Source organism: Pseudomonas sp. NPDC077408 (genome assembly GCF_050269105.1).
In the GTDB taxonomy this organism is placed as follows: domain Bacteria; phylum Pseudomonadota; class Gammaproteobacteria; order Pseudomonadales; family Pseudomonadaceae; genus Stutzerimonas.
In genome coordinates, this window is record NZ_JBNNHS010000007.1 from 115,344 (window position 1) to 159,407 (window position 44,064).

Consider the following 44,064-nt stretch of genomic DNA (forward strand, 5'->3'; position numbering starts at 1 on the left):
TACCGCGGCGCACTAGTCCTGCGGTGATACGGCCTTGCTGCAGCGTTGGGTTAGGGGTTCTTCGAAGGCGTTGCGAAGGACCAGCCCATCGCCGCAACGACACGAATACGGCCCCGTGATCGAAAGGAAAAATGCAGTACTGCCAGCGATCAGATTCCCACGCTGCGTGTGGGAATGGTCGAGGGGCGGGGCCGTCAGGCGAACACGAAGTACTTGCGAACGGTTTCCACGACTTCCCAGGTGCCTGTCATGCCGGGCTCTACCGCGAAGATATCTTCAGCCTTGAGGTGGATGGGTTCCATGCCGTCCGGGGTGATGATGCAGTAGCCTTCCTGGAAGTGGCAGTACTCCCATTTGAGGTAGTCCACGCGCCACTTACCGGGCGTGCAGATCCAGGTGCCCATGATCTTGCTGCCATCATCGGAGGTGTAGGCGTTGAGGTTGACGGTATGCGGGTCGCCTGCGATACGTTCCCACTTGCAGGGGTCGACGACAGGCATCGGCTGAGTGTCGCCCAGTACGGTGATTGGTGCGTTGGCCAGGGTATGGGCCGCTCACGTTACTAGCGGGCTACGCTGGCCAATTGTCTGGGGTCGACACCTTGCTGCTCATCTGCGCTGTAAGCCGCATGCACATTGGCGTTCTTTCAAGCGATTACATCCGTGCAGCGAGTCGCCCAGATGATGAAGGTGTGCGGTTCAGCACGGTTTACGCGCCGCTCCAAATCCAGGGCCCGAGCGGGTGTTGTTGCCCTTGGACAGGCGGTCGTAGAGCACCACGTTGACCGTCGCCGCCAAATTCATGCAGCCGTTGGTGGGGATGTAGACCACGTCTTCGCACCAGTCGCGGATCTCTTTGCTCAGCGAGCCATCCTCGGCACCGAAGATGTACAGCGCGCGATCCGGATGGGTGTACTCGGGGAGGGCGCGAGCACCTTCGACTAACTCCACAGCGACCGGCACGCAGCCGAGAGGCAGGATCTTGCGCAGGTCATCGATGTTGATCAGCGGAATGTCCTGATGGACTTTCTTGGTGTCGGTGACGAAATCCCTGGCGCGGTCATAACGAGTCCCGGTGTAGAACACCGAAGCCGCGCCATAGCAGCCCGCCGCCCGCATGATTGCGCCGACATTGGAAGGCGACTTCGGATTGCTCAGGCCGATGCAGGCGTAACGTTTGTTGCTCACTGGAAAAGACTCGCGCGGAAAACGCGCGAGTATACGGGACAGCCCAATGGTCGGTGGGGCCGGAATACCCGGCTCCGATCAGGGAATGAGTTTGCTGGCGCGCAGCTTGGTGAACACGTCGAAGAACGCGTCGTCACTTGCCTGATAGTCCAGAAACCCGAGCTTTCGGCTCTTCGACATGTCTGTCACCACCTCGATAGGCCGACCCAGGTCTGCGTCGGTGTGCCATGGCGAGATGAGCTTGCCGATATCCGCTTCAGCCAAACCGAACTGCTTGGCCATCTTTGCCCAGACCTCGGCATCGTTTGCCATCTGCTGCTCCAGCGGGGCGGGTTGACCGTCGAAAGGCGCCGCCTCGATGCCGAACCACTCGGCAATGCGCGACCACATCCACTTCCAGCGGAACACGTCACCGTTGACGATGTTGAAGGCCTGGTTGGCGGCGGCCGGTGTGGTCGAAGCCCAATGCAGATGCCGGGCCAGCTGGCCCGCATCGGTCATGTCGGTCAGGCTGTTCCACTGCACTTCCGAGCCCGGAAAGCGGAAAGCCCGACCGGTCTGACGGCAGATCGAGGCGTACACGGCCAGCGTCGTTGCCATGTTCATCGCGTTGCCGACTGCGATTCCGGTGACGGTGTGGGGGCGGTGAACGCTCCAGCTGAAGCCATCGCGTTCGGCCGCGGCAAATACCTCGTCTTCCTGAGCGTAGTAGAAATTCTCGACGTCGAGCCGCCCTTGTTCCTCACGAAACGGCGTCTGCGGCAGCGTGCCCTTGCCGTAGGCTTCGAATGGGCCGAGGTAATGTTTAAGGCCGGTAACCAGCGCCACATGGCGAACCGAGCCTGAAGTTCGAACGGCTTCGAGCACATTGCGAATCATCAGTGCATTGACGCGGATATTCTCCGCTTCGCTGGCTTGGCGCGCCCAGGTGGTCAGAAAGAGATGACTGGGCGAAACGTCGGTCAGCGCTGAAGACAGGGCCGTCGGGTCCAGCAGGTCTGCGCTGATCGGAGTAACCCCGGATTCCTCGCTCGGCCGCCGTGCCAGGCCGGCAACGGACCAACCTTCCTTGGCCAACAGGCGAGACACCGCGCTGCCAACGATCCCACTCGAGCCGACCACCAGTGCTTGATTTGTCATGTTCAGAACCCCACAAAGCGAAACAGGCCTGCACCTTACTCACTCGAAAATGCCGATCCAAGTCGGCACCAAATGGTAACCAGCCCCCATGCAACCCGGCTCTGACGAAGAACAATGGCGCGAAGATTGCGCCCCAAGACGTGTGCTCGAGATCTTCTCGACCAAGTGGACCAGCATGATTCTGCACACCCTGCATGCCCGCCACGACGGCGTGGCGCGTAGCGGTGCGCTGCATCGCAGCTTGCCGGGAATCTCCAAAAAGATGCTGGTGCAAACGCTGCGAGAGCTGGAGACCAGCGGCTTGATCGAACGCCACACGCTCGACTCCGTCCCGCCAGCGGTGAGCTACGCGCTCTCACCGCTCGGCAGACTGATGGTCCAACCTATCGAAATGATCTACGACTGGGCGAGGCAAAACTCCAGCGCGCTGGATCAGCTGCAGCCGAGAAGCACGTCGCGTAGGCGGGGCTGAAGCCGAACAGCTGATGCGTTGCCGCCAGCGTTTGCCTTTCTACAGGCACCAGGGCACCGCTGTTTTATGGTGCATCGCTTCACACTTTCAACATCCAACACTGCCGATTTCGCGCCCTGCAAGGTTCGAGAAAGGTAGGGCGAATCCAATGGCGCGCTGAGCGGCGCATGCACGCGATTGTTTGCGGCGGGCTCAGGCGCTGACCGTGTAAGCGGCCTGTGCTCATATTCAAAACCAGAAAGGATTTACCGTGTTGATCAAGACATCTCTGCGCGCGCTGCTGTTGGGTTGCAGCCTGCTGAGTGCGACGTGCTGGGCGGATATGGCGCCTTTGGAAATCATGAACATGGCCGGTCTGCAGCGCAGCCTGGGGCAGATCGTCGCCAAGGATTACCTCATGATCGGCGCCGGCGTGAAAGTGGACGAAGCCACCAAACAACGTGCCGCAAGCCTGGCCTTGTTCGAAGATCACCATGCCCAGCTCAAGGCGGCTGCGCCGAGTGACGCCATTCGCATTGCGTTGAACGACGTGGAACGCACCTGGGCTGATTACCGCGCTCTGGCGGCCAGTACGCCGGACAAGGCCCAGGCTCCGCTCGTACTGGCGAAGGCCGAAGAGCTGGTTCGCCAGACCCAACAAGTCACCGATCTGTTCGAGCAACACAATGGCGATGCCGCGTCGCATTCGATCAACCGCAGTGGCTGGAACCGTGTGCTGACCCAGCGCACCGCCATGTTCTACATGGCCCGTGCCTGGGGCGTGCAGGATCCGGATCTGGAAAAGGAGTTTGCAGCTTCGGTTGAAGAGTTTGGCGTCATCATGGCCGAGCTGCAGACAGCCGATGCGCCCAACGCAGAAATCGCCGAAGCCCTACGCAAGACCGACGCACGCTGGAGGTTCGCGAGCAAGGCGTTCACCTCCAAGCAGTTCGTGCCCACCATCGTGGCGGTGAATGCCGAATCGATGTTCCGTCAGCTCAACGAAATGACCCGCCTCTACGCCGGGCTGCACGACAACCGCCTGTAGCCCCCACTCTCGGCGCGCTTGAAAACCAGGTGCGCCGGGATTCGCCAGCACCGGCCCAGTCGGTCAGTCGCAGCGAATCCTGATGGCCCACTCGATCAGAGTTGGTCGCCAACAGCGGCCTTGTCGATCACGGACCAAACGTTCCGGATCTTTCCCTCGCTGAATGCGTAGAACACGTTTTCGGTGAAGGCCACCCGTTTTCCATTTACTGCAAAGCCGAATAAGTCCGCTATGGGAGTGCAATCGAACCGCAGCTGCGCTGCCAAATGGGGTGGTTCGGCGATTGACAGGCCGATGTTGAACTGCAAATCGGGAATCGCTCGGAAGTCCTCTTCAAGCATCCGGCGATAGCCGTCCAGCCCCACGGATTTGCCGTTGTAATGCACCTCGTCATGGACGAAGTGACCCAGCTCCGGCCAGTTCTGGCTGTTCAAGCAGGCGATGTAGCCTTGGTAGCAATCGGTGATCTGGTCGCCAGTCATCATTGCTCCTCAGCGTCAGTCTGGTAGTCAGGCTAGCGACTTGCGCAATAGACGCCAGCCGCACGCTCAATACGTTCGGCTGGCACGCTATAACGGCAGTGTTAGCGGGTCAGTCGAGGACCACGGCGTGGCCTTCCAATGGATTGATATCGCCTTTGATCAAGGACTCGGCCAGCGTTTGTGCCGCTTCAAGGCCGGCGTGCTCGTTCACCTGCATCCAGGGCTGCTGCGCATCGCTCACCCGAACGATAAAGGCCAGCTGCGCTTCGTTGAAGCGGCGTGTCACCTCGGCTGGCCCCCAGTCGGCGTTGCGTTTCTTAATCTGGTAAGGCGCGAAATAGGGCTGTGGTTGCGGTCCGGCCAACGTCTGGTCACGTTTGCTGTATTCATGACTTTGGGCAGACCCGGCGTAGCAGTCGTACACCAGAGCGTCTTTGAAATGTCCATGGATCTGCTGGCGAAGGCTGGCGCTACCCGAGAAGTCCACATACAGCGTGGGCACGCTCGGGTCCAGCGATGCGAGCTGGTCGTAGCCGAGCGCTTGGCGGTAGCAGCCCAGGCGTTGTACGAAATCGATATTGCCCGGGGAGGTGAGGCCGATCAGCTGTACCGCTGGATTGTCCTGCAGGCAGAACGCAGTCCCGTACGCCGTCTTGCTTGAGGCACTGGAGACCAGGATCTGGCGCGCACCGAAGAAGGCGTTGTCATCGAGAAAGTCGGCCAGCATGAACGAGGTGATGAACAGCGGGCGCAACAACATCTGGTAGTTCTCGCTCTCGGCGCGATAGGCGTCATCGCTGCTGATGCGCTGGTACTGGTTGTAGGCTGATGTGAGTTCAAGTCGATGCTCGGCACCATCGTAGAATCCGCGCTCGGAGACCCGCACCGGTTGCATGACCAGATGGCTGGCGATCGGCCAGAAGCCATAGAAGCGCTCGCCCTTCGCCAGGCCGTCGACGGTGCTTTCCACGACCTCGGCGAACCCCCAGGCAGGCATGTGAAACCACTCGGCATCGCCCGTCGGGAAGAAGTCCCAGTAGCGCAGGTGAGGGGTTTCGCCGAATGCGGCGTAAGTGACATTGTTCGTCGTCAGCGCCAGTCGGCTGATGCGCAGCAGGGCTTCGCCGGGTTTCAGCTCAGGCATCGCCTGGGTCTGAAGGCGAGTCTGCTCCATGTTTTTCTTGTTGTTCTGCAACTGGCGGATGACGCTCATCGATGGCACCTTGGGTTCGTAAATGGACGGCATTGACTGTAGCCCTTTCGTTTCTCCGCCGGGTTCGGATTTCATGAACACACGCTTGCCAAGCGCCAAGCCGCTCAAACGGCCCACTCAGCAGCGCGCCAAGGTCACCGTTCAGGCGATTTTCGACAGCTATGTTCGGATATGGCAGCGCGACGGCTGGTCTCGATTGACGACCCGGGCGGTCGCCCTGGAAGCCGGTGTGGCCATCGGCACCCTGTACGACTATTTCCCCAGCAAACACGCGCTGCACTCAGGCTACGTGCGCTATTGCGTCGAGCAGTTGCTGGAGTCCATCGAGGCGCAAGCCGTAGCGCCGGTCGCCCTTGCCTGGCCCGAGCGCATCCGGCGCCTGGTGCGCACCTTGGCCGGGGCCGAACCTCAGCTACCCTGGTTCCACCCGGACATGCTCGAACTGGAAACGCTGGTGGCTGAGCCCAAGCACCAGCGCCGGGTCTATGAGGATCTATTGGGCGCCTGGCAACGCGTCATCGACGCGGCGACCGATCTGCCGGCGCGCCCGTCAGCTGCAACCCTGGAAGCGCTTCATCTTTCGGTGTGGGGCGGACGCCGCTACGCGATGCTGGTGCAGCTTGAAGCGGATCGGATGAGCGATTGGGCCCGCTGCATGGAACAGCTATGCCTGGACAGGCTAGCGGGGCCGGTCGCCCCGGTCTGAACGCTATCGATAGACCTATCGTTTTGCTCAGCTGATCCGCTGAAGGGGGAGCCAAACGGGGTGCGCTGGCCAGCGGGAGGGCGGGGAGGCCGCCGTGCCAGCTCATGTGTAATTGCCAGGCGATTTCCAGTCGGCCGGGATAATATGCGCGCCCCATCGAGCCCTCGCATCTCAGGCCATCATGCCCGGCACCGCTATCTATACCGACTTGTCGGGTTACTACGACCTCATGTGCGCCGATATCGACTACCGCGCGCAAAGCCACTGTGTTCATCGTCTGCAGAAGCTGTTCGGTAACGGCGGCAACCGACACCTGGATCTCGCCTGTGGCACAGGTCCGCATGTACGGCACTTTCTTGATGCTGGCTATCAGAGCAGTGGGCTCGACATCAATCAGCCGATGCTGGACAGGGCGGCTCTTCGCTGTCCGGACGCTCGCTTCTCCCGGCAGGACATGTGTGATTTCACCGTGGGCCAGCCGGTCGATCTGATCACCTGCTTCTTGTATTCAATTCACTACAGTGCCGAAATCGCACGATTGCAAGCCTGCATCGCCAGCGTGCACGGTGCATTGGCAACCGGTGGGCTGTTTTGCTTCAACGCCGTCGACAAACACACCATCGACAACGCGTCATTCGTAGCGCACGACGCGAACCATCCCGATGGGTTGTTCAGCTTCAGCTCGGGTTGGCACTACGCCGGGGCGGGCGAGCAACAGCTGTTGAAACTGCGGATCGAAAGGACGACCGCAGGGCAAAGCCAGACATGGCACGACGAGCACCGCATGGTGGCGGTGAGTTTCGCCGAGCTGAGCGAGCTGCTGCAGCCATACTTCGACGTGCATGTGCTGGAGCACGATTACGAAAAGATCCTTCCCTGGAACGGGACGTCCGGCAACGCGATCTTTGCCTGTGTGAAGTTATGAGGCGTATGGCTGCGCTGGGCCGGCAATCAATGCAGGCGATTGGCCGTCGAAGACGTCTGCGTCAGATGAATCGCCTGTTGAGCTAGCTCATCGAGTAATTGATCGCGGCTTTTCTCCGCGTCGCTCATGGCTTCGGCGCCGTGTTGTTTGACCAGATAGTTATGAATCTGGCGAACTTCCTCTGACTGGAAAATGGGCACCAGGTCCTGCACCGCCACCAGACCGCTGGACGCCTGGCTCCGGGTGTTCATGACGACCTGAGGGCCACGGGCCGCCAACGGCTGAAAGCCCAGCGATTGAAAGTACGGCACCTTGCTCGCCACGCACGCCACTTCTGCATGCGGATAGCGCGCCAGCATCGCCTCGACCATGGCCCGCCCGATGCCCTGTCGGCGAAGGCTGGACTGCACCGCCAGATAGAGCAGCGCACTGGCCTCTGGGTCGTCCACGTAAGGCAGATAGAGCGCAAAACCGAGCAGACGCGCCGGGTCTTCGGCGTCCAGCGCCATGATCAGTTCGGGCTTGCCGTTCTGCGCGCCGTCCATGCTGTCCAGATAGCGATGCACCTCGAAGCCCACCACGTATTGATACAGCTGATACAGCGGGTTGCTTGATGGAAGCGAAACCGGGCTGACGTCGCTGAGATAGTCCACCACCATCTGAAGCAGCTGGCTCTCCATCGATTCCGGCGGTGGGGTATCCAGGTGGGCGAGGGTGAACATGGGCTTGGCTCCGGACGGGGTGGAACGCCGAATTGTACCGGGCGTCACACGTGAACGACGACGCAGAAGAAGGATTCCCACTTACCCGCAGTGACATAGAGGGCAAACCTATCGTGGCGATAGGCAAATATGCTGTTCACCGCTTTGCATGCCGCGGCGCGCTATAAAGCCGCTTGATGGCAGCATTTTTAAAGCTTTTTAAAGATTATGACGACAAACATCCGTTAATTATGTCGTTCAGGCTGCCTGGGACTGTTTGCTAAGTTCTTTTCAGCGGCGCGTCAACGCGTCAACGATAACCCTAAGGAGCAGAAAATATGAACGCTGAAACTGGAGAAAACACTGGTGGTGGCTGCCCGTTCGGCCACGGCGCTGGTGCGCCACGCAAACGCCCGAGCAATAAAGACTGGTGGCCCGAGGCACTGAGCCTCAATTCACTCAACCAGCACTCGCCGCGCTCCAATCCTTATGGCGGCGATTTCGACTACGCGGCCGCGTTTAGATCGCTCGATCTCGACGCGGTGATCGCCGATCTGCATGCCCTGATGACTGACTCTCAGGACTGGTGGCCTGCTGATTTCGGGCATTACGGCGGCCTGTTCATCCGGCTCGCCTGGCATAGCGCCGGTACCTACCGGATCACCGATGGCCGCGGCGGCGCTGGCGGTGGCCAGCAGCGTTTCGCCCCGCTCAACAGCTGGCCGGACAACGCATCGCTGGACAAGGCTCGGCGCCTGCTGTGGCCGATCAAGCAGAAATACGGGCGCAACCTCTCCTGGGCCGACCTCTACGTGCTCACCGGTAACGTGGCGCTGGAATCCATGGGCTTCAAAACCTTTGGCTTCGCTGGTGGCCGTGCCGACACCTGGGAGCCTGAAGAACTCTTCTGGGGGCCTGAAGGCACCTGGCTGGGCGACGAGCGCTACAGCGGCGAACGCCAGTTGCATCCCGGCCTCGGCGCCGTACAGATGGGCTTGATCTACGTGAACCCGGAAGGCCCGAACGGCAACCCGGACCCGAAAGCCTCGGCGATCGACATTCGTGAAACCTTCGCCCGCATGGCGATGAACGACTACGAAACCGTGGCACTGATCGCTGGCGGTCACACCTTCGGCAAGACCCACGGTGCTGGCGACCCCTCGCTGCTGGGCCCGGACCCGGAAGGCGCTGTGATCGAAGATCAGGGCCTGGGCTGGCGCAGTCGGTTCCAGACCGGAGCGGGCGCAGACGCCATCACCTCCGGCCTCGAAGTCATCTGGAGCCAGACGCCGACCCAGTGGTCCAACTACTTCTTCGAAAACCTGTTCAACTTCGAATGGGAGCTGACCAAGAGCCCGGCCGGCGCGCACCAGTGGGTCGCGAAAGATGCACCGGAGGTCATGCCGGACCCGTTCGACCCTAACAAGAAACGCAAGCCGACCATGCTCACCTCTGACCTGGCACTGCGCTTCGATCCGATCTACGAACCGATCTCGCGGCACTTCCTGGAGAACCCGGAGGAGTTCGCCGATGCGTTCGCCAAGGCCTGGTTCAAGCTGACCCACCGCGATATGGGGCCTATTGGCCGCTACCTCGGCCCGCTGGTGCCGCAGGAAACGCAGATCTGGCAGGACCCGATTCCCGAGTGTGACCATCCTCTGATCGATGACGCCGATATCGCTGCGCTGAAGCAGAAGATTCTGGGATTGGGCTTTTCCGTGTCCGAGCTGGTGTCGGTGGCCTGGGCATCGGCATCAACCTATCGCGGCTCGGACAAGCGCGGCGGCGCCAATGGCGCGCGTATCCGCTTCGCACCGCAGAAGGATTGGGAAACCAACAACCCGGCCCTGCTGGCTCGTGTGCTGGAAAAACTGACCGAGGTCCAGACCGAGTTCAACGCGTCGGCAACCGGTGGCAAGAAGGTCTCCATGGCCGACCTGATCGTGCTGGCCGGCTGCGCCGCGATCGAAAAAGCGGCTCAGGATGGCGGTGTGAACGTCACCGTGCCGTTTACACCGGGTCGGATGGATGCCTCGGAAGAGTGGACCGATGCGCAATCCTTCGAAGCACTACGCCCGGTCGCCGATGGCTTCCGCAACTACTACCACGAGTCGCATTTCATGGCGCCCGAGGAAGCGCTGGTCGACAAGGCGCACCTGCTTCGCCTCAGCGCGCCGGAAATGACTGTGCTGGTTGGTGGTATGCGGGTGCTGGGCACCAACGCGGACGGCGGCCAGGACGGCGTCTTCACCAAGCGCGTGGGCACCTTGTCCAACGACTTCTTCGTCAACCTGCTGAGCATGCAGAACGAGTGGGTCGCGACCGAGCACAAGAACCGCTATCAGGGGCTCGACCGCAAGACCCGTCAGCCCACCTGGACCGCCACCCGTGTGGACCTGATCTTCGGCGCGCAATCGGAGCTGCGTGCGCAGGCCGAGGTTTACGGCATGGCAGACGGCAACGAGAAGTTCGTGCAGGACTTCGTCAAAGCCTGGGACAAGGTGATGAACGCGGACCGGCTCGATATCGGCAAACCTGCCGATAATTTCAGCCAGAAGCTCTCAGCGTAAGGCAATAAGGCGGCGCCTTCGAGGCGCCGCCGATGCTGTCATGCACCGCGACGCAGAGCGGGCGGCCATAGCGGTTGCCCGCGGCGAGCGGCTCCGTTTGATCCTTCCGGCGGTCCAGTCCTGGCCCGCCCATCGCGCAGCTGGCGGACGGCTCAGCTGTTCGGCCGGCGCTGCCGTAGCACGAGCCGATGCGCGTCCTGCGCACGGTCATTCAGGCAAACACGAAGTACTTGCGGACGGTCTCTACGACTTCCCAGGTGCCGGTCATGCCGGGTTCCACCACGAAGATGTCACCCGCCTTGAGGTGGATGGGCGCCAAGCCGTCGGGCGTGATGATGCAGTAGCCTTCCTGGAAGTGGCAGTACTCCCATTTGACGTATTCCACGCGCCATTTGCCGGGCGTGCAGATCCAAGTCCCCATGATCTTGCTGCCATCATCGGAGGTGTAGGCATTGAGGTTGACGGTGTGCGGCTCGCCTTCGATTCGCTCCCATTTGCAGGCATCGACGACAGGCATGGGCTGGGTATCGCGCAGTACGGTGATCGGTGGGTTGGCCATGGGCGCTCCGGGTAAGACGTGATCGGGCGCTTACCATAGGGCGCCGCTGCCTTTGCCGGTTGTCTGGGGTCGACGCCGGGATGCCCATCAGCGCAAGGAGCGTCGTTGGGCACGCGGTCGTCTTCTGCCAACGCGTAACCCTGTCACAGCCGAGCGGGGCAGCCCCGAAGGGCTGGCCACTTCAAGCGTTACTGCGTGCGGAAGCGCCCGACCAGCTGCCGGAGTGCGCTGCTGAGTTGCCGCTGCTCCTGGGAGTAGCTTTCGACTTCCGAGGCCTGGCTCGACACCTGGGCAACCGCGTCGCTGATGGCCACCACGTTGCGGTTGATGTCCTCGGTAACCAGATGCTGTTCCTCGGTGGCAGTGGCGACCTGGGTGGTCATGTCACGGATCATCTGGACGGCATTCTCGATCTCTTCGAACGCTCCCATGACCTCACCGGACAGCTCGATGGCTTTGCTCGATTCGGTCAGGCTGCGATCCATGCTCGCGGTCACCTCGCTGATGCGGCTGACCAGCAGGTTGAGGATCTTGTTGATCTCGCCGGTTGAATCCTGGGTGCGCCTGGCCAGATTGCGCACCTCATCGGCCACCACGGCGAAGCCGCGTCCCTGTTCGCCGGCACGTGCCGCTTCGATGGCCGCGTTGAGCGCCAGCAGGTTGGTCTGTTCGGCGATCTGCTGGATGCTCGACAGGATGGTGTTGATGCTCACCGTTTCGCGCTCGAGTTCTCGAATCACCTTGCTCGAACTCTGAATGCTGGCGCCAAGATCGTTCACCCCTGCGGTACTGCGAGCGATCACTTCCTTGCCATTGCGCGTCGCGTCCAGACCCTGCGCGGAGACTTCCGCCGTCTTGACACAGTTGTGTGCCACCTCGTTGGCCGCCGAGGCCATCTCGGTGACGGCGGTGACGATCTGCTCCACCGCGCTCGACTGGCGCTGCAAGCTCTCCGACATGGCGGTGGTGCGCTCGTTGGTCTGGCTTGAAACGCTGTCGATGCTCACCGCGTTGTCCTTGATGACGGTGATCATCGACTGCGTCGACTCGATGAACTGGTTGAACCACTTGGCCAGTTCACCGGTTTCGTCCCGCGCCAGCACGGGGAGGCGGTGGGTCAGATCACCTTCGCCCTGGGCGATTGTGCGCAGCCCGTCCTTGACCAGATTGATCGGGGTGACGATGCGGTTCGCAAATACCACCCCGGCGATACCGAACAACACCACCAGCACGGCGCACGCCACCAGCGTCAGCCAGGCCAGCCTGTGCGCGCCGGCCAGGATTTCGTCAACCTGCATGAAACCGATGAATTTCCAGCCCAGGGTCGGCGAGGTGAAGACGTTGGCCAGATAATCAACGCCATCGATGTTGACCTCGATCAGGCCGTTCTCTGTGTTAGCGATGTTCGCGACGTAATCGCCTGGCAGCTCGCTGAGCTTCTTGAAGTTGTTCTCGGGTTGGTGGCCGTCGACCAGCAAGGTTCCGCTGTTTTCGACCAGCATAAAGAAACCGGTCTCGCCGAAGCGGGTTTTCTGGACCATGTCGGTCAGCGCCTTGAGCGACACGTCCGTCGCCACGACCCCAGCGAAGTTACCAGCCTGGTCCTTGAAGGCTTTGATCACCGACACGTAGACGGCGTCGTCCGGCTCCCAGTAATAGCCATCCAGGCGCGTCAGCTGGAAATTGGCGTCCTTGCCCAAGGTAAACCAGGGGCGCCCGCGCGGGTCCCAGTCGCCGTAATCTGCGGTGCCCGGCCACTCCACGTAGCCGCCCTGGGCGTCGCCCATGTAGACGTAACCGAAGTTCGGGTTGTTGTTACCGATACCCGAGAAGTAATCGAAGATATCTTTCTCGCGACCCCCGTTGGCCGTGGCGGTGGCGCCGGGTTTGCTGGGTGACCCGAAGTAGGTGGTCAGCTCGCCAGCCTCGGTGTCCCGGACGGCGGCAAAGTCGGCCATGGCCGACACGGTATGGCTGACCGAATCGAACAGTGTCACGAAGGTATTGTTCACCAGCTGGACGTCCAGGCTGCTGCTTTCCTGAAACTGGGCTTTGGCCTCCTCGGTTACGTTGCGGATGGTGAACAGGGCGACGACAAGGACCGGAACGAGCGTCGCGACCAGAAAGCTTGCTAGCAGTTTGTGTTTTATTTTCATTGTTTTCGGCCTCAGGCCAATTCATCAAGACGTCCACGCCGACCTGCGCTTCGTCCCTCGGGGAACCCTCGCGCAATCCAGTGCGCTTCGCGACCGCGCACGCCCGATTCCTCGTCGAATCGATCGCTGGCGAGTCGCGGCCGGCAAGACGTTATCGGCACGGGTCTGTCAAGCTTTGAGGTGGCCCCGTACTTTTCCGACCAACGCACTTTATGGCGCAAGGCGGGGCTTACAGGGACACCGGGTGTTTCGATGCACGTCATCTCACGGGCGATCGGCCAAGCGCCGTTAGCAGTTCGCCGGGGGCGGTATCGGTCTGTGGAAGTGTTTACTCGCTGCTTTCGCTGTTAAGCCTGACGCGCTTCGGCGCTTATCTCGGCGGCTGATCTGCGGCCGGAGTGGTCGCGGTCCCGCAGCGACTTAAAGGCGGCACCCGGCGCTTATGGCGTCTCCCTTGCCGGTCACTTGTCCGCTACCAGGCAAGGCTTCGCGCCGGGGCGGGACGGTCCGGGCGATGCGGGGCGCCGACGCAGGCTCAGTCCGGCGTGAACCACCAGTGTCGCGATGACCAGCGCGCCGCCATAAAGCGTCGAGGTTGCGGGTGTCTCGTTCAGGAAATACCAGGCCCACAGCGACCCCAGCACGCTTTCCAATAGATAGAAGAGCGCGACTTCGGCAGACGGCAGATAGCGGGTCGCGTTATTGATCAGCAGCGTGGCCAGCGGCATCTGGATCAGACCCATGATTGCCAGCGCCCAATAGCTCGTCGTACCCAGGCCCAACGGCTCGGCCTTGGGCCAGGCGATCACCGCAGCCGCCAGGCCGCCGAGCGCGATGAGGGGCATCCGTTCGATAGCGCGATGGCGGCGCAGCAGGGTGAGATTGGCGCCCACCGCTGCCGAGGACAACAGCGCATAACCGTTACCGGCCAGATCGGTGGGGGTGAAGGCGCCGGCAAATACAATCATGATCCCCAGCGCCGCCACGCCGATGGCTAGCCAGGTGTGCAACGCCACCGACTCGCCCAGGAAAAAGCGTGTGAACAGGGCGGCGAACAGGGGCGCCGTGCTGAGCACGACCACCACGTTGGCCACCGTGGTATGGATGACCGCGAGCACGAAAAAGATCGAAATAAAGGCCAACAGCAAGGCCGAGGCGGCGCTGATCAGCGGTTGCGCCTTGAGACTCGCCCGGCTTTTGGCCGACAGCGAGAACGCACCCAGCGCCAGAAACATCAACAGCCCCCGCCAGAACACGATGCTCCAGCCATCGGCCTGTGCCAGGCGCACCAACAGGCCATCGAAGCTGAGTACGACGATGCCGCTGCTCACCAGAAGCAGGCCGCGCGTTGAATCGTTCAATCGTGGCTCCTCCGGTTACCGCTGCCCAGCGCCTGTCGTTGCCCGGGCGCGGCCTCACTCTAAGCCGCGTCCGGACGCTGCGGCAATGATGGCTGCTTTGTTCGCCAAGCACCTGCCCAGAAGCGCCCCGGCACACTGCAGTTCGCGACTTCAAAGGCTATTGCTTACCCGAGACTTGGCAGCCGATTCAAAAAGGGGCCGTATTGGCCGGTGCACGTAACGCCGTCAGATCTCTTCCCACAAGCGGCTCGAAGACCAACGCGACTCGCATCGCTACCTGACGCTCTACAGCCTGATCGTGATGCCCTTCGTGGGGCACGCAAGCTCGTATCCCGCCGGCGCCCCTTCACCACGCCGGACAGCACTCCCGACGCCTGAGATTGGCGCTGGCTTCTGCTCATAACTGGGCGAACGGGGCGGCTGTGTTGCTAGACGGGTTCGACCTGCCTCTGCTGATGGGAGCTCATCGGCGCCCTGGCAAGCGCCGCCTGCAGCTTCGCCACCCTCGCCTCCAACTACACCTAGCAATTCGATAGCTGGCGCGAGGCAGTTAGATTCAACCGTTCGGTTTATGGTTGGCGGAGAAGCCGCAGGCTATGTTGCGCATGCCGCGCCGCAACAGGTCCGTATTCCCCAATCCTCGGCGGATTGGTTGTGGGAACAGGATGTGAACCACTATCCCGAATGGAGCTACACCATGTTCAATAAAAAGACCCTGCTCGCCCTTCTTATCTCTGCCGCTGCTGCCAATGCCATGGCCGCGTCCAGCGAAGCCTACGTAGACCAGGATGGCAACAATCAACAGGCTACCGTGACTCAGGAGGGCGGCGATCAGTTCGCTCTGGTCTTCCAGGACGGTGAAGGCAACATCGGTACTACTTATCAAGCTGGCTCCGACAACCTTTCGGGTGTCTACCAGGCGGGCAACATGAACGTTGCTGCCGTGACTCAGAGCAGCACCAACTCTGGCTCCACTGTTGTCCAGGCTGGCGTTGCGAACAAGGCTGAGGTCCTGCAAGTGGCAACTAATAACACGTCCTTTGTCAACCAGACCGGTGAAGCGAACGAGGCCTTCGTCACCCACGGTGGTGGTGGCAGCCATTTCTCGGAGGTGACTCAGAACGGCATTAGCAACGATGCCACCCTGAAGCAAGGTGGCAATGGAAACTGGTCATTTATCACCCAGGCCGGTAATGACAACAAGGCCAATGTCGGACAGTACGGTAATAACAACCTGTCAGACGTATCTCAGAACGGTAACGACAACGTCGCTACTGTCAGCCAGAAAGATACTGGTATCGTCTATGCCGACCAGATCGGAACTGGCAACGAGTTACTCGTTACCCAAGGCGATCTGGCCGTCGCAGAAATTCTCCAGACTGGTGAATTCAACGACGTTGAAATTGAGCAAAAAGGCAGTGGCAATTACGCCAATGTCGACCAGTACGGTCAGTCGAACAACACCGATATCACCCAGTCCGGCACTGACAATGATGCCTATATCGTTCAAAGCGGCGTGAGCAACATGGCTGTCGCTATGCAGTCTGGCGTGGGTGATCTGGCATCTATCATCCAGGCTGGTTCGAACAACATGGCTACCGTTACTCAGAAGTAAAAGTTACTGCAGTGACACCCAGCCCGGCGAACGCCGGGCTTCTTGTTTTTAGCCGACGGAGAATTGCAGCGGCTATCGAAGCGGTTTGGCGCGCTTCGTCGACGCAGTACCGGTGGACGCATGAACAGCTCTCGCTGAGCGGCGTTGCAGCAAGCTGGCCGGCAGCGTGCGACCTCCTTGTCTGGAGCGAGTCATCAAGGCTGGAATCGCGCAACGCCTGCTGCTCCGCAGTTTGTGCTCAGCAAGCCTCAGCCTGTCGTTCGTAGGGCTGGCTCAGAGGCGTCGCGTCAAGCGTCCCCTGAAGCTCCGCTACCAACACATCCACCTGATGCAGCGCCTCGGCCACCGAGGCCGCCAATACGTCGCCGCCTGTTTCCTGCCCTTCGATGGCGATCTGGTGGATGCGGGTGATGCCGATGAAATTAAGTGCGGTCACCAGGTTCGGCTCCAGGTGGTTCATATGCGCCATCTCGCCACCGGGACCAAAGCCGATGCCGCCCCTGGCGCTGAGGATGACCGCATGCCGTGGTCGGTCCGCCAGCAAGGGTACGTAAGGTTCAGGTAGTTTGGTTTCGTCGACATCGACCGTCCGGCCCGGCCGCACGATCAGGTCAATCCAGGCCTTCAGCGCGGCGGGCATGCCGAAGTTGTAAAGCGGCGTGCCGATGACTAGTACATCGGCAGCGATCAGCTCATCGACCAACCGGTCGCTTTCCGCCAACGTTTCCGTCATCCAAGGCTCACGGCGTTCTTCCGGCGTGAAGCTGGAGGCGATCCAGTCATGGCTGATATAGGAGGGCGGGTTCTGCCCGATGTCCCGGTAGGTCACGCTGTCCTGTGCGCGGCGGGCCATCCACTGGCTGACGAAACGGTGGGTGAGATTACGGCTGTGGGAGCCGTGCTCGTCTTTGCCGGCAAAGCCGGGGCGGGCGCTGGCGTCGAGGTGCAGTAGGTGCGTCATGGTGATTCTCCTCTGTGATTGAATTCATCTGTCGTTCGCGGTAAATCCAGCCTAGGGCTAGGCTATGCGAGCGACAAACGACCATTTCTTTCGGTTACAGATGAGGAAGATTCAGCCATGGCGCACCGCTGGTTACCTTCGCTTTCTGCGCTACGTGCCTTCGAAGCCGCCGCCCGCCACGAGAGCGCCAAGCAGGCCGCCGAGGAGTTGAATGTCACCGCCACGGCGGTCAGCCATCAGATTCGCTCGCTGGAAGAATCCCTCGGCGTGGCGCTGTTTCTGCGCAAACCCCGGCAGCTGGAGCTCACCGCCCAAGGCCGTGACCTGCAGCAGACGCTGGAGACCGCGTTCGACAGCATCAGCGCCACGGTCCAACGCCTTAGTGCGGGGCCGTGCCGGCAGGCGATCACCCTCAGCACTACTCCGGCCATTGCCGTGCGCTGGCTGGTGCCCTGGGTCTGCCTGCTGCGCGATTCGCATCCTGATATCGACCTGCGCTTCCACACCTCGCACGAGCCGGTGGCGTTGGATGGCGTTACGGCGGATATCGCCATCCGCTACGGCGACGGGCGCTGGTCAGGGCTGGTGGCCGAGAAGCTGATCGACAACACCTTCGTTCCGGTCTGTAGCCCGCTGTTGGGCCTTCGCGACGTCGCTGACCTGCCCAACCACCCGCTGATCCACTTTCACGCGCGGGGTGCCGCCTCGGCGCCGATACGTTGGGCGGCGTGGCAGAAGCTCGCCAAGGTGCCGGGGCTGGATGTCAGCGCCGGGCTGGTCTTCTCCGACGAGACCCACGCCATCTCAGCCGCCATCGGCGCGCAGGGCGTGGCGCTGATGAGCCGTCAGTTGATCGAGGATGAACTGAGGGGAGGGCGGTTGGTGCAGCCGTTCGGCCCGGAGATGGCGGGCAAGCCGTTTCATCTGGTTTATCCCGAAAGCCGCCGGGATGATCCGACGGTGCTGGCTGTGAGGGAGTGGGTGATGAAGGTGCCGGGTGGGTTGTGTGAGCTGACTGGCTAATTCGCCGCAGCGTAGGGTGGAAACGGCAAAGCCCTTTCCACGCGTCAGTCCGCATCACCGGCGTACCCCTCTACCTCATCGCCGCACCAATCAACCGGATAAACACCGGCCGCGACCGCTCGATGAAAGCTCGAGTAGGGCCAGTCGACGACGCGCTTCACCAGGCCGTGCTTCAACGGGTTCCGATGAACGTAGTCGACGTGATGCCGGTAATCCCGTTCATCTCGAATCAGGTGTTCCCAGTAGCGCCGCTGCCATATTCCGCGCTCGCCGCGGGAGCGCTGGGTTGCCGTCAGTACCTCGGTCTTCGGGAGGCGCCGGGCGAAAGCGAACTTGATGACTTTCCAGCGCAGGGCGAAGTCAGCGTCGCCATCCGGGAGCGTCCAGACGCAATGCATGTGATCGGGCAGCACGACCCAGGCGTCGATGTAGAAGGGATGGCGTGCGCGTGTGGCACGCACCGTCTCGCGTAGCAAGTCGACATGGCGGATCAGCAGATCGCTGCGACGGTTATGCAGATTTACGGTGAAGAAATACGTGGCGCCCGGGACGTGGGCGCGGCGGTAGCGGGACATGGCGGCTCATCCTTGAGCGTTGTGTTGGCGGAAGGTCCGTATCGGTGGATAAGCAAAGCGTTATCCACCCTACGGATCTCAACCGCCCACACCGCCGATGCATCGACGTTGCCGAAGGTAGGGTGGAAAACGGCGAAGCCTTTTCCACGCGTCACTTCCAGGCTACCTCGCTACGAGAGTTGCAGGTTTGCGAACTCAAATGCTTGTAAATTTCCTTAGTCATCAGCGAGATGAGACGGCTTTCGGGTCATAGCTAAATATCTCTTTGGTAATAGTCCTGTTTCAAAATCGACGCTTTTATTCTTTACTTTTCCTTTAAACAACAAATACAAGTTGTCGTCGGACTCGCCAACTATGCATGCCCCCATTCGAGTGGTGTTATTTAAAAAGATAACCGATTGGGTGCAAGTTGTTGCAAATTCAAACGCCTGCTTTTCTGCGCGCTCAATCGCCGAAGACACCGTGATTTTCCAAAATCCGTACAATACGGCTGCTAGGCTAATTGCCAAAACCGTTACGAAAAGAAATTGCTTTGTTCGGGCATGCCTTTTCGATAGTTTCCCTGCTGCCTTGGTTAGCATATTCTTAAGCCAGTTGTCTTTGCTGGCTTCATTCTCGGGATTCTCAGCAAGAGCCATTGCATAAGTTGCAAACATGATCACACTAAGTGCTATGAACGAAGCCGCCATAATTACTAGAAAGCTGACGCCGCCATAGACGGCATAGATTTGGTTCGAGAACCCGAGCCGATTGATAGGGGCGTCTAGTCGAGTGCTTAGTGTTTCTAAATATACGTAGCCGTTCGTGAAAAACAGTGCAAATACTACTGCAATTGCAGATAACCCCTCTATTTTAAAAAGTGTAGGTAATCTGATGGGTGTCTTTTCATCAGCGGTCATTTATATTCCTCAGTTATCTATTGCAGTGGTTATTTAATCGTTTCCGCAATGGATCGGGCGGTTATTATTCGTGTGTAATGATGCCGGATTTTGGGCTTGGCGGTTATTAGCTTCGTGGGCAACGTCCCATGAACGGAATGACGGGCTTTGGTGGCGCGGACTGTTTCACGCAGCAGGTCAATGTGGCGGACAAGAAAGTCGCTTCGGCGATTACGTATGTTGACCGTGAATAAATAGGTTGCGTCCCGGTGGGCGCGGCGGTATCGAGACATGCGGCTCATCCTTGAGCGTTATGTTGGTGGGAGGTCCGTATTGGTGGATAAGCAAAGCGTTATCCACCCTACGCCATCTCACCCGCTCACACCGCCGACGCATCGACGTTGCCGGAGCGTAGGGTGGAAAACGGCGAAGCCTTTTCCACGCGTTTCTTCCAGGCTACCTCGCTTTAGTTAATATTGTTGACCTTTGAAAAATAGATTATCGATGAAACTTACTGCCCAGCGGAATAAGTAGTTGAGGCTGTCCTTTTCGAATGGATATTTTTCTTCGAATAATCGCTTAAGTTCTGATATGACAAACTCATGAGCGGTTGATTCCTGGTTTAGAGAAAATATAGCCTCTAAGAAGTCCTTGCAGTCGCTATCAGTTTCGAATGCAGAATTTTCTTGGGAGACAAGCTTGTCAAAGAATAGCTTTCTTTTGAGTCCATTGATCTCGGTTAGTAAAGAGTATTTTCCGTATTTTTTTTCAAGCTGAGAGTCGTCAGCGATTCGGCGTATGATCTTGGGTTTGTTTCTTGAGCGTGAAACTATTTCTGATTCAATGAATTTAATTCTGCTTTCGGTATCTGGGGGTGTTAGATGATTTAGAAGCCAGTATATAGGGTAAAATTCAGAGTTAAGCCGGCATATGATGGACAGATATTCTGATGGAGAGCATTCAAGGGATGAGCTCAACAAAGCCTTGAATATATCTTCCTCGTGTAAGCTTTTCGTTCTATTGATTACTGAAGTGGTTTCAACTATTTCGCCGACTATGCGTACCGCCGGGGCACCAATTTCAGAAACGGAATGGCGATCAAGTATTTTTATTTGGTCAAGTAAAGACTCGTCCAGAAGGAATTTTTGAGCGGTGCCAGGGGAGTCCATTTCTCCGGTGACCTTGTTAAGTAGCGAGATGTTGCTTATGCCAACTGTCGATACTTTGGTAAACAAGTCTAGCCATTTCTTGTTGTTGCTTTCTTGTATTTGGTTTATCAGGTGGTTTAGGTCGCCAGATTTGATTTTTGAGGACTTTGCGTTGTAACGAAAGTAAATGTCAGAGTCGTTTGTTTTAGGCGAATCTTTGATGCATATCACAGGTTTCTTTTTGGCTTCATAAACTTGCATCAAGCCGATAGTCTTACCAGCGATTTCGCATGTGTGTAGTGAAAAGTCTATGTAAGGCGAAAAATGCTCGTTGAAAGAATGGGAGATATCTGCTTCGTCTATCTCGAAAGACTCTAGCCCTATTAGTTTGTGCGGGTTGTTTCCTATTCCGAAAATTATTACGCCGCCTGCGTTATTAGAGAAAGCAGCTGCCGACTTTCCGATGTTCGATTTAAATTCTTTATTACCCCAGTTGAAGCATTCTTTGAATTCGATTCCGGTGGATTCGCGACGTTTTAGGATGTTTTTTTCATCTACTGGCCGAAAAAAGTTATCGAGCCATTCCTCATCGATTTTCATGATCGGTTCGCCTCATAAAAAACCCCGCACAGGGCGGGGCTTTCATATCGTTCTAACCGCTTCCCAAACCATACTTCGGGTAAAGCGCTTTGCAGTGAATGACTTATATCAATCCCAGCTCAGCGCCCCACCAGTCTGGTACTCAATAACCCGCGTCTCGAAGAAGTTCTTCTCCTTCTTCAAGTCCATGATCTCGCTCATCCACGGGAACGGGTTAGTAGTACCCGGGTACTCTTCCTTCAACCCAATCTGTGTCAGGCGGCGGTTGGCGATGAACTTGAGGTAGTCCTCCATCATCGAGGCGTTCATGCCGAGGACGCCGCGGGGCATGGTGTCGCGGGCGTATTCGATTTCGAGCTGCGTGCCCTGGAGGATCATCTGGGTCGCTTCGTCCTTCATGGCGGCGTCCCACAGGTGCGGGTTTTCGATCTTGATCTGGTTGATCACGTCGATGCCGAAGTTCAGGTGCATGGACTCGTCGCGCAGGATGTATTGGAACTGCTCGGCGGTGCCGGTCATCTTGTTGCGGCGGCCCATGGAGAGGATCTGGGTGAAGCCGCAGTAGAAGAAGATGCCTTCCAGTACGCAGTAATAGGCGATGAGGTTGCGCAGGAACTCTTTATCCGTCTCGACGGTGCCGGTCTGGAAGGTCGGGTCGGAGATGGAGCGGGTGTACTTGAGGCCCCAGGAGGCCTTCTTCGCGACGCTCGGGATCTCGTGGTACATGTTGAAGATCTCGCCTTCATCCATGCCCAGCGATTCGATGCAGTACTGGTAGGCGTGGGTGTGGATCGCCTCTTCGAAGGCCTGGCGCAGGATGTACTGGCGGCACTCGGGGTTGGTGATCAGGCGGTACACGGCCAGCACGAGGTTGTTGGCGACCAGGCTGTCGGCGGTGGAGAAGAAGCCCAGGTTGCGCTTGACGATGCGGCGCTCGTCCTCGGAGAGGCCGTCCGGCGTCTTCCACAGGGCGATGTCGGCGTTCATGTTCACTTCCTGCGGCATCCAGTGGTTGGCGCAACCATCCAGATACTTCTGCCAGGCCCAGTCGTACTTGAAGGGTACGAGCTGGTTGAGGTCGGCGCGGGCGTTGATCATCTGCTTGTCGCCGACGTGAACGCGGGCGGATTCGCCTTCCAGTTCGTCGAGGCCTTCCTGGATGTCGAGATCGTCCAGGGCTTTCTTGGCGCGGGCGACGGCAGCGGAGTCGTCAGCGGCTACGGCGCGGGCTTCTTCGACGGAGCCAGCGGCGTCCTTGTCGAGTTTGGCCGGTGCGTCAGTATTTGCAGCAGCGGCTTGGGGGGCGGCCTGCGTGGCGGTGGTGGTGTCTTCTTCGTCGAATTCGTCCCAGCTCAGCATGGCGGTTCTCCTGATTGGGGACCGGTCGTGGCCGGTCGAAAATGTCTGGTGGCTTTTGGTTTGCACGCAAAAGCGGGTGTTTTGTTGGGGGAGGGTGGTGTGCCCCGCGCCCATTGAGTTCTGTATCAGGTCGGGGGTTGGGCCCGGCCTTTGTGTTGTCTGGTGGGCTGCCCCTCACCCTAGCCCTCTCCCCGGAGGGGCGAGGGGACTGGATTTGAGGTGGCGTCGGACTTGGTTAACGATCCAGACCCCGGCGTTGGCGAGTAGTGGATCGCGAGCAAGCTCGCTCCTACGAAAAGCTAATCAACAGCAGACGCAGCGGTGGCTCGGTGTGAGCGGTTTCCAGAGCGAGGCCGCGCTAGGCGCCTGGCGGGTCGGAGCCCCTGAGCGTACGCATGTACGTGATGGGGGCCGGCATGCCGGGCAACAACGCGCGGTCCGCTCTGGGGACCGCGACTTCCTTAACTACTTATTGGCAGGCTTCGCAGTCTGGTTCATCAATGGCACAGGCCTTTGGCACCGGTGCCGGGCCGGCGGCCATTTCTGGCGCTGGCGCAGCTTTCGCCGGAGTAGGGCTGGCGCTGCCATTGCCACCGCTGGACACGGCGTTGAGCTTGCCGGTGTTGACGGTGGACTTCTCGGTGCTGGTCGCGGCCAGGGCACGGAGGTAGTAGGTGGTTTTCAGGCCACGGAACCAGGCCATGCGGTAGGTCACGTCCAGCTTCTTGCCGCTGGCGCCGGCGATGTAGAGGTTCAGCGACTGGGCCTGGTCGATCCACTTCTGGCGGCGGCTGGCGGCGTCGACGATCCACTTGGTTTCCACTTCGAAGGCGGTTGCGTAGAGGTCTTTCAACTCCTGCGGGATGCGCTCGATCTGCTGCACGGAACCGTCGTAGTACTTGAGGTCGTTGATCATGACCGCATCCCACAGGCCGCGCGCCTTGAGGTCGCGAACCAGGTAGGGGTTGATCACGGTGAATTCGCCCGAGAGGTTCGATTTCACGTACAGGTTCTGGTAGGTCGGCTCGATGGACTGCGACACGCCGGTGATGTTGGCGATGGTTGCGGTCGGCGCGATGGCCATGATGTTGGAGTTACGGATGCCATTCTTGACGCGGGCACGCACCGGGGCCCAGTCCAGGGACTCGGTCAGGTCGACGTCGATGTACTTCTGGCCACGCGCTTCGATGAGGATCTGCTGCGAATCCAGCGGCAGGATGCCCTGGCTCCACAACGAACCCTGGAAGGTTTCGTAGGCGCCGCGCTCGTCTGCCAGGTCACAGGAGGCCTGGATGGCGTAGTAGCTGACCGCCTCCATGGACTTGTCGGCGAAGTCGATGGCGGCATCGGAGCCGTACGGGATGTGCTGCAGGTACAGCGCGTCCTGGAAGCCCATGATGCCCAGGCCCACCGGGCGGTGCTTGAGGTTGGAGTTGCGCGCCTGCGGCACCGAGTAGTAGTTGATGTCGATGACGTTATCGAGCATCCGCACGGCGGTGCGCACGGTGCGCTCCAGCTTGGCGGTGTCCAGCTTGCCGTCGACGATGTGACGCGGCAGGTTGATCGAGCCCAGGTTGCAGACGGCGATCTCGTCCTTGTTGGTGTTGAGCGTGATCTCGGTGCAGAGGTTGGAGCTGTGCACCACGCCGACGTGCTGCTGCGGGCTGCGCAGGTTGCACGGGTCCTTGAAGGTCAGCCATGGGTGGCCGGTTTCAAACAGCATGGAGAGCATCTTGCGCCACAGGTCTTTGGCCTGCAGGGTCTTGTAGTTCTTGATCTTGCCGTATTCGATCAGGGCTTCGTAGTACTCGTAGCGCTCCTCGAAGGCCTTGCCGGTGAGGTCGTGCAGGTCGGGTACTTCGCTTGGCGAGAACAGGGTCCACTTGCCGTCGTCGAAGACGCGCTTCATGAACAGGTCCGGAATCCAGTTGGCGGTGTTCATGTCGTGGGTACGGCGACGGTCATCACCGGTGTTCTTGCGCAGCTCGAGGAATTCCTCGATGTCCAGGTGCCAGGTTTCCAGGTAGGCGCAGACCGCGCCCTTGCGCTTGCCGCCCTGGTTGACCGCGACGGCGGTGTCGTTGACCACTTTGAGGAAGGGCACGACGCCCTGGGATTTGCCGTTGGTGCCCTTGATGTAGGCGCCCAGTGCGCGCACCGGGGTCCAGTCGTTGCCCAGACCGCCGGCGAACTTGGAGAGCAGGGCGTTATCGCGGATGGCGTCGTAGATGCCGCCCAGGTCGTCCGGCACGGTGGTCAGGTAGCACGAGGACAGCTGCGGACGCAGGGTGCCGGCGTTGAACAGGGTCGGCGTGGAGGCCATGTAGTCGAAGGACGACAGCAGGTTGTAGAACTCGATGGCGCGGGCTTCGCGGTTTTCTTCCTCGATGGCCAGGCCCATGGCGACGCGCATGAAGAAGATCTGCGGCAGCTCGAAACGCACGCCATCCTTGTGGATGAAGTAACGGTCGTAGAGGGTCTGCAGGCCGAGGTAGGTGAACTGCTGGTCCTGCTCGTGGTTGATCGCGGCGCCCAGCTTGGCCAGGTCGTATTCCTTCAGGCGCGGGTCGAGCAGTTCGAACTGCACGCCTTTTTCCACGTAGGCCGGCAGGGCCTTAGCGTAGAGGTCAGCCATTTCGTGATGGGTGGCGGACTCGGCGACTTCCAGGAAGGTCAGAGCCTCGGCGCGCAGGGTGTCCATCAGCAGGCGGGCGGTGACGTAAGAGTAGTTCGGCTCACGCTCGACCAGGGTGCGGGCAGTCATCACCAGGGCGGTGTTGACGTCGGTCTGCTCAACGCCGTCGTAGAGGTTCTTCAGGGTTTCTTTCTGGATCAGCGAGCCATCGACTTCTTCGAGGCCTTCGCAGGCTTCGGTGATGATGGTGTTCAGGCGGCCCAGGTCCAGCGGCGCCATGCTGCCGTCGGCACGCTTGATGCGGATGCTCGGATGAGCCTCGACCGGTGCGTCGACGGCGCCACGCTTGCGCTCCTGGCTACGGGATTCGCGATAGATCACGTAGTCGCGGGCGACTTTCTGCTCGCCGGAGCGCATCAGGGCCAGTTCGACCTGGTCCTGGATTTCCTCGATATGGATGGTGCCGCCGGAGGGCATGCGGCGCTTGAAGGTGGCGGTGACCTGTTCGGTCAGGCGCTGCACGGTGTCATGGATGCGCGACGAGGCGGCAGCATTGTTGCCTTCCACTGCGAGAAACGCCTTGGTGATGGCAACGGTGATCTTGTCGTCGGTGTAGGGGACGACGGTACCGTTGCGCTTGATCACGCGCAGCTGGCCGGGCGCGGTAGCGGCCAGGTCCAGCGTGCTGTCAGTGGCGTGCGGGTTCTCGCGAATGGACTCGTTCTGCATGGGTTCTCCGGATTCTCTCTGTCTCGGTAGCACGTTAGGTGTCGGGTCAGCTTCGTGGGCGGCCCTGATCTGGTGTTGCGCGTCTCGTATTGCATGAACCATGCCCCGGCGGACCGGCCCATGGGTATATCAAAACTGGAAACGATCCGGCACCAGAGGTGGCGAATCGAATGTGCCGAAGCATAGTCAGGCGTTGTGAAGATCACAACCTCAAAACACAACATGTAGTGTGACGCGCTCGACGCATGCGCTACTGCTGGGCTTGAGCAAAATCAACGTTGGGCTGCGCAGGTTCGCGGTCTGCGGCAGCGTTCTATCACCCCGGGGGCGGGCGCGAGCCGGGTAAAAACCAGAGCGAATTAATTTGCTTGCTTTTTCCGGCGTTTGTGTCTGTTAGGCGCTGGACACCCAACATATGGGGTAAAAAGCGCCTGGAGCGACACGATAGTGCTGGCTCAGGCACAGCGCAAGGCGCTCGAAATGAACAACCTGTGGATAAGATGTGGGTGAGCTGTGCGCGATCAGGGCGCAGCCCGCGCCGTTTCGGGGCTGCACGATGTTCGGATGAAATGCGTGCTCGCCGGCGCTTTCGGATGCCCGGCGACGCCCACGCGAAAACACTATATGTGGTGTTTTGTCAAAGACGGATTTATTGCGTTTTGCAGCCCGCAAGGCTTGATTTTGACGGAGCGGGCAGACGTGATGGCCTTTTGCTCAGCGCCGGGCTGGGCGCAGCCATGTGCCAGCCCGCTAAGAGGCCTCACCGGGCGCAGCTTCCCTCGTTTCTTCCAAGCCGTGCGCCAAGCGGAGCATGTCAACCGCTGCCATCTGGCTATGCCCTGGCGCTACAATGCCGGCCGGTGTCTCGGGAGGGCGCGTGGTGGATCAAGAGTCTTGGAACATCCTGATTGTCGAAGATGACCAGCGGTTGGCCGAGCTGACCCGTGAGTATCTTGAGGGTAACGGCATGCAGGTCTCCATTGAGGCGGACGGCGCCCAGGCGGCCGAACGCATCATTAACGAGCGTCCCGATCTGGTGGTGCTCGACCTGATGCTGCCCGGCGAAGATGGGCTGTCTATCTGCCGCAAAGTGCGCGATCGCTATGACGGGCCGATCCTGATGCTCACCGCGCGCGCCGACGACCTCGATCAGGTACTCGGCCTGGAAATCGGTGCTGACGACTACGTTTGCAAGCCCGTGCGGCCGCGGTTGCTGCTGGCGCGCATCCGGGCCTTGCTGCGGCGGCGTGAAGGGGCAGAGGCTCCGTCGGCTGTGGGTGGGAAACGCGTCCAGTACGGCCCATTGGTGGTCGACAACGCGTTGCGCGAGGCCTGGTTGCGCGGGGAGGGCATTGAGCTGACCGGCGCGGAGTTCGACCTGCTGTGGCTGCTGACATCCAACCCGGGACGGATCATGTCCCGCGAACAGATCTTTTCTGAACTGCGCGGCATCGAATACGACGGCCAGGACCGTTCCATTGATGTGCGTATATCGCGCATCCGCCCGAAGATTGGTGACGACCCCGATCACCCACGGCTGATCAAGACAGTGCGGGGCAAGGGCTACCTGTTCGTCTCCGAAGCGGCTGAAGCGCTGCAGTGAATTCGATCTTCCTGCGCATCTACGGCGGCATGCTCGCCGTGCTGGTGCTGGTGGGGTTGCTGGGCGCGGGTGGTCTGCATCTGCTCAATGAGGTCCGGGCCGATCAGCATCGCGAGGCGCTGGCGGCCGGTACCTTTCGCCTGATGGCGCACAACATGAGCAGCATGACGCCCATTGAACGGCGCCAGGCGGCGAACCTCTGGGGGCGGCTGCTGGGCATACCGCTGCGCGTGCGAACCCTGGAGGACATCAGGCTCGAGAGCGGCCTGGAGACGCGACTGCTGCGCGGCCAGGTTCTGGTGGAGCAGATCCGCCCTGGCAGTGTGACGATCTATTCCTTGGTCAGCGCTGAAGACCGTCTGGCGCTGACGGGCGAGGTCGAGCAGCTCAGCGAGCAGCTGGCACGCGCAACCATCTATCTATTGATCGATGAGCTGATCCGTTATCCCGAAGCCGAGCAACCCCAGCGCCTGGCCGAACTGAAGGAAGCGCGCGGTTTCGGCTATCCGCTGGAACTGCTGACCCGCGACAGCGCCAGTCTCGATGATGATCAGCGGCGCCGGCTGGACGAAGGCGACACGGTGATGGCACTGGTCAACGGCGGCGAGGCCATCCGGGTGTTCGCAGCAATTGCCGGAACCCCTTGGATCATGTCGTTGGGGCCGCTGCGTCAGCTCAATCCCTATCCGCCCGAGCTGCTGATTTTGATCGGTGTGCTGGGCCTGTCGCTGATCGGGCTGACGGTGTATCTGCTGGTGCGCCAGCTGGAGCGGCGTCTGCGAAGCGTCGAGCGCGCTGCCACGCGCATCGCGACCGGCCAGCTGGAAGCGCGCGTGCCGGATGCCGGTACCGATTCGGTGGGGCGATTGGCCAAGGCCTTCAATGGCATGGCCACTCATCTGCAGCGCTTGCTCGCGGTGCAGCGGGAGATGGTCAGCGCGGTGGCCCATGAGCTGCGAACGCCGGTCGCCCGGTTGCGTTTCGGCCTGGAGATGGCCGGCTCGGCGCAGACGCCGGAAGCACGCCACCGCTATCTGGAAGACATGGACGGCGACATCGATGATCTGGATCGACTGGTGGACGAGATGCTGGTCTACACGCGCCTCGAGCGTGGATCGCCGGAGCTGACGTTCCAATCGGTCGACTTGAGCGCGCTGGTCGATCAGGTCATCGGGGAGCTAGCGCCTTTGCGCCCGGCGGTGTTGGTCGAGCGCGGGCCCTGTAAGCCGGCCCCGGACGGGAGCAGCGTGGTCGATGCCGAGCCACACTACATGCGCCGCGCCTTGAGCAATCTGATCAGCAATGCCATGCGCCACGCCGAAACGCGGGTTGAGGTCAGCTTCGTCATCGATGCCGACCGGGCGAAGTTGGTGGTCGACGATGACGGCCCAGGCGTACCCGAGGAAGCGTGGGAGAAGGTTTTTGCACCTTTCCTGCGCCTGGATGACAGCCGCACCCGTGCTTCCGGCGGGCATGGTTTAGGCCTGTCCATCGTCCGGCGGATTACGTACTGGCACGGCGGTCGGTCGCAGATTGGACACAGCGAGCTGGGCGGTGCGCGTTTCACCCTGGTCTGGCCGCGCAAGCGGGTGAAGTAGGCGTTGGGGCAGCGCCGCGCTCTCACTGAAAGGTCGTTGGGTTCCCCACACTGGGCTGAGCAAGCATTAGCCTCACGAGTCGGATTGCGGCTACCCGCGATGGGTTTGCGCTTGGCTGTGAAGATCAGGCCGCAATGCTTACAAGACTTAGCAGGTAGTCATCGAATTGGACGAACTGGCCATCCAGCTCAGCGCCGGTCTTCCAGTCTCCGGATAAATCAGTAAGCAGGCGCAGGCGGGCGTAGCCGCTGCTGTCGTGATGAATCAGTTCGGCTTCCTGAAAATAAAAGCGCTTGTTCACCAGCGGGTAGAGCGCCTTGAACAGGCTTTCCTTGAGGGAGAAGGTCAGGGTGACGCGCAGGGCGCGCTGGGTCTCGTCGAGGGCGGCGTAACCTTCCAATTCGTATGGGGTGAGGATTTCAGCGACCAGGCGGTCGGCCCGTGTGGTGGGGATCTGCTTCTCTACGTCCAGGCCGATGCCGCGCCATTGCTCGCGTCGCGCCACTGCGGCCGCAGCCCAGCCAGCGCCATGGGTGATCGAACCGACCACCCCGGCAGGCCAACAGGGCGAGCGGTCATCGTTTACAGCGGGAATGCACGGTGCGCCGGTCGCGCGGCGCAAGGCTTCGCAAGCGCATAGACGGCCGGCAAGAAATTCGGTCTGGCGCTTGCTCACCGCTGTCATGCCCGGCACGCCGCAGCGGGTGAAGTCCTCGGGGTCGAGCAGGGCGGGGTCGAAGCGGGTGCTGATCAACTGCACGCCGGGCAAGGCGAGCGGCAGCGGCCAGTGATCGCTCAGGGGCGAGCAGCAGGCCGGGTGATAAAGAGTAGAAGTCATGGGCGTTAGTTTGCCTCAGGGCCGGACCCGGCGCAGTCCCGACGATGCACTTCCCTTGTAGATGGGACGCTTCGCGCGCCAGCATCGCACCGATGCGGGCCAGGTTAACGCCACACGTTTAGGTAGGAGCGTGCCTGCTCGCGAACCAGGACACATCGACGGGTAATCATTCATCAAGCCCCCTCGGGCCGCGCAAGGATTTTCGGCGCCGCTTCGATGATCTGGCGGGACAGGCTTTCCATGCGCGGCGACTGCACCTTCCAGGTGTGCCAGTACAGTGAGATGTCAAGCGGCGCGTCCACCGCCAGGTCGACCACGATGCCCTCGGCCAGTGCATCCTGCAGCAACGGCTGCGGCACCATGCCGTAGCCCAGCCCGTAGCGGATCGCATTGAAGCGTGGCTCGGCGCCAGGCACGTAGTGGCAAGGGTAGGCGCCCTCGGGCAGGCCCAGCTGCCGCAGTAGGAACGAAGAGGTGAGACGGTCCTTGTTGGTGTAGGCGACCACTGGCGCCTTGCGCGCGGCATTGCGGTTCAGGCCGTTGGGAAAGTACTGCTGCCGAAAGGCGGCGGACGCCACCAGGCGATAGCGCATGCTCCCCAGCGGGCTGGCCGTGCAGCCGCGCATGGGCTTGGGTTCGGTGCTAATACAGCCGATGGCAAGGCCGGTTTCCAGCAGGCTGTAGGTGTGGTCCTGATCTTCGACGGTGAGGTCCAACAGTACGCGTTCCTTGATCAGCACCTCGGCTAGAGCTGGAAAGAACCAGGTACCAAGACTGTCGGCATTGAGCGCCGCGACGACCACCAGCGGGGCATCGCTACGTTCGGCAAGCTCTGCCATCAGATCCGCTTCCAGCAGCGTGGCGCGCTTGAGGTATTGCATCAACCGCTGACCGGTTTCTGTTGGGCGGCAAGGCCGGCTACGTACAACCAGCGCGCTGCCCAAGGTACTTTCCAAGGCGCGCACCCGCTGCGATATCGCAGGCGGTGTCAGGTGCAGGCGCAGGGCCGCTTGCTCGAAACTGCCCGTCTTGATCACGGTGCGGAAGGCTTCGGTCTGCTTGGGGTCGAGAATCAAGAGCTGCAACTCAGATTAAGTAAATATTGGTATAGCCTAAATTTACTTAGCCACACCGATTAAACAGGAGTGTGCCCCATAATCGCGCGCCTTTCAGCTTTATGCCCACTTGGAGCGCGCCGTGACCCTGTTACACATCATCTACCTTGTTGCCATCACGGCTGAAGCCATGTCTGGCGCCATCATGGGCATGCGCCGCGGCATGGATCTGTTCGGTATCTGCATGCTCGGCACGGTGACAGCGCTGGGCGGCGGCACGGCGCGCGATGTGCTGCTGGGGCATTACCCGATCGGCTGGATCGCCCACCCCGAGTACCTTGGTTTCACCGTGGGCGCGGCCATCGTCACCGCCCTGGTCGCGCGGCACATGCATCACTTGCGGCAGGTGTTTCTGCTGGTCGACGGCTTGGGCCTGGTGGCCTTTACTGTGATCGGTTGCGGCGTGGCCCTGGACATGGGCGCGCACCTTTCGATCGTCGTGCTGGCGGGGGTCATCACCGGCGTGTTTGGCGGACTGCTGCGCGACATTCTCTGCAACCGGGTGCCGATGGTGTTGCGGCGCGAGCTCTATGCCACGGTGGCGCTGTTCACTGGCGTGCTCTACGTGACGTTGCTCTGGCTCGGGATCGACACGTCCATCGGCTCGCTGGCCACGCTCTGTGCGGGCTTCCTGTTCCGGGTGCTGGCGATGACCTTCCAGTGGCAGCTGCCGCACTTCCAGGAGCGCGATATCCGCGGGCTGGACTGAGTCCGCTACGCTAGGCGCCCAATCGGAACACGCCTGGTTCTGCCTGGCATGCATTTGTCTTGCAACGCAGATTCCCGCCGTTCGAGCCGCTACACTAGCGCACTGGCCACCAGGGGAATGGAACCGTGCTGAAAGACCTAGGAATAAAGAGTCGGGTGCTGGTGCTGATCTTGTTGCCCAGCACGGTGCTAGCCGTGGCGCTGGGCATCTACTTCACCTGGATGCAGCTGTCGGAGATGCGCCATCAGCTCGATGCGCGCGGCCAGCTGATCGCCGAGCAGTTGGCGCCGTTGGCGGCGCCGGCCATGGCGCAGGGCTACGGCAAGCGGCTGCAGCGTATTCTCAATCAGGTGCTGGATCAGCCTGACGTGCGTGCGGTCTCCATCCTCGATGCCGAGCGCAATCTGCAGGCCCATGCCGGGCCAAACATGATCACCCCGTCGCCGCCAACCGACCCCGAAGCGCTGACTCAGGTCAGCAGCGTCGACACCACGCGCATCCTCCTGCCGGTGCTTGGCAAGCATCTGAATCTCGCCGAAGACAATCCCGACAACGACCTCCGCCTGATTGGCTGGCTGGAATTGGAGCTGTCGCACCAGGGCACGCTGCTGCGCGGTTACCGCAGCCTGTTTGCCAGCCTGTTGCTGATTGGCGCAGGGCTGATCATTACTGCGCTGCTGGCGCTGCGCATGAGTACGGCAATCAGCAAGCCGCTGCACAGGGTCAAGGTGGCCGTGGCGCAGCTCAAGGACGGTCACCTGGAGACTCGTTTGCCAGCGCTCGGCAGCCATGAAATGGACGAAGTGGCGGCAGGCATCAACCGTATGGCCGAAGCCTTGCTGGCCGCTCGTGAAGAATTGCAACAGAGCATCGACCAGGCCACCGAAGACGTGCAGCAGAACCTCGAGACCATCGAGATCCAGAACATCGAGCTGGACCTGGCGCGTAAGGAAGCGCTGGAGGCCAGTCGGATCAAGTCCGAGTTCCTGGCCAACATGAGCCACGAAATCCGCACGCCGCTCAACGGCATCCTCGGCTTTACCCATCTGCTGCAGAAAAGCGACCTGACGCCACGCCAGCAGGACTACTTGTCGACCATCGAAAAATCTGCTGACAGCCTGCTCGGGATCATCAACGAGATCCTCGACTTCTCGAAGATCGAGGCTGGCAAGCTGGTCCTCGACAACATCCCGTTCAATTTGCGCGATTTGATCGAGGACACCCTGACCATCCTCGGCCCTGCGGCGCACCAGAAGCATCTGGAGCTGGTTAGCCTGGTCTACCGCGACACGCCGCTATCCCTGGTCGGCGACCCGCTGCGGCTCAAGCAGGTCCTGACCAACCTGGTCAGCAACGCCATCAAGTTCACCAATGAAGGCACCGTCATCGTCCGTGCGATGGTCGAGGATGAGCGCTCCGACCGTGCGCAGCTGCGCATCAGCGTGCAGGACACCGGCATCGGTCTGACCGATCAGGACCTGCGTGCCTTGTTCCAGGCGTTCAGCCAGGCGGACAATTCGCTGTCGCGCCAACCCGGCGGTACCGGCCTCGGGCTGGTGATTTCCAAGCGGCTGATCGAGCAGATGGGCGGAGAAATCGGGGTCGACAGCATCCCGGAAGAGGGCTCCGAGTTCTGGATCAGCCTGAGCCTGCCCAAAGCGCGTGACGATATCGAGGATCTGCCGCGAGCAGCGCTGCTCGGGCGCAAGGTCGGTTTGCTTGAACAGCATCCACTGACACGTCAGGCCTTGCAGCATCAGCTGGAAAGCTGCGGCATGGAGGTGTTGCCGTTCGACAGCCTGGATCAGCTGCAGGCGGCGGTGTTCGAGGCGCATACCAGCGATAAACCGATCGAAATAGCCGTGCTCGGCGTGACCCATCGAGAAATCGCACCGCAACAGCTATGCCTGCGGCTCTGGGAGTTCGAAGGGCTGGGCTGCAAATGCATCGTGCTTTGCCCGACCAGCGAGCAGGCGCAATATCACGAGGCGTTGCCCGAATCGCACACCCATGCCCAGCTGCAAAGCAAGCCGGCCTGTACGCGCAAGTTGCAGCGAGTGCTGCTCGATCTGCTGCGCCCGCCACAGACCATGATCGAGAACATCGCTGTGCCGGAAACCCGACCGCCACGGGTGCTGTGTGTCGATGACAACCCGGCCAACCTGCTGCTGCTGGAAACCTTGCTGACCGACATGGGCGGTGAAGTCGAAGCGGTAAGCAGCGGCGCCGAAGCATTGGAGGCGGTCAAGCACAAGCCCTTCGATCTGGTGTTCATGGACGTGCAGATGCCTGGCATGGACGGACGCCAGACCACCGAGGCGATTCGTCGCTGGGAGGACGACAGCGCGCAGCCACCCATGCCGATCGTCGCGCTCACCGCTCACGCGCTGTCCAACGAAAAGCGCTCGCTCTTGCAAAGCGGTCTCGACGATTACCTGACCAAGCCGATCAGCGAGCGGCAGCTGGCCCAGGTGATCTTGAAGTGGACCGGCCTACCGCTGGCGCGCAGCTTTGTCGCAGCCCCCCTCGAGACACAGACGCCGGAAAACAACCTCAAAGTGCTCGATGCGGAAGAGGGATTGCGCTTGGCCGCTGGCAAAGCTGATCTGGCAGCGGACATGCTGAGCATGCTGCTGGCCTCGCTGGAGGATGATCGCCGGGTGATCCGCGAGTCGCGTCTGGCCAATGACCGACAGGCCACCATCGACCGTGTGCACCGATTGCACGGCGCTACCCGCTATTGCGGAGTCCCGCAGCTGCGGGCGGCCTGCGAGCGCAGCGAAACATTACTCAAGCAGAATCACCCAAGCGCGGCCCAGGCTCTGGATGAGCTGGACAGCGCTATCGAGCGGCTGGAGATTGAGGCGCGGGTGGTCTAGCGCAGACGTCGTCCGTGCACTACCCAGAGGGCCCCTCCGGCGGTGAAGTCCACCAAGCACTCGAACCTGTAGGGCCGCGACCGCGGCGGATGCTAGCCGCAGGGCTACCTGATGGCTGGCATTCGCCGAGGCGTTACTCGCCCATCACCACACCTTCGCGGCGCGGGTCGGCACCGCCGAACCAGCCGCTGTCGGTGCGTTGAATAGCTTGAAGCCCGCTGGTCATTTCCGTCTCGTTGACCTCATGGCCGCGTGCTTTCAGGGCCTGTACGGTGCTAGCCGGAAAGCGTCCTGCTTCGAGCACCGTCGGGCCGTTGAAGCTGCCGAAGTTGGGCAGGTCGATTGCTCGTTGCGCATCCAGACCCCAGTCATACATGCCCAGCAGGGTCTTCGCGGTGAAGTGGATGATCGCGGCGCCGCCAGGGGAGCCGAGGCTCGCCAGAAACTGCTCGCCGGTGACGTCGAATACCAGCGTCGGGCTCATGCTCGAGCGTGGGCGCTTGTTCGGCTCGACCCGGTTGGCCACCTGCCGACCAAAAGCGTCGTAGGGTTCGAAGGCAAAGTCGGTGAGTTCGTTGTTCAACAGGTAGCCGCCGGGGAGGCCGGTGCCGCCATCGTTGAGCAGACGTGAGCCGAAGGCTTGCTCGATGGTTGTGGTCATCGCCAGCGCGTTGCCTTCGGCGTCGACGATGCTGATATGGCTGGTGCCGTACTCCGGTTGTGCCGCCTGCGGGGCAAACACAATCGGCATTTCTCCGGGTTCGCCTGCTTCGGCAGTGCCCATGCTGCGCGGGCCGATCATTGCGGCACGCTGCTTGAGATAGCTCGGTGCAAGCATGCTGTTCCAGGTGCGGCCCGGTACCGGCACGAAATCCGGGTCAGCCAGGTACTTGGCGCGGTCGGCATACGCCAGTCGTGAAGCCTCGGTATAGCGATGCAGGAATTCGACAGAAGGCACGCCCCGATCGAGCGGCTGCACCGTTGGCAGCTGTTCCAGCATGCCGAGGATCTGCATCTGCGTAATGTGGCCCGACGACGGCGGCGGGAAACCGCAGACCTGATAGCGCTTCTGCCAGAGGGTGCAGATGGCGTCCCGCTCACGCGGCTGGTATCCCTCGAGATCGTTCAGACTGATGCGGCCTGGGTTGGTCGGGTGAGTGTTCACCTGCAGGACCAGCGAGCGGGCGTTAGCGCCGGTGTAGAACGCATCGCTGCCGCGTTTGGCGATGTCCTTGAGCAGCGCGGCGAGGGCCGGATTGCGCAAGCGATGGCCGACCGGTAGAGGCTCGCCATCGTCCTGGTAGTAGAACGCCGCGGCGCGCGGGTCCTTGCGCAAGGCCGGATCGCTGACCAGCAGGCCATACAAGCGCGGGCTGATTTCGAAACCGTTTTCAGCAAGTTCGATAGCTGGTTGGAACAAGGCTTTCCAAGGCAACTTGCCGTACTGGTCGTGCGCGCGCTCAAGCATCCTCACCACGCCTGGCACACCCACCGAACGACCACCGACGACGGCATCGAGAAATGCCATCGGCTTGCCGTCGGCAGTCAGGAACAGTCGTTCGTCGACCGCTGCCGGCGCGGTCTCCCGGCCATCCAGTGCGGCGATGTGTTCGCCATCCCAATGCAGTAGAAAGGCACCGCCGCCAAGCCCGCTGGATTGCGGCTCGACCAGGCTCAACACCATCTGTACCGCCACGGCGGCGTCCATTGCGCTGCCGCCAGCCTTGAGCATTTCGTAGCCGGCTTCGGTCGCCAGCGGGTTGGCAGCGGCAACGGCAAAGCGTTCCAGCGCCCAGCCTGGCTTGGCCGAGTAGCCGCTGGACGCTTCCGGGGCGGGTGGGACTTCGCTGGATGGGCCGTCCGGTTGCGTGCAGGCGGTGAGGCTGAACAACAGAATCGAGGGAACCAGGGCGGCTCGTCCGACATGCATGGGATGTTCCTTGTCTGGGCGGAAGGAAAAAGGTGTAGCTGTTTACAGGGCTAGTTCACTGACCCCGGTTTGCCAAGCCTGATCGCTGCGGTTGGTAAAATCTTCGTACATTCATTGTGCTGAGCCGTTCGTCTGCTTGCTTCGCCGAATGGGTGCGGCGTGTGGCGCATCGGCAGCGGATTCGTGCCCCCACCAGACCGACACGAGGGTAGCGCGGTCTGCCCGTGGCCGATGGTTGCCGCTATCATGTGCGCCTCTCAAAGGCTGTGCGGTCCATCGAAGCCATGACAATTCAGTACCCGACCATCGCCGATTGTGTCGGCAACACGCCCCTGGTTCGCCTGCAGCGTCTGCCCGGCGAAACCAGTAACACGATCCTGGTAAAACTCGAAGGCAACAACCCGGCCGGCTCGGTCAAAGACCGTCCCGCGTTGTCGATGATCGCGCGGGCCGAAGCGCGGGGCGACATCAAGCCCGGCGATACGCTGATCGAAGCCACGTCCGGCAACACCGGCATCGCCCTGGCCATGGCTGCGGCGATCAAGGGCTACAGGTTCATCCTGATCATGCCGGACAACTCCAGTGCCGAGCGCAAGGCGGCCATGACGGCCTATGGCGCCGAGCTGATTCTGGTGAGCAAGGAAGAGGGTATGGAAGGCGCTCGCGACCTGGCGGTGAAAATGGCTGCCGAAGGGCGCGGCAAGGTGCTCGATCAGTTCGCCAACGGCGACAATCCTGAGGCTCACTTCACCAGTACCGGGCCGGAACTGTGGCAGCAGACTCAGGGCAGCATCACCCATTTCGTCAGTTCGATGGGCACCACCGGCACCATCATGGGTGTCTCTCGCTACCTCAAGCAGCAGAATCCGGATATCCAGATCGTCGGTCTGCAGCCCATGGAAGGCGCCGCGATCCCCGGCATCCGCCGCTGGCCGCAGGAGTACCTGCCTAAGATCTACCAGGCGGAACGCGTCGACCGCATCGTCGATATGGCGCAGGACGAGGCCGAGCACGTCATGCGCCGCCTGGCCCGCGAGGAAGGCATCTTTTGCGGCGTGTCGTCAGGCGGGTCAGTGGCGGCGGCGCTGCGTCTGTCCAAGGAAGTCGAGAATGCGGTGATCGTTGCGATCATCTGTGACCGCGGCGATCGCTACCTGTCGACAGGCGTCTATGACCAGCCCAATTGATCCTATCGTGCCGGTTGAAGGCGGTACTTGCTGATGGCCAAACGCAGTGGTGGCTTGCGCTTCCAGCCTAGCGGTGGCGAGAAGAAGCCTCAGGTTCCGACCGGCAAGAAGCAGCGGCTGAGCATTGAGCGGCTGGCGAACGATGGTCGCGGCATCGCCTTTCTCGATAACCGCACCTGGTTCGTCGAAGGGGCCTTGCCCGAGGAAGACGTCGAGGCGCGCGTACTGAACGCCCGCAGCCAGATCGTCGAAGCCCGTACCGAGCGAGTGCTGGCTGCCAGCGACCGGCGGCGTGCCGAGCCGTGCCCGCATGCGCGAGTTTGTGGAGGCTGCAACCTGCAGCACCTGAGCGCGGCCGATCAACTCGAACTGAAACAGCGCAGCCTCGCCGAGCAATTGTCCCGGGTGGCCTCGATCGAGCCGCAGCAATGGGCGGCGCCGCTCAGTGGCCCCGAGTTCGGCTATCGCCGGCGCGCACGGCTGGCGGTGCGCTGGGACAACAAGGCGCGGCGGCTCGACGTCGGTTTTCGCGCCAGTGCCAGCCAGGACATTGTTGCCATTCACGAATGTCAGGTGCTGGTACAACCCTTGCAGACGCTGTTGCCGGCTTTACTGGCCGTGTTGCATGCATTGGACAAGCCGCAAGTGATCGGGCATCTGGAGTTGTTCAGCGGGACGGCCGAGGCGGTGCTGGTACGCCATACCGCTGCGCTGGGGTCGGACGATCTAAAGCGTTTGGTCGACTTCGCGAATGAGCAGAACGTGCAGCTCTGGCTGCAAGGCGAGGGTCCGGCGCAGCCCCTGGACTCCGCGTATAGGTTGGGCTACCGCTTGCCAGCATGGGATCTGAAACTGGCCTGGCGACCAGGCGACTTTGTCCAGGTCAACGCGCCGGTCAACGAGGCAATGGTGGCGCAGGCCCTGGAATGGCTGGCACCGGAAGCAGGCGAGCGGGTGCTCGACCTGTTCTGCGGGCTGGGCAACTTCAGCTTGCCGCTGGCTCGAAAGGGTGCAGAAGTGGTGGCCATCGAAGCTGTTGGCGAGATGGTCGAGCGCGCGCGCACCAATGCGGAGCAAAACGGCCTTCAGAGTGCGCACTTTTATCAGGCGGACCTGTCGAAGCCGCTTATCGAGGCACAGTGGGCCAAAGGCGGCTTCGCGGCGGTGCTGCTCGATCCGCCGCGTGATGGTGCGTTGGAAATTGTGCGGCAGATGGCGACTTTAGGCGCACGGCGCGTGGTCTATGTTTCGTGCAATCCTGCAACGCTGGCGCGCGATGCCGCTGAGTTGGTCGGGCAGGGCTATCAATTGAAGCAAGCAGGCGTGCTGGACATGTTTCCGCAAACCGCGCACGTCGAGGCCATGGCACTCTTCGAGCGGCCAGCGTAGTTCAGTTTTTTTGACAGGCGATCGGCCTGTGGTTCAACCGACCGGCTCCGAGAAAGCCGGCGTATTCGACGCAGATGATGCGTAGAGGGAAGGTAAATTAGATGGTCCAGGTCAGAGCGCTTCAGCCGATCAACACCGACGGCAGCATCAACCTCGATGGCTGGCTCGATCATGTGCTGGGGATGGACCCAGCACTCGACCGCGACGCTCTCAAGCAGGCCTGCGAGTTCGCCCGAACGGCGGAACAGCAGGCCAACGCGGCACAGAATCTTTGGAGCGAGGGCACCTCCAGCTACCAGACCGGGCTTGAGATCGCCGAGATACTCGCCGACCTCAAGCTCGACCAGGACAGCCTGGTAGCCGCAGTGATCTATCGCGGCGTGCGCGAAGGCAAGATCCAGCTGGCCGAGGTGCACCAGCACTTCGGCCCGGTGGTGGCCAAGCTGATCGAGGGTGTGCTGCGCATGGCGGCCATCAGCGACAGCCTCAACCCGCGCGAGTCGCTGGTGCTGGGCACACAAACCCAAGTGGAAAACCTGCGCAAGATGCTGGTGGCAATGGTCGACGACGTTCGCGTCGCGCTGATCAAGCTGGCCGAGCGGACCTGCGCCATCCGCGCGGTAAAGAACGCCGATGACGACAAGCGCCACCGCGTCGCGCGGGAAGTGTTCGATATCTATGCACCGCTGGCCCATCGCCTGGGCATCGGTCACATCAAGTGGGAGCTGGAGGACCTGTCCTTCCGCTACCTTGAGCCTGAGCAGTACAAGCAGATCGCTCAGTTGCTGCATGAGCGCCGGCTGGATCGTGAGCAGTACATCCAAAATGTGGTCCAGCAGCTCAAGGACGAACTGACCGCCACCGGGATCCACCCCGAAATCGACGGGCGTGCCAAGCACATCTATTCGATCTGGCGGAAGATGCAGAAGAAAGGCCTGCAATTCAGCCAGATCTACGACGTTCGCGCCGTTCGCGTGCTGGTGCCCGAGGTTCGCGATTGCTACACCGCGCTGGGTATCGTGCATACCCTTTGGCGGCATATCCCCAAGGAGTTCGACGACTACATCGCCAACCCCAAGGAGAACGGCTACCGCTCGTTGCATACCGCGGTGCTAGGGCCGGAAGGCAAGGTGCTGGAAGTGCAGATCCGCACCCAGGCCATGCACGAAGAAGCCGAGCTGGGCGTTTGCGCGCACTGGCGTTACAAGGGCACCGACGTCAAGAGCACCTCGAACCACTACGAGGAAAAGATCTCCTGGCTGCGTCAGGTGCTCGAATGGCATGAAGAGCTGGGTGATATTGGCGGTCTGGCCGATCAGCTGCGCGTCGACATCGAACCCGATCGCGTCTACGTATTCACCCCGGACGGCCATGCCATCGATCTACCCAAGGGCGCCACACCGCTGGACTTCGCCTACCGCGTGCACACCGAGATCGGCCACAACTGCCGGGGTGCCAAGATCAATGGGCGCATCGTGCCGCTCAATTACAGCCTGCAAACCGGCGAGCAGGTCGAGATCATCACCAGCAAGCACGGCTCGCCGAGCCGCGATTGGCTGAACCCCAACCTGGGTTACATCACCACCTCTCGCTCGCGGGCGAAGATCGTCCACTGGTTCAAGCTGCAGGCGCGCGACCAGAACGTCGCGGCCGGCAAGGCGTTGCTGGAACGCGAATTGGGTCGCCTCGATCTGCCGCCGGTGGACTTCGACAAACTGGCGGAAAAAGCCAACCTGAAGACCGCTGAAGACATGTTCGCCGCGCTGGGTGCTGGCGACCTGCGTCTGGCGCAGTTGGTCAATCATGCCCAGCAGCTGGTGGAACCGGATAGCCATAGCGACGATCAGCTTGAGTTGATCCCGAAGCGCCCCACCAGCACCAAACCGGGCAAGCGCGGCGACGTGCAGATCCAGGGTGTCGGCAATCTGCTCACGCAAATGGCGGGCTGCTGCCAGCCGCTGCCGGGCGATCCGATTGTCGGTTACATCACCCTCGGGCGAGGCGTCAGCATCCACCGCCAGGATTGCGCTTCGGTGTTGCAGCTGTCCGGACGTGAGCCGGAGCGGATCATTCAGGTCAGCTGGGGGCCGATCCCCGAAAAGACCTATCCGGCAGACATCAGTATTCGTGCCTACGACCGTTCCGGCCTGCTGCGTGACGTTTCGCAGATCCTGCTCAACGAGCGGATCAACGTACTGGCCGTCAACACTCGCTCGAACAAGGAAGACAGCACCGCGCAGATGACGCTCACCATTGAGATACCTGGGCTGGATGCGCTGGGGCGACTACTCAGCCGAATCTCGCAGCTGCCCAATATCATCGAGGCCAAGCGCCAGCGTACCTCCTGACCTGCTGCGCTCGGCCATACGGCGTTGCAAGCTTGCTGAAAAATGCTCATTGGCAGAAGCCAACTCCGCTTTTTCAGCTAGCTTGCGCCTTGTCTGGCCTTCGCTCGCGACGGTCAGGTCTGTTTTTGTTTTGGTATCTGATCTGAGCTGCTGCGCTCGATCTGACGTTGAAGCCCAACCGAAAAATGCTCATTGGCAACAGCCAACTCCGCTTTTTCGGTTGAGCTTCGCCTAGCCAGCTCTTCGCTCGCGACGCTCGGGGCCGGACGCACGCTCTCAGGTGGGCCGACCGTAGGGTGGATGTCGCTTTTCACATCCACCATGAGGATGTCCGGGCCGGCCTGAAAATCGTTATGGGACAGCGCAAGTGGATGTGGGATGTGTCATCCACCCTACGTGACGCGACGCCTCACACCAATATCCACCGTAGGATGGCGTTGAGCGAAGCGATACCCATCAATCTGGAGCCTCACCCATGGGTATCGCAAGCTCAGCCCATCCTACATTGGCTCCAGTGTCGATTTACAAAGTTGACCGAGACGCCTATTGCGCACCGCAGGGTGGATGTCGCTTTCTACATCCGCCATGAAGATGTAAGGCCGGCCTGAATCGTTATGGGGCTGTGCGTGGTGGATGGATGAAGCGTCATCCACCCTACAATGGGCTCAGCTTCACTCTCAGGCTTTCACCGAGGAATCTCATGTACCAGCTCAATGACCTTCTGCACCTGATGGCCCGGCTGCGTGATCCGCAGCATGGCTGCCCCTGGGATCTGCAGCAGGATTACGCCAGCATCGTGCCGCATACGCTGGAAGAAGCCTACGAGGTGGCGGATGCCATCGAGAGCGGTGACTTCGATCATTTGCCGGGTGAGCTGGGCGACTTGCTGTTCCAGGTTGTCTATTACAGCCAACTGGCGAAGGAGGAGGGCCGCTTCGAGTTCGATGCAGTCGTTGATGGCATCACCCGCAAGCTGTTGCGTCGGCACCCGCACGTGTTCCCTGACGGCGATCTCTACGGCTCGCCGGAGTTGCCCCGTCTCGACGAAGCGCAGATCAAGCAGCGCTGGGAAGCGATTAAAGCCGAGGAACGTGCGGAGAAGTCCGCAGTGCCCGAGCAACTGTCACTGCTTGATGATGTGCCCAGCGCGTTGCCCGCCTTGAGTCGCGCTGCCAAGCTGCAGAAGCGTACCGCTCAGGTCGGCTTCGACTGGCCGGACGCGTTGCCGGTGGTGGACAAGGTGCGTGAGGAACTCGACGAAGTCCTCGAGGCCATGAGCGAGAACGACCCGGAGGCCATCGCAGAGGAAATCGGCGATTTGCTGTTCGTCACGGTCAATCTGGCGCGGCATCTGAAAGTCGATCCGGAGAATGCATTGCGCGCGGCTAATCGCAAGTTTGAGCGACGCTTTCGCTTTATCGAACAAGCCTTGCGGGATAGCGGTCGGCCCATTGAAAATTGCGACCTGGAAGAGCTCGACGCGCTATGGGGCGAGGCCAAGAAAGCCGAAATGATACCGACCTGCGGTTGATAGCCGGAGCGTAATCGTGGAAGTTGTCAGGGCCACGAACCCGCTAGGTGGATCCTGTTGATCCACCCTTACGTCTAATTTGAATTCACGACGAGACGAGCCGACACATGAGTCTTTCCCTTCGCGATCAGCTGCTCAAAGCCGGACTGGTCAATGAAAAACAGGCCAAGCAGGCCGGCAAGCAACAGCAGAAACAGCAGCGCCTGGTGAAGAAAGGCCAGGCTGAACAGGACACCTCGCAACGCGATGCGGCACTTAAGGCTCATGCCGAAAAACTCGCCCGCGACCAGGAGCTGAACCGTCAGCATCAGGAAAAAGCCGAACAGAAGGCCCGTACCGCGCAGGTCAAGCAACTGATCGAAGGCAGCCGCTTGCCTAAGTTGACCACCGAGGACTACTACAACTTCGTCGACGACAAGAAGGTCAAGCGCCTGTCGGTGAACAAGCTGATGCGCGACAAGCTCTCCAGTGGCTCGCTGGCTATCGTCCGCCATGGCGGCGGTTATGAAGTGATCCCGCGTGAGGCGGCACTGAAGATTCAGGAGCGCGACCCGCGCCGCATCGTGCAGCTCAATGTTCAGACCGAAGCGCCGGATGCCGATGATCCTTACGCCGCTTACCAGATCCCCGACGATCTGATGTGGTAACCAGCCTGCCTGAAATCAGCGCACATAACGTCGAGGTGTAGGAGCGAGCTTGCTTGCGATCAGAAATGATTGCGTGGGTGCGGGGATCGCCAGCAAGCTGGCTCCTACAATTAGGGGGCGGCAGACTTATCAGCTTGCTGCTGATCTGATGCGGTAAGTCGCCCTGCCTGAGTCGGCGCTCGTGTAGGAGCGAGCTTGCTCGCGATCAGAAATGACTGCGTGGGTGCGGGATCGCCAGCAAGCTGGCTCCTACAATAAGGGGGCGGCA

At 60.9% G+C, this 44,064-nt stretch carries 35 protein-coding genes and 2 pseudogenes; 16 read left to right on the plus strand and 21 right to left on the minus strand.

Annotation, left to right across the window (positions count from 1 at the left end; translation table 11 throughout):
* Positions 1-194: 194 nt before the first annotated feature.
* The 3 genes from ACQKEK_RS17475 to ACQKEK_RS17485 form a co-directional block, all read right to left on the minus strand.
* Positions 195-500: a cupin domain-containing protein gene (locus tag ACQKEK_RS17475; RefSeq protein WP_499143898.1), complete on the minus strand. Its 306-nt coding sequence runs from the start codon at positions 498-500 to the stop codon at positions 195-197.
* A gap of 198 nt (positions 501-698) precedes the next feature.
* Positions 699-1,187 carry an RNA methyltransferase gene (locus tag ACQKEK_RS17480; RefSeq protein ID WP_128119033.1) on the minus strand — a complete coding sequence of 163 codons (489 nt, stop codon included), beginning with the start codon at positions 1,185-1,187 and terminating at the stop codon, positions 699-701.
* 78 nt (positions 1,188-1,265) lie between these two features.
* Positions 1,266-2,327, minus strand: coding sequence for an SDR family oxidoreductase (locus tag ACQKEK_RS17485; RefSeq protein ID WP_499143897.1), 1,062 nt, complete (start codon positions 2,325-2,327; stop codon positions 1,266-1,268).
* An 88-nt stretch (positions 2,328-2,415) separates the two neighbouring features.
* Here ACQKEK_RS17485 and ACQKEK_RS17490 point away from each other — a divergent pair, with 88 nt between their 5' ends.
* Both ACQKEK_RS17490 and ACQKEK_RS17495 read left to right on the plus strand, forming a co-directional pair.
* Entirely contained in the window at positions 2,416-2,799 is a 384-nt protein-coding gene (locus ACQKEK_RS17490) for a winged helix-turn-helix transcriptional regulator (RefSeq protein WP_128119034.1), read from the plus strand.
* A 250-nt stretch (positions 2,800-3,049) separates the two neighbouring features.
* Positions 3,050-3,826, plus strand: a complete 777-nt coding sequence (locus tag ACQKEK_RS17495; protein ID WP_499167658.1) for a type IV pili methyl-accepting chemotaxis transducer N-terminal domain-containing protein — start codon at positions 3,050-3,052, stop codon at positions 3,824-3,826.
* A gap of 95 nt (positions 3,827-3,921) precedes the next feature.
* Here ACQKEK_RS17495 and ACQKEK_RS17500 read toward each other — a convergent pair whose 3' ends face one another.
* Positions 3,922-4,308 carry an ester cyclase gene (locus ACQKEK_RS17500; RefSeq protein ID WP_499143895.1) on the minus strand — a complete coding sequence of 129 codons (387 nt, stop codon included), beginning with the start codon at positions 4,306-4,308 and terminating at the stop codon, positions 3,922-3,924.
* A gap of 109 nt (positions 4,309-4,417) precedes the next feature.
* Positions 4,418-5,521 carry a DUF2855 family protein gene (locus ACQKEK_RS17505; RefSeq protein WP_499143894.1) on the minus strand — a complete coding sequence of 368 codons (1,104 nt, stop codon included), beginning with the start codon at positions 5,519-5,521 and terminating at the stop codon, positions 4,418-4,420.
* Between the two features lie 73 nt (positions 5,522-5,594).
* Here ACQKEK_RS17505 and ACQKEK_RS17510 point away from each other — a divergent pair, with 73 nt between their 5' ends.
* Positions 5,595-6,227, plus strand: coding sequence for a TetR/AcrR family transcriptional regulator (locus ACQKEK_RS17510; protein ID WP_046162367.1), 633 nt, complete (start codon positions 5,595-5,597; stop codon positions 6,225-6,227).
* A gap of 181 nt (positions 6,228-6,408) precedes the next feature.
* A complete protein-coding gene (locus ACQKEK_RS17515) occupies positions 6,409-7,152 on the plus strand; it encodes a class I SAM-dependent DNA methyltransferase (protein WP_499143893.1) in 744 nt (247 codons plus the stop codon).
* Positions 7,153-7,178: 26 nt separating this feature from the next.
* Here ACQKEK_RS17515 and ACQKEK_RS17520 read toward each other — a convergent pair whose 3' ends face one another.
* The gene (locus ACQKEK_RS17520) at positions 7,179-7,874 is read right to left on the minus strand and encodes a GNAT family N-acetyltransferase (protein ID WP_499143892.1); all 696 of its coding nucleotides are present in this window, start codon (positions 7,872-7,874) and stop codon (positions 7,179-7,181) included.
* Positions 7,875-8,191: 317 nt separating this feature from the next.
* On the opposite strand from ACQKEK_RS17520, the gene katG reads away from it, so the two are divergent.
* Positions 8,192-10,423: a catalase/peroxidase HPI gene (katG, locus tag ACQKEK_RS17525; protein WP_499143891.1), complete on the plus strand. Its 2,232-nt coding sequence runs from the start codon at positions 8,192-8,194 to the stop codon at positions 10,421-10,423.
* Between the two features lie 211 nt (positions 10,424-10,634).
* Here the strand turns inward: katG and ACQKEK_RS17530 are convergent, their stop codons facing one another.
* From ACQKEK_RS17530 to ACQKEK_RS17545, 4 genes and pseudogenes are all read right to left on the minus strand, one after another.
* On the minus strand, positions 10,635-10,982 hold the full coding sequence (locus ACQKEK_RS17530) for a cupin domain-containing protein (protein ID WP_127839734.1): 348 nt from the start codon (positions 10,980-10,982) through the stop codon (positions 10,635-10,637).
* Between the two features lie 188 nt (positions 10,983-11,170).
* Positions 11,171-12,016 carry a methyl-accepting chemotaxis protein gene (locus tag ACQKEK_RS17535; RefSeq protein ID WP_499167661.1) on the minus strand — a complete coding sequence of 282 codons (846 nt, stop codon included), beginning with the start codon at positions 12,014-12,016 and terminating at the stop codon, positions 11,171-11,173.
* 66 nt (positions 12,017-12,082) lie between these two features.
* Positions 12,083-13,138 (minus strand): annotated as a pseudogene (locus tag ACQKEK_RS17540) (cache domain-containing protein); the annotation flags it as partial.
* Between the two features lie 461 nt (positions 13,139-13,599).
* Complete coding sequence (locus ACQKEK_RS17545) at positions 13,600-14,499, minus strand: DMT family transporter (RefSeq protein WP_499143890.1); 900 nt, start codon at positions 14,497-14,499, stop codon at positions 13,600-13,602.
* Between the two features lie 571 nt (positions 14,500-15,070).
* On the opposite strand from ACQKEK_RS17545, the gene ACQKEK_RS17550 reads away from it, so the two are divergent.
* Positions 15,071-16,114 carry a hypothetical protein gene (locus ACQKEK_RS17550; protein WP_499143889.1) on the plus strand — a complete coding sequence of 348 codons (1,044 nt, stop codon included), beginning with the start codon at positions 15,071-15,073 and terminating at the stop codon, positions 16,112-16,114.
* A gap of 238 nt (positions 16,115-16,352) precedes the next feature.
* Here the strand turns inward: ACQKEK_RS17550 and ACQKEK_RS17555 are convergent, their stop codons facing one another.
* Positions 16,353-17,075 (minus strand): FMN-dependent NADH-azoreductase, encoded by a 723-nt coding sequence (locus ACQKEK_RS17555; protein WP_499143888.1) that lies wholly within the window; start codon positions 17,073-17,075, stop codon positions 16,353-16,355.
* A gap of 117 nt (positions 17,076-17,192) precedes the next feature.
* Between ACQKEK_RS17555 and ACQKEK_RS17560 the strand changes: the two genes are divergently transcribed.
* Positions 17,193-18,098, plus strand: a complete 906-nt coding sequence (locus tag ACQKEK_RS17560; protein ID WP_499143887.1) for a LysR substrate-binding domain-containing protein — start codon at positions 17,193-17,195, stop codon at positions 18,096-18,098.
* A 44-nt stretch (positions 18,099-18,142) separates the two neighbouring features.
* On the opposite strand, the gene ACQKEK_RS17565 is transcribed toward ACQKEK_RS17560, so the two are convergent.
* From ACQKEK_RS17565 to ACQKEK_RS17590, 6 genes and pseudogenes are all read right to left on the minus strand, one after another.
* On the minus strand, positions 18,143-18,673 hold the full coding sequence (locus ACQKEK_RS17565; protein ID WP_499143886.1) for an REP-associated tyrosine transposase: 531 nt from the start codon (positions 18,671-18,673) through the stop codon (positions 18,143-18,145).
* A gap of 215 nt (positions 18,674-18,888) precedes the next feature.
* Entirely contained in the window at positions 18,889-19,572 is a 684-nt protein-coding gene (locus ACQKEK_RS17570; RefSeq protein WP_499143885.1) for a hypothetical protein, read from the minus strand.
* Positions 19,573-19,700: 128 nt separating this feature from the next.
* Positions 19,701-19,844 (minus strand): annotated as a pseudogene (locus ACQKEK_RS17575) (REP-associated tyrosine transposase); the annotation flags it as partial.
* 177 nt (positions 19,845-20,021) lie between these two features.
* Entirely contained in the window at positions 20,022-21,299 is a 1,278-nt protein-coding gene (locus ACQKEK_RS17580; protein ID WP_499143884.1) for an AlbA family DNA-binding domain-containing protein, read from the minus strand.
* Positions 21,300-21,407: 108 nt separating this feature from the next.
* Positions 21,408-22,658, minus strand: a complete 1,251-nt coding sequence (locus tag ACQKEK_RS17585; protein ID WP_499136163.1) for a ribonucleotide-diphosphate reductase subunit beta — start codon at positions 22,656-22,658, stop codon at positions 21,408-21,410.
* Between the two features lie 469 nt (positions 22,659-23,127).
* A complete protein-coding gene (locus ACQKEK_RS17590; RefSeq protein ID WP_499143883.1) occupies positions 23,128-26,022 on the minus strand; it encodes a ribonucleoside-diphosphate reductase subunit alpha in 2,895 nt (964 codons plus the stop codon).
* Positions 26,023-26,902: 880 nt separating this feature from the next.
* Here ACQKEK_RS17590 and ACQKEK_RS17595 point away from each other — a divergent pair.
* Together ACQKEK_RS17595 and ACQKEK_RS17600 are read left to right on the plus strand one after the other, a co-directional pair.
* On the plus strand, positions 26,903-27,625 hold the full coding sequence (locus ACQKEK_RS17595) for a winged helix-turn-helix domain-containing protein (protein ID WP_499143882.1): 723 nt from the start codon (positions 26,903-26,905) through the stop codon (positions 27,623-27,625).
* Complete coding sequence (locus ACQKEK_RS17600; protein WP_499143881.1) at positions 27,622-29,223, plus strand: ATP-binding protein; 1,602 nt, start codon at positions 27,622-27,624, stop codon at positions 29,221-29,223. Before ACQKEK_RS17595 ends, ACQKEK_RS17600 begins: the two co-directional genes overlap by 4 nt.
* A gap of 124 nt (positions 29,224-29,347) precedes the next feature.
* Here the strand turns inward: ACQKEK_RS17600 and ACQKEK_RS17605 are convergent, their stop codons facing one another.
* On the minus strand, positions 29,348-30,061 hold the full coding sequence (locus tag ACQKEK_RS17605) for a 4'-phosphopantetheinyl transferase family protein (RefSeq protein ID WP_499143880.1): 714 nt from the start codon (positions 30,059-30,061) through the stop codon (positions 29,348-29,350).
* Positions 30,062-30,234: 173 nt separating this feature from the next.
* Positions 30,235-31,137 carry an HTH-type transcriptional regulator ArgP gene (locus tag ACQKEK_RS17610; RefSeq protein WP_046162348.1) on the minus strand — a complete coding sequence of 301 codons (903 nt, stop codon included), beginning with the start codon at positions 31,135-31,137 and terminating at the stop codon, positions 30,235-30,237.
* 121 nt (positions 31,138-31,258) lie between these two features.
* Here ACQKEK_RS17610 and ACQKEK_RS17615 point away from each other — a divergent pair, with 121 nt between their 5' ends.
* Positions 31,259-31,885: a trimeric intracellular cation channel family protein gene (locus ACQKEK_RS17615; protein WP_499143879.1), complete on the plus strand. Its 627-nt coding sequence runs from the start codon at positions 31,259-31,261 to the stop codon at positions 31,883-31,885.
* A gap of 125 nt (positions 31,886-32,010) precedes the next feature.
* Positions 32,011-34,764 (plus strand): response regulator, encoded by a 2,754-nt coding sequence (locus ACQKEK_RS17620; protein ID WP_499143878.1) that lies wholly within the window; start codon positions 32,011-32,013, stop codon positions 34,762-34,764.
* A 133-nt stretch (positions 34,765-34,897) separates the two neighbouring features.
* Here the strand turns inward: ACQKEK_RS17620 and ACQKEK_RS17625 are convergent, their stop codons facing one another.
* Complete coding sequence (locus tag ACQKEK_RS17625) at positions 34,898-36,694, minus strand: gamma-glutamyltransferase family protein (RefSeq protein WP_499143877.1); 1,797 nt, start codon at positions 36,692-36,694, stop codon at positions 34,898-34,900.
* Positions 36,695-36,978: 284 nt separating this feature from the next.
* Here ACQKEK_RS17625 and cysM point away from each other — a divergent pair, with 284 nt between their 5' ends.
* From cysM to relA, 3 genes are all read left to right on the plus strand, one after another.
* On the plus strand, positions 36,979-37,881 hold the full coding sequence (gene cysM / locus ACQKEK_RS17630) for a cysteine synthase CysM (RefSeq protein WP_045431684.1): 903 nt from the start codon (positions 36,979-36,981) through the stop codon (positions 37,879-37,881).
* 33 nt (positions 37,882-37,914) lie between these two features.
* A complete protein-coding gene (gene rlmD, locus ACQKEK_RS17635; protein ID WP_499143876.1) occupies positions 37,915-39,270 on the plus strand; it encodes a 23S rRNA (uracil(1939)-C(5))-methyltransferase RlmD in 1,356 nt (451 codons plus the stop codon).
* 101 nt (positions 39,271-39,371) lie between these two features.
* Positions 39,372-41,618, plus strand: a complete 2,247-nt coding sequence (gene relA / locus ACQKEK_RS17640) for a GTP diphosphokinase (protein ID WP_128119054.1) — start codon at positions 39,372-39,374, stop codon at positions 41,616-41,618.
* A gap of 113 nt (positions 41,619-41,731) precedes the next feature.
* Here the strand turns inward: relA and ACQKEK_RS17645 are convergent, their stop codons facing one another.
* The gene (locus ACQKEK_RS17645; RefSeq protein ID WP_499143875.1) at positions 41,732-41,941 is read right to left on the minus strand and encodes a hypothetical protein; all 210 of its coding nucleotides are present in this window, start codon (positions 41,939-41,941) and stop codon (positions 41,732-41,734) included.
* Between the two features lie 377 nt (positions 41,942-42,318).
* Here ACQKEK_RS17645 and mazG point away from each other — a divergent pair, with 377 nt between their 5' ends.
* The gene (gene mazG / locus ACQKEK_RS17650) at positions 42,319-43,149 is read left to right on the plus strand and encodes a nucleoside triphosphate pyrophosphohydrolase (RefSeq protein ID WP_499143874.1); all 831 of its coding nucleotides are present in this window, start codon (positions 42,319-42,321) and stop codon (positions 43,147-43,149) included.
* A 107-nt stretch (positions 43,150-43,256) separates the two neighbouring features.
* The gene (locus ACQKEK_RS17655; protein ID WP_128119056.1) at positions 43,257-43,796 is read left to right on the plus strand and encodes a DUF2058 domain-containing protein; all 540 of its coding nucleotides are present in this window, start codon (positions 43,257-43,259) and stop codon (positions 43,794-43,796) included.
* Positions 43,797-44,064 lie beyond the last annotated feature (268 nt).

What these genes read in the sequence shown, in the direction of transcription:
- ACQKEK_RS17475 (WP_499143898.1), bottom strand. Translation starts at nt 500, where the DNA reads ATGCCTGTCGTCGACCCCTGCAAGTGGGAACGTATCGCAGGCGACCCG.
- ACQKEK_RS17485 (WP_499143897.1), bottom strand. Translation starts at nt 2,327, where the DNA reads ATGACAAATCAAGCACTGGTGGTCGGCTCGAGTGGGATCGTTGGCAGC.
- ACQKEK_RS17490 (WP_128119034.1), top strand. Translation starts at nt 2,416, where the DNA reads ATGCAACCCGGCTCTGACGAAGAACAATGGCGCGAAGATTGCGCCCCA.
- ACQKEK_RS17500 (WP_499143895.1), bottom strand. Translation starts at nt 4,308, where the DNA reads ATGACTGGCGACCAGATCACCGATTGCTACCAAGGCTACATCGCCTGC.
- ACQKEK_RS17505 (WP_499143894.1), bottom strand. Translation starts at nt 5,521, where the DNA reads ATGAGCGTCATCCGCCAGTTGCAGAACAACAAGAAAAACATGGAGCAG.
- ACQKEK_RS17510 (WP_046162367.1), top strand. Translation starts at nt 5,595, where the DNA reads ATGAACACACGCTTGCCAAGCGCCAAGCCGCTCAAACGGCCCACTCAG.
- ACQKEK_RS17515 (WP_499143893.1), top strand. Translation starts at nt 6,409, where the DNA reads ATGCCCGGCACCGCTATCTATACCGACTTGTCGGGTTACTACGACCTC.
- ACQKEK_RS17520 (WP_499143892.1), bottom strand. Translation starts at nt 7,874, where the DNA reads ATGTTCACCCTCGCCCACCTGGATACCCCACCGCCGGAATCGATGGAG.
- katG (WP_499143891.1), top strand. Translation starts at nt 8,192, where the DNA reads ATGAACGCTGAAACTGGAGAAAACACTGGTGGTGGCTGCCCGTTCGGC.
- ACQKEK_RS17530 (WP_127839734.1), bottom strand. Translation starts at nt 10,982, where the DNA reads ATGGCCAACCCACCGATCACCGTACTGCGCGATACCCAGCCCATGCCT.
- ACQKEK_RS17535 (WP_499167661.1), bottom strand. Translation starts at nt 12,016, where the DNA reads ATGATCACCGTCATCAAGGACAACGCGGTGAGCATCGACAGCGTTTCA.
- ACQKEK_RS17550 (WP_499143889.1), top strand. Translation starts at nt 15,071, where the DNA reads ATGGTTGGCGGAGAAGCCGCAGGCTATGTTGCGCATGCCGCGCCGCAA.
- ACQKEK_RS17555 (WP_499143888.1), bottom strand. Translation starts at nt 17,075, where the DNA reads ATGACGCACCTACTGCACCTCGACGCCAGCGCCCGCCCCGGCTTTGCC.
- ACQKEK_RS17560 (WP_499143887.1), top strand. Translation starts at nt 17,193, where the DNA reads ATGGCGCACCGCTGGTTACCTTCGCTTTCTGCGCTACGTGCCTTCGAA.
- ACQKEK_RS17565 (WP_499143886.1), bottom strand. Translation starts at nt 18,673, where the DNA reads ATGTCCCGCTACCGCCGCGCCCACGTCCCGGGCGCCACGTATTTCTTC.
- ACQKEK_RS17570 (WP_499143885.1), bottom strand. Translation starts at nt 19,572, where the DNA reads ATGACCGCTGATGAAAAGACACCCATCAGATTACCTACACTTTTTAAA.
- ACQKEK_RS17580 (WP_499143884.1), bottom strand. Translation starts at nt 21,299, where the DNA reads ATGAAAATCGATGAGGAATGGCTCGATAACTTTTTTCGGCCAGTAGAT.
- ACQKEK_RS17585 (WP_499136163.1), bottom strand. Translation starts at nt 22,658, where the DNA reads ATGCTGAGCTGGGACGAATTCGACGAAGAAGACACCACCACCGCCACG.
- ACQKEK_RS17590 (WP_499143883.1), bottom strand. Translation starts at nt 26,022, where the DNA reads ATGCAGAACGAGTCCATTCGCGAGAACCCGCACGCCACTGACAGCACG.
- ACQKEK_RS17605 (WP_499143880.1), bottom strand. Translation starts at nt 30,061, where the DNA reads ATGACTTCTACTCTTTATCACCCGGCCTGCTGCTCGCCCCTGAGCGAT.
- ACQKEK_RS17625 (WP_499143877.1), bottom strand. Translation starts at nt 36,694, where the DNA reads ATGCATGTCGGACGAGCCGCCCTGGTTCCCTCGATTCTGTTGTTCAGC.
- cysM (WP_045431684.1), top strand. Translation starts at nt 36,979, where the DNA reads ATGACAATTCAGTACCCGACCATCGCCGATTGTGTCGGCAACACGCCC.
- rlmD (WP_499143876.1), top strand. Translation starts at nt 37,915, where the DNA reads ATGGCCAAACGCAGTGGTGGCTTGCGCTTCCAGCCTAGCGGTGGCGAG.
- relA (WP_128119054.1), top strand. Translation starts at nt 39,372, where the DNA reads ATGGTCCAGGTCAGAGCGCTTCAGCCGATCAACACCGACGGCAGCATC.
- ACQKEK_RS17645 (WP_499143875.1), bottom strand. Translation starts at nt 41,941, where the DNA reads ATGGTGGATGTGAAAAGCGACATCCACCCTACGGTCGGCCCACCTGAG.
- mazG (WP_499143874.1), top strand. Translation starts at nt 42,319, where the DNA reads ATGTACCAGCTCAATGACCTTCTGCACCTGATGGCCCGGCTGCGTGAT.
- ACQKEK_RS17655 (WP_128119056.1), top strand. Translation starts at nt 43,257, where the DNA reads ATGAGTCTTTCCCTTCGCGATCAGCTGCTCAAAGCCGGACTGGTCAAT.